This is a genomic window from Devosia sp. (assembly GCF_036563435.1).
Classification (GTDB): Bacteria; Pseudomonadota; Alphaproteobacteria; order Rhizobiales; family Devosiaceae; genus Devosia.
Genome location: NZ_DATCMJ010000018.1, coordinates 229307 through 286010, shown reverse-complemented (window position 1 = coordinate 286010; position 56704 = coordinate 229307). Strand labels below are relative to the sequence as shown.

Genomic DNA, 56704 nt, shown 5'->3' with positions numbered 1-56704 from the left:
GTCGCCAACCAACCGGCTGCCCGACCCCACAGCTTCGCGGAACGGCCCATAGTAGAAAGAGGCGTACTTGGCGGCATAGGCCATGATCTGCGTCTGCTCGAAGCCCTCGCCGTCTAAGGCCTCGCGGATCGCCGCAACGCGACCGTCCATCATGTCTGACGGAGCAATGATGTCAGCGCCGGCCTTGCTCTGCACCAGCGCCGACTTGATCATCACGGCGACAGTCTCGTCGTTGAGGATCTCCCCGTCGCGAACCAGCCCGTCCTGTCCGTCGCTGGAATATTCGTCCAGCGCCACGTCGGCGATCAGCCCAATCTCAGGCACTGCATTCTTGATCGCACTCAGCGCCCGGCACATCAGGTTGTCCGGATTATACGCTTCCGCCCCCGTCTCGCTGCGCAGGTGGTCGGGCGTGTTGGGAAAGAGCGCCAGGGCCGGGATGCCTGCATCGCGTGCCGCCATGGCTGCCTTGACGCAAAGATCGACGCTGAGCCGCTCAACTCCAGGCATCGTGCGGATGGCAGTCCGCTCGTTATGACCCTCAATCACGAACATGGGCCAGATCAGGTCAGCTGGCGTCAGCAGGCTCTCTCGCACCATCGCCCGGCTCCATGCCGTGCGACGGCTGCGACGAAGACGCCGCCCGCCCAGAAAGTCCATGTCATGCTTGTGCCAGGTGTCAGCCATGGGATGCTCCTTGTTGGCTTCCTCTAGCAGCCGCGCCTGCCTCATCCAAGCTCGCGCTTGTCGCACGTCTCACGCCCGGCTAGAAACCGCAAATGGTTATCCCCGCCCAGTCTATCGCCATCTATATTCGGATCGTCGCCATCATCAGCCTCCTTCTGGGCCTGAACGATGCGGCACGACTGCTGGGTGTAGGGCTGGGACCTGTCAGCCCGTTAGCGACTATGGGGATGACCGGCTTTGTCTATCTGTCAATCTTTGCTCTGGCGCGCCTGTTTGCCGCGGTGGGTCTTTGGATCAAGGCAAGTTGGGGGGCGGTTCTACTGGTGGGCGCCACCGGCGTGGAGCTTGCGCTTTACCTGCTTGGCAACGGTGGCGTGCAGATGTCGGCCTTCGGCTTTGCTGTCCGCCTTGTGCTTCTGGCATCTGTCTTGATCATCTTCATCCTTACCTACCGCAATGAACGGGCAAAGGCCGCGGACTAACCAGCAAGCGGTTCGTCACACCCAGGTAAGGTTACAGATTTATGCATCTGTGTAACGAAGAATAAAGCCAAATTCTCATTGCTTTCCAGTAAGATGCTCTTAATCACGCCGCTTAGGGCGATCTTAGTCCGCACGCCGTAGTTTGGCCTCATGAGATGCGAAAAATCGCACAAACTGCAAAACAGTGAGGCACAAATGGCAATCAAATCCAACGCAGCCGAGGCCGTCGTCCCGGAACGTCCCAAGAGCCTGAAGCCGCTTTACCTGGAAGCTGTGTCGCGGGTCGAGCGCCTGCACCGGCGGCTGCTGGACCTGATTAAGGATGAGTTCGATCGCATGGGTTGGGACGACATCAACCCTGTACAGGCACTGTTGATGTTCAACATCGGCGACGCCGAACTCACTGCCGGCGAACTGCGCTCGCGGGGCTACTATCTCGGTTCCAATGTCTCCTACAATCTCAAGAAGCTGGTTGAAACCGGTTACATTTTCCAGGAGCGCTCCCGCTCCGACCGTCGCTCGGTTCGCATCAAGCTGACACCAAAGGGCGAAGAAGTCGCCGAAGTGATCGACGAACTCTATGATCGTCACCTGAAGTCGATCGACAAGGTCGGTGGCCTCGGCGACGACGAGTTCGATGGTCTCAATAAGGCGCTGGCCCGCCTTGAGCGCTTCTGGGTCGATCAGATCCTTTACAAGCTCTAAATCAGCGACACTGCTGTTGCAGTGCAGCCACATTGGTCAATCAACGCCGGTCCTTGAGGCCGGCGTTCACATTTGTGCCGCAAAGCAACGTGATCTGCACGTTACGTGGTTTGAAACCATTTCCCGCTTATTCGTGGTTCATCAAATCTGAAGAGGTCACTTGCGGTTGACCGCGTTGTGACCAGCAATCTGCGATGGTAAAAAATCGCCTGCTTCGGCAGCCAGTAAATTCGGGTGAATTAATGCGGCTAAATAGACGTTCTCTGCTCCGGTACACCGCCATGGCCGGCGCATCTCTCGCCATGCCGGCAGTGGGCCGTGCACAGGAATCTATTTTCGACATCATGAACCGTGGCAACGTGCTGCGGAATGTCGACAAGGACGGCAACACGGCCGCCGCCCAGGCGCTGATTGCCACCAATGAGCCCATTCTGTCCTACGACACGGTCCACAACCTGCAGTTGGCCATCTCGCAGTACGAGCCCTTTGTTGCCAACGGCGGTTGGGAAGAGGTGCCTCAGGAGGCGTTCCGGCTGTCGCTCGGCAAGTCCGGCGCGGCGGTCATCCAGCTCAAGCGCCGCCTGATCTCCTCGGGCGACATGGCGCTTGTCCCCAACGTTAATGACCTGTTCGACGAAGCCACCGACCGCGGCGTCCGCACCTTCCAGGCCCGTCATGGCTTGATCGTGAATGGTCAGGTCGACGAACCCACCTGGTATGCCCTGAACGTGCCGGCCGCCACGCGCCTGCAGCAGCTCTACCTGAACTTCACGCGCGTCCAGAACATGGCGCCGAACCTCAACCCGCGCTACATCGTGGTGAACATTCCGGCGGCAACGATTGAGGCCGTGAATGACGGCATGGTCGAGCAGCGGCACACGGCTGTTGTTGGTCGCGTGGATCGCGCCACCCCGATCATGGCCAGCAATATCAGCCAGATCAACTTCAACCCCTACTGGCATGTGCCCAAGTCGCTGGTTCGCAAGGACCTCACGAAGTACATGCTCGAGAATCCGAACTACCTAACCGAGCAGAACATTTTCATCTACGACGGCTCTGGGAACAAGGTCGATCCGGCGACCATCGACTGGGCGAACATCACCGATCAGCAGGTGAACTACATGTATCGCCAGGAACCTGGTGCGGCCAATTCCATGGGTCACTGCAAGATCAACTTCTACAATCCCTATGATTGCTACCTGCACGACACGCCATCCAAGGCGCTGTTCGGCGAGAATGCGCGCTTCCACTCCTCCGGCTGCGTGCGCGTCGAGGGCGTCAACCAGCTGGTGAACTGGCTGTTGCGCGACAACGGTGACTGGGATCAGCAGAAGGTCGACACGACTTTCGAGTCACTGCAGCGGCTGGACGTCGAGTGCAAGGCACGGGTGCCGATTCACACCACCTACATCACTGCTTGGGCAAACCGGCAGGGTACCGTCAGCTTCCGTGACGACGTTTACCAGTTCGATGCCCAGGGCAAGGTCAGCTTCGACGCCTGATCGCTAAGCATCGCGAACAAACAGTTGACGCCCTCCAGCAAGAGGGCGTTTGCTTTTGTGCGGGTGCGTGTTGGGGCAGGGCGGCGATGGGTGACGGCGAAATCTACTTCGAGTTCGTTCAGGTGGGGCAACAGATGCGCGTTGCGGCGATCGATGCGTTCACCGGTGTTGAGGTGATTGTCGTCACGCCGTTGTCGGCAAGCCGTCAGCACATGCAGCAACTAGCTTTAGCGAAGCTGCGCCGGCGGCTTGGGGAGGGGACCGATGGCGCCGAACCGACACCATCGGCCACTCGCGGCAAGTTCGCCTAGAGATTGCAGCGATGACGCACGCCGTCATAGCCCAGGAAGGTGTCGGTGCGTTCGTCGTAGGAGCGGTAACGGGCATAGCAGGCCTCGACGTGAGCGTCGTAGCTGCGGCCGACAACCCGGTCACGATTGTTGTTGTTGCTATTCGCAATAGCGCCGCCAACGATCGCGCCTAAGGCAAGACCGAAGATGCCGGAGGCGATCGGATCGAGGTCGCTGCGGCGATTGTTGTAGAAGCGGTCGTAGTCGCGCTGGCGCCAGTTTCCACCATAGTAGCCACGGCAGTCGTAGTCGCGGGGATGCCGATCGCAATAAGTCTGGATCACCTGCTGACGCTGGCCGAAGCTAAGAGTGACGTTTTGCGCCTGTGCAGGGACAATGGAGGACACGGCGAGAGTGGCAGTCATCACGGCGCCAAGAACGCCGTTGCGGAGGATGGTCATCTGCAGAACTCCTGATCATTCCGGCTTTCTGCCGGGTAGAAAAGCGTAATGCGGCCCATACCGACGGAGTTGCCGCCTAGCGGGTTTTTTGATGACACTTGCTAATGAGCAGTTCGCTGGACATAATGAATGCGTTCGCGCGACTGGCGAGAGAGATGGTGTACCATCGGGGAACGCGAACCGCATTTGCCGCTCGCCTGGGCACCCTATCGAAACCACGGGAGCCCTCATGTATCTAGAACAACCCTCAGAGCCTTGGAATCGCACAGCGCCACGTGATATGGCCTGCGCCGTGTCCTGCAACATCGATGCCCGCGAGGTAAGCACGCCATGACTACCGCCACATCTTCCTCGCTGTTCCCGACGTTTTTCTCCAACACGCTGGCTGAAACGGATCCCGATATCGCAGCAGCTATCGGCGACGAACTCGGCCGCCAGCAGCACGAAATCGAGCTGATCGCCTCCGAGAATATTGTGTCTCGCGCCGTTCTCGAGGCGCAGGGCTCGATCATGACCAACAAGTATGCCGAAGGGTATCCGGGCAAGCGCTACTATGGCGGCTGCCAGTATGTTGACGTCGCCGAAAACCTCGCCATTGAGCGAGCCAAGCAGCTCTTCGGCGCGAACTTCGTCAATGTGCAGCCCAATTCCGGCTCGCAGATGAACCAGGCCGTATTCCTCGCGCTGCTGCAGCCCGGCGACACGTTCATGGGTCTCGACCTCAACTCGGGCGGTCACCTGACCCACGGGTCGCCGGTCAACATGAGCGGCAAGTGGTTCAACGTCGTTTCCTATGGCGTTCGTCGTGACGATCATCTGCTCGACATGGATGAGGTGGAGCGCCTCGCACACGAGCACAAGCCAAAGCTGATCCTGGCCGGCGGCACCGCCTATTCGCGCATCTGGGACTGGAAGCGCTTCCGCGAGATTGCCGACGCCGTGGGGGCTTACCTCATGGTCGACATGGCCCACATCGCCGGCCTGGTCGCCGGCGGCGTCCATCCGTCGCCTGTGCCGCACGCCCATGTCTGCACCACGACCACCCACAAGTCCTTGCGTGGGCCGCGTGGCGGCATGATCCTCAGCAATGACGAAGAGATTGCCAAGAAGATCAATTCGGCCGTGTTTCCGGGTCTTCAGGGTGGTCCCTTGATGCACGTCATCGCCGCCAAGGCCGTGGCCTTCAAGGAAGCGCTGCAGCCTGAGTTCAAGGCCTATGCTCGCCAAGTCGTCGACAATGCGCGTGCCTTGGCCGAGACCTTGAAGTCGCAGGGGCTGGACGTGGTTTCGGGTGGAACAGACAACCATCTGATGCTGGTTGATCTTCGGCCCAAGAACGCCACGGGCAAGCGGGCGGAGCAGGGGCTCGGCCGGGCCTACATCACCTGCAACAAGAACGGCATTCCGTTCGACCCCGAAAAGCCCTTCGTTACCTCCGGTATCCGTCTCGGCACGCCGGCGGGCACGACGCGTGGCTTCGGCATTGCGGAGTTCCAGGAAATCGGTTCGCTGATCGTTGAGGTTCTTGATGGTCTGCGGGAAGCCAATTCCGATGAGGGGAATGCGATTGTGGAGGCAGCTGTTCGCGACAAGGTGAAGGCGCTCACCGCGCGCTTCCCGATCTACGCGAACTAAGGTCACCAGATGCGCTGTCCCTATTGCGGCAACGACGATACGCAGGTCAAGGACAGTCGCCCGACCGAAGATTCCGGCGCCATCCGCCGCCGCCGCGTCTGCAATGGATGCGGCGGCCGCTTTACCACCTTCGAGCGCGTTCAACTGCGTGAACTCACTGTGGTCAAAAAGAGCGGTCGCAAAGTTCCCTTTGATCGGGAAAAGTTGGCGCGTTCTGTGTACACTGCCTTACGCAAGCGCTCCGTTGAGACTGACCGCATCGAGCGGATGATTTCGGGCATTGTACGTCAGCTCGAGAGCCTCGGGGATATCGAAGTCACATCCGACCAGATCGGGGAGTACGTGATGGACGGTCTCAAGGGGCTGGACGATGTGGCGTTTGTCCGCTTTGCATCCGTCTACAAGAACTTCTCGGCAGCTGACGACTTTCGGAATTTCCTGGCGGAGCTGGCGGAAGGCCAGCGCACCTTGCGGGAAGACGATTGAGCGATCTGCCTTTGCAGGATCGGCACTGGCTCGACGCAGCGGTTCGACTGGCCACGCCGTTTGTCGGCACAACGGCGGAAAATCCCACCAGCGCCGCGTTGGTTGTTGAGCTCAGTAGCAACACGCTGATTTCGCGTGCGTTCACCGGCCGGGGTGGGCGACCACATGCCGAGGCTCTTGCCTTGGCAGCGGCTGGCTTCAACGCAGCGGGCGCCACGCTCTACACCACCATCGAACCCTGCCAGCACTGGGGTCGGATGCCGCCCTGTACCGACGCGATTATCCGGGCAGGCATCATGCGCGTGGTGATCGGTGTCAGCGACCCGCGCACGGGCGGATCGGCAATAGAACACCTGGAGTCTGCAGGTATCGAAGTAGTCCTGGCGGAGCATGAGGGTTCTGCTGCGCTTCACGCCGGTCACACGCTGCGCCACATCAAGCAGCGGCCGCACACCGTGGTGCTGGTGGCATCGGAGGGCGGCTCTACCCTTGAATCGGTTGATGCGTATACGGGCAAGATAGGCGGAGCTGTCCGTGTCTGGCACGAAGCCTTGCGAAGTCGCTACGACGCTCTGCTCGTCGGTGGTGCCACGGCCCGCACCAATCCTGATCTTACGGTTGCGCTACCAGGGCTCTCCGCAAGAACCCCATTACGCGTTGTGCTGGCAGGAGCGGCGGGGCTCGACCGGACGGTGAATCTGGTTGGCAGCTTTTCCGGCTATCGCACTGCGATCATTGCAGAAACGGAAGCTGTGATAGACGCACCGGTGTCTGTTCAGGTGATGCGTGTCCCTGGCGAGGAGCGGCAACCCAACCTAGCAGCAGCAATGGCTGCGTTGGCGGGCAGAGGGGTGCAGAACCTCCTCGTCGAGCCTGGGCGTCGCCTGCACGAGGGACTGATGACATTGCACCTTGCGGACGAAATCTTCCTGCTCGTCGGTTCTCCATCGGAGGACGGCATCAAGCTGACGCAACAATTTGCCAGCTGTGGCTTCGCCGAGATCGGGCGGGAACGCATCGGCGCCAATACGCTTGTGCGATACGGCAGATCAAGCGCGCCAGTTTGAGTTGCAGTTCCAGGTCGGGGATACTATGGGGGTGCACCGCCGACTGGCACGCTCCCCCTGTGCCGGCGAACAGTGATGAAAGCAGACATGGCCGAAGCTCCCAAACGTGACCTCATGCCAGACCGTCCGGCCAACCAGCGCGGTGCAGCGCGCTTTGCTGCGGTGCAGGCGCTCTACCAAATGGATGTGGGCCGGGCGACGCTCGAGGACACCCTAGCGCAGTTCGGCGCTTTCCACCTGGGCCGCGAGATCGAGGGCGAACAGTATCTTCCCGCGGACGCCGACTTCTTCCGTCAGATCGTGGCGGGCGTGACCAAGCACCAGCTCACCATCGACCCGGCAGTGGATCGGGCGCTGGCAGACGGCTGGCCGGTGGAACGGGTGGACGCGACGCTGCGTGCCATCTTGCGCGCCGCCACCTTTGAGCTGCTGCGCCGGCAGGATATTCCGCCGCGCGTCGTCATCACTGAATATGTGGACGTCGCCAAGGCGTTTTACGAGGACGATGCGCCGGGCCTGGTGAACGCGACACTGGACGCCATCGCGCGTGAAGCCGGCAAGGACCTGGCCAGCTCCAGCTGAGATCCGGCTATTGCCGGATCCCCTTGGCGTTTCTTGACTAGAAGCTGCTGAGGATCGAATCGATGAACGAGCGGTCTTCGCCGAAGGACGGCGTGCGGCGCGTTTCGATGGTGACGGTCTTGCCGTCCTTGAGGCCATAGACGGCCTTGTCGATCACCTTCTTGTTCTTGTCGAAGTAGACGACCAGCACGGTGCGGGAGTCGACCATGGTCATGCCGAACGAGGTCTGACGAACCTTGGTCTCGACATAATAGTAGGCCGATTCATCGCCGAAGGTATTGGTGGACTGCGGCGAACCCAGCACCAGCGTCACCAGTTCCTGGCTCTGGCCGGGCCGAATCTGCGCCATGGCGCTGTCGGAAATCTCGTAGCCCTGGGTGCGCGACGTGACCAGCGCGGTGCTGCTGGTGCAGGCTGCCAAGGCCGTTGCCAGGAGGGCAGCAGCGGCAATCGGTGCGAGTGAACCGGAGGCAATACGCAGGGGCATGAATTTGACTTTCACGATGGCTCTCGACTATAGGCACGGCAACAAGGCGGGTGTCCCGTAGCCGCCGGATTGTTTAGCTGCCAACCCGTCCATCTGGCAAGCTGACATTGGTTTGGCAGGCCCGTTTGCCACCTCAAAGGCTGATCGAGACCCTGAGCGCAACACCATGATCCTGTCCCTGTTTCGCAAGAACACTGCCACCGAGCCGGTTTACGCCGTCTATAGCGCCATTGTGGCGCAATCCCGGCAACCCCGCTTCTACGCCGAGTGGGGCGTCCCGGATACGGTGACCGGCCGCTTTGACATGATCAGCCTGCATATTGCGCTGCTGTTTCGCAGGCTGCGCGCAGCATCGGGCGAGCAGAAGGACTTCAGCCAGGCTGTGTTCGACCTGTTCTTTGGTGACATGGACCGGTCGCTGCGTGAGATGGGCGTGGGTGACCTCGGCGTGCCCAAGCGCATCCAGAAGATGGGCAATATCTTCTTTGGCCTGCTGGCCGCGATCAACGAGGCCATGGACCGTAACGATGAGGCGGCGCTCGAGGCGGTGCTTGCCCGCAACATTTACGGCGAGGTTTCTCCCGCCCATGTCGGCGCTTTGGCTCAATATCTGATCGACCATGACCGCGCGCTGGCAAGCCAGCCGGCCGCCAAGATCGTCGGCGGCAGCCTTGATTTTGGAGCTGCGCCATGAGTCACGATGCCCCTTTGTTCGACGCCATGGTTCGCATTGACCGCCTGCCGGCAACCGGCCGTGAGCTTCGTGTTGCGCTCGATGAAGACACCAGGCGCGACCTGGCCGAGGAACTGCGCCTGACGGCGATCGACCGCTTCGAGGCCGAACTGGTGGTTGTGCCGCTGCGTGGCGGCATTCGCGCGCAAGGGCGGCTGGTGGCGCAGATCGTCCAGCCGTCCGTTGTCAGCTTCGAGCCGGTGACGCAGCAGCTCGACGAGCCGGTGGACCGGGTGTTCCTGCCCGAGCCGCATGGGCACCAGAAGCCCACGCCAGGATCGGAAGTGTTCATCGACCTCGAGGACGATGACTTTCCCGATCATATCGACGGTCCCGAAGTGGATCTCAGTGCCCTCCTGATCGAGACGCTGGCTCTCGCTATCGACCCTTATCCACGCCTGCCCGGAGAGAGCCTCGACTCGCTTGGCGTGAACTTGGGGGAAGCGCCGTCCGGGCCGTTTGCGGCGCTGGAAAAGCTCAAGAAGCCTGGTGAAGGCGAAAGCTAGAGGCAAGCGGCAGGCTTGCACCGACTCCCCGATGGGATATGTTTGCCTGCCTCCTTGCGAGGTATAGAACGGGCCGAGATGACCGATACGATCACTATATCAGTGGATGCCATGGGCGGGGATAACGCGCCCCGTGCCGTTATCCACGGAGCCTACCTGGCCCTGCAGGAGCGCCAGAATACCCGCTTCATTTTCCATGGGCGAGAGGAGCTGATCCAGCCGCTGCTCGACGAATTTCCGGCGCTCAAGCCCGTGTCCAGCATCCGCCACACCGAAGTGGTCATCGCCATGGACGAGAAGCCCAGCCAGGCTTTGCGCAAGGGCAAGGGCACGTCCTCGATGTGGATGGCGATCCAGTCGGTCAAGGACAAGGAAGCCGATGTTGCAATCTCCGGTGGCAATACCGGTGCGCTGATGGCCATGGCGACCTTTTGCCTGCGGCCGATGGACGGGATCGCCCGCCCCGGCATCGCGGCGATCTGGCCAACGCTGCGCAGCGATATCATCGTGCTCGACATGGGGGCGACCATCGGCGCCGATGCGCAGCAGCTGGTCGATTATGCGATCCTAGGCTCCGCTCTGGCGCGCTGCCTGTTCGACAACAATTCCCCGACTGTCGGCCTGCTCAATGTGGGCACCGAGGAGGTCAAGGGGCTCGACTATATCAAGGAGGCGGGCAAGATCCTGACCGCCGCCAGCGGCTCCGGCTTCACCTATCACGGCTTTGTGGAGGGCGACGATATCGGCAAGGGCACTGTCGATGTGGTGGTCACCGAAGGGTTCGTCGGCAACATTGCGCTCAAGACCGCTGAAGGCACGGCGCGCCAGGTGGGCGCCTATCTGCGCAGCGCGCTGCAGTCCAATCTCATGAGCAAGCTGGGGGCGCTGTTTGCGAGCTCGGCACTTAATGCGCTGCGCCGCAGGATGGACCCGCGCACCGTCAATGGCGGCGTGTTCATGGGGCTCAACGGCATCGTCATCAAGAGCCATGGCGGCACCGACGAAGTGGGTTATAAGAGCGCATTGGGCCTGTCCTACGAGATGGCGCATAGCAGGCTGATGGACAAGATCGCCGAGACCATGACGCGGTTTCCGGTCAAGGCGCCAGCAGCACCAACCGAAGACCAAACCGAGGCGAGACCGGCGTGACCAGAACGCGTACCATCATCCGTGGCGTCGGCGGCTATCTGCCCGAGAAGGTGCTGACCAATGCCGAACTGGCCACCATGGTCGAAACGTCCGACGAGTGGATCCAGCAGCGCGTCGGCATCAAGAAGCGCCATATCGCGGCTGACGGGCAGTTCACCTCGGACCTCGCCGTTGAAGCGGCGCGCAAGGCCATGACGGCGGCTGGCGTTGGGCCGGACGATATCGACCTGATCGTGGTGGCGACAACCACGCCGGACTACACATTCCCAGCGGCTGCGACGCTGGTGCAAATGAAGCTCGGCATGCACCATGGCATGGCTTTCGACATCCAGGCCGTGTGCTCCGGCTTTGTCTATGCGCTGGTGACGGCCGACAGCTATATCAAGAATGGTCTCGCCAAGCGGGCGCTGGTGATCGGCGCGGAGACCTTCTCGCGCCTGCTCGACTGGACCGATCGCACCACCTGCGTGCTGTTCGGCGACGGGGCAGGGGCGATCGTCGTCGAAGGCGTTGAACTCGCTGACGGCGAGGACGAGCGCGGTGTGCTCGCTTCCGCGCTCCGCTCGGACGGCCACCACTGGGACAAGCTCTATGTGGATGGCGGGCCATCCACCACCGGCACGACCGGCCATGTGCACATGCAGGGGCCCGAAGTGTTCCGCCACGCCGTGGGCAAGATCACAGACGTTGTCTATTCGACGCTGGAGAAGTCCGGCTACACGGTCGATGACCTCGACTGGTTCGTGCCGCACCAGGCCAATCGCCGCATCATCGAGGGGGCGGGCAATAAGCTTGGCCTGCCGCCCGAGAAGGTGGTGATGACGGTTGCCGACCATGCCAATACGTCGGCGGCCTCGGTGCCGCTGGCCCTGAGCACGGCGGTCGCCGACGGACGCATCAAGCAGGGCGACCTGGTAATGCTTGAGGCCATGGGTGGCGGCTTCACCTGGGGTGCGTCTCTCATTCGCTGGTAAGGGCTGACACGTCATTGACCTTAGCGCTTTCAAGGCGTTAGTGTCCTCTGGGCGGAGGACGCAAGGGCCCAAGAACAGACCGCACGAGCAATCGTGAGGCACATGGCGCTTAGCGAGAGGAACGATTCCCGCGAGCGGGCACGGCTGAATTCAGAGTGCCGGCAGCAACTGTGACTGGGATCATCCATTATCCCGGCATTGGGACTTTGACCTTTCGGAACACGGGGGTTCGAATGACGCAAAAGACCATTACCAGGGCCGATCTTGCCGAGGCTGTCTATGGCAGCGTAGGCCTGTCGCGCACCGAGTCGGCGGAACTGGTGGAGCGAGTGCTCGAACTGATCGGCGACGCCCTGGTCGAGGGCGCCAATGTGAAGCTCTCTTCCTTTGGATCTTTCCAGGTGCGCTCCAAGAACGAACGCATCGGCCGCAACCCCAAGACCGGCGAGGAAGTGCCGATCCTGCCGCGGCAGGTTCTTGTGTTCAAACCGTCCAACGTGTTGAAGTCCAAGATCAACAAATCTATGGTTAGCGCTGGAAAATAAGCAATCCAGCGAGTCTAACCCTACGTGGACAAGTCTCCAGACGCCTTCCGGACCATATCCGAAGCTGCCGAAGAACTGGATTTGCCCCAGCATGTCCTGCGCTTCTGGGAGACGCGTTTTTCCACCATCAAGCCGCTGAAGCGCGGTGGCGGGCGCCGCTACTACCGGCCCGAGGACGTGCTGCTGCTGCGCGGCATTAGGCACCTGCTTTATGACCAGGGCTTCACCATCAAAGGCGTGCAGCGAATCCTCAAGGACCAGGGCAGCCGCTATGTGATCGCGGTGGGCGAAGGCAAGCCGCTCGAAGACATCCTGCCCATGATCGAAGAGGCAGAAGCGGCCGGCGATGAGGCCGAGATCGAAGAAGCCGTGATGCAGGCGAGCCCGACGCTGGACCGCGAGTCGCGCGACAAGCTCTCGGATGTCTTGCGCGAACTGCTGGAGTGTAAACGCATCCTGGAGCGGGCGCGGGAGAACTAGGGGCGTCTGAGGAGGGGGGTGCTGACGGATCGTACCTAGGGCGACTTGGCACATCACCGTGAAATTGAAAGTGTAGAGCCCTCGGGTCGACCCCGAGGGTGACGGGCGGTGGCTGGTTGCCGCGGTGCGGAGGGACGTTAGATGGCGGCATACTCCCTGAAACTGCACATGCGGGCGTCAGTATACGCCAGGATCGGACGGCGAGGATAAGTGGCTCCCGCCGGGGCGGGAGCCGGCGCGCTAGGCCATGCTGAGGCGGGAGGGGCGGCTGGCTTCTGCCCAGTAGATCAGCAGCGAACCGCCGAGGACCAAGAGGGTGCCTGGCCAGAACCAGGGTGAGGGGACCTGGCCAAGGGCGATCCAACCGAGCAGGCCGCCGAGCGGCACCTTGAGGTCGGCAAAGGGCTGCAGGTAGGTGGCGTCGGCTAGCTTATAGGCAATGCCGAGGAGATATTGCGCTGCCGCGGTCAAGAGCCCGAGGAGCAGCAGCAGCCAGAGACCGGCGCCGGAGGGCAGGGCGAAGGGAAAGCCTGTCGCAACCCCCGATGGAAGAACCGCTGGGGCAAGCCAGCTGATGGCATTGACTGCCAGGAGGATCAGCAGGTGATTGGGCGTGACCAGCACCAGGAGCGAAATGGTGAGGGTTTCCGGCGCTTCCTCCCGCGCCAGGTACTTGGTCAGGACATCGGTGGCAGCCCAGAGCGCTGCCGTGGCGATCGGCACAAGCGTAGTCCAGCCGAACCCTTCGCTGCCCACGCCCGAAACAATGATGGCGCCGGCAAAGCCCATGAGAGCCGCCACGATGCGCACCGCAGTTGCGCGTTCGCCCAAAAACAGCGTCGAGCCGATGATGATAAAGAGGGGGCCCGTGGCCAGAAGGGTCACCATCTGCCAGATCGGCACGCCCGAGGCGAAGCCATAGACGAAGACATGGACACCCACCGCCGAGACGAAGGCGCGCATCTGATGGGCGAAGGGGTGCCGGGTGCGCAGCTTGTCGAGGCCGATGCGCAGGATCAGCGGCAGCGCGAGGATCGAGGCGATCACATATTGCCAGAAGGCCATGCCCGTGGAGGAGAGGCCGAAGCCGCCATATCCCACAGGCGTGGGCAGCACGGACTGCAGCACATTGCTGCCTGCGAAGGCGATGGCTGCGCTGATCATGAGGAAGGCGCCAGCCGTGGCATTATGGGAAACAGAGGAAACCTGGTTCATATGAAGTCCTTTCCGTAACCAGTTTCCTCAGGGTTACGGGAAGTGTCGCCGGCGCCACGCCTGCATAATGCAGGACGCAGTTGTGCCAGCGCTGGTCCCGTTCTCTTTCATCCGGACTATACCGTCGGCTCCGGACTCACACCGGATCTGCTGACCTCTCAGTGAAACCATCCGCAAGCTCTACTCTGGCGGCCACCAATCAGCATTTCCTGCGCTTCCGGTGCTCAGGTACCCAACGTACGCTGCGCTCCGGTTCTCGGAAATCCTGCCTGCTGACTCGCCACAGCGAGCTTTCGAATAATTTCACACGCTAGAGCGCTCGCGGGCTTGGCATCGCTGCCTTACCGCCGGTGGGGAATTGCACCCCGCCCTGAGAACTATGCGAAACTATCGTCCCGCGACGATGAAGATAGAGCAGGGGCTGACGCGGAACAAGAGGACACAGGAGTGTAACCGTTCGCGCAAGATGAACAGCGAGGTGCGGACGTACGGAAGCGCCGCCTGCCCAGCGGTTATCTCGAGCAGCGATGGCGCGACCGCGGTCTCGAATAGGTATGGTGTGAAGTGAGATCGCGGTCTCGCCACCACGCCGGGATTTTCGCACACGCATCGAGCAACCTGCTTGCGCCCGCGGACGGCAAGCCATGGAGCTCAGCTCCTCCTGACCTACCGTGTCGGCCTCTCAAACAAAGAGAGAGGCGTGTTCCGCGGAGCGACTCCAAGTTGGTGGTCAGCATCCATGCGCAAGCCTGGCGACCCAGGCTCCCCGACAGTCCCTGCAGCCATCACTCGTCATGACCGTGCTCTGCTGCAGGCGATGGGGGGATTGTACGCGCGGTTGAGGGGGGCGGGGATAAGTTTGTTGATGGCGGTGTCATTCCTGCGCAGGCGGGAACCTCCGTTGGTCTGGGAGGGGGATTCCCGCTTTCGCGGGAATGACGTGGTGGGGGAATGGGGGCTGGACGCAGCTTCGGCACCCCCACCCGGCCTCCCCCCTGGTAGGGCGAGGAGTTGGGCCGGTGGGTGGGGCTAGGTCGCGTCCATTCTCGATCTGCTCCTCCCCCTTCAGGGGGAGGGTGGGTGGGGGGGAGATGCCCCCACCTCAAACCCTAGCCGTTGTCGAGCCACGCCACCTGTTCGGGCGTCAGCTTGATGTCGAATGCCCGGAGGCTGTCGTCGAGTTCGGCCAGGGTACGGGGTCCGATCAGGGGGATGGAGGGGAAGGGCTGGGCAAGGACGAAGGCGAGGGCGATGTGGATCGGGCTGTGGCCGAGCTTTTGCGCCAGTTCGATCGCGCGATCGCGGCGGGCGAAGTTCTTATCGTTGTACCAGCAGCGCACCAGTTCCTCATTGTCGGTCTTGTCGCGGCCGGCCCGGTCGGTGAAGAAGCCGCGGCCCTGGCTGGACCAGGAGAAATTGGTGACCTGCTTCTCCTTGAACCACCGCTTCCAGTCGTTGCTTGAGGCGGTGACGCAGCCGTCCCAGATCGGCACCAGCATTTCGCTGAGGGCGAAATTGTTGCTGAGCGCCATGGGCTTGGTCTTGCCGGTGCGTTCGGCATAGGCGACGGCCTCGTCGAAGCGCTCCTTGGTCCAATTGGAACCGCCAAAGGGTCCGCGTATGCGTCCGGCTTTGACTTCGGCATCCATGGCATCGACGAATTCGCCGACCGGCACGTCGAGATTGTCGCGGTGCATGAAGTAGACGTCGACATAGTCGGTCTGCAGCCGGTCGAGCGACTGGGTCAGCTGCTTGGCAATGACGTCGGGGTAGCAGAGGGGGCTATGCGCACCCTTACCGATCAGCACCGAACCCTCGCGCGTGCCGCGATTGCGGTGCCATTCGCCGAAGAGCTTTTCGGTATAGCCGGCGCCATAGACGAAGGCAGTGTCGAAGATGTTGCCGCCCTTTTCCCAGAAGGCGTCGAGGAGGATGGCGCCGGAGGCAAAGCTGCGGAAATCCTCGAAGCCCAGCGCAACGGCCGAAGCTTCCTTGCCGAGGCCCGGAATGGAACGCTTGGGAATGACACCCTGGTTGGGACCGAGCTTGCGGTTGGCTAGCGTGTTGACGCGGTTGGCGGATTTTTCGACCGAGAACTCGATGCCGGCATCCTTGCGCCAGGCGTCGAGCACGCGGGCATTGCCCACGCTGTCGGCCCAAGTCATGCCCGGAGCGGCCAGTTCCTGCCGCTTGGCGAAGATGGCTTCGGCGGCGGCGTCCGCTTCAAAGGAATAGACGTGGCGGGTTTCGTTGACGCTGACCGTCTCGGTCTTGCCGTTCTTGATGATGTCGATGCGGCCAAGGCCGGTGGTGCGGTCGCCGCCGGCGAACCAGAAATCGGGGACTTCGATACGTCCTTCCGAACCATGGATGCGCAGAACATTGTCGAGATTGGCCATCACAGCACAGGAGACCTGGGCGACGATGCCGTTCTCGAAGGTGAGGACGGCAGCAGCCCAATCGTCAGTGCCTTCAGCATTGAGCTTGGCGGTGCCGGCGACCTTGACCGGATCGGCAAACGGCTTGCCCATGGCTGCACCGGCGATGAAGCGCGACATGGACACGGGATAGCCGCCGACATCGAGGATGCCGCCGCCAGCAAGCTTGGAAGCGAACAGCCGGTGTCCGGGTTGGAAGCGGCCCATGTTGAAGCCGAAGCTCGACTGGATCATCCGCACTTCGCCAATGGCGCCGGACTGGATCAGTTCGGCGAGCTTCGCGGTCTGCGGATGGAGGCGATACATGAAGGCCTCGCCGGCAAAGGTTCCCGCCTTGCGATGCGCGTGGAACACCGCGTCCATCTCGAAGGAGGACAGGGCAAACGGCTTTTCCACCAGCACATGCTTGCCGGCTTCGGCCGCCTTGATCGCCCATTCGGCATGGCCGGTATGGGGCACGGCAATGTAGACGGCATCGATTTCCGGGTCGGCCAAGAGCGCGTCATAGCCATGGACCACGCGGGCGCCGGGGAAGTCAGTTGCGAGGCCGGGCTTGTTGGGATCGCGGGTGGCGACGGCGGCGAGCACGCCGTATCGGGAGCCCGCGACGCCGCCCTGGAAGGCCTTGGCGATGCTGCCCGGGCCGATGATGCCCCAGCGGATTTTTTGGTCGGTCATTTCTAATAGTCCTATCAGTAGACCTCATCCTGAGCTTGTCGAAGGACGAGGTCGTGGCACGATCTGGGATGACGACCTCGTGGTTCGACAGGCTCACCAGGAGGTCTAGAGGGGAATGGGCTTTTCAGCGCAGGCGCCGGCCCTGGCTGTCGAAGAGAAAGGCTTTGCTGGCATCGATGGAGACGATGATCCGATCCTGCCCGATCTCGTGGCGTGACTGCTCGCGCTCGATGACCAACGGTTCGCCTTCGGCACGGGCATAAACATAGCTGGTGGAGCCAAGATGCTCGGCGACGTCGACATCGAGGTGAAGGTCGGCGCTGCCAGTACCGGGCGTACCGAAATGCTCGGGTCGCACACCCAGGGTCACAGCTTCTCCCACTTGCGCGTCCGACACGGGTAGGGTCAGGCGCACGCCGTCGTGGTGGGTCAGGGCGATGGTCGCGCCGCCCGGGCCGCTTTCAACGACCTTGGCGGGCAGGAAGTTCATCTTGGGCGATCCGATGAACCCCGCCACGAACTGATTGGCTGGATCGTCATAGAGGTCGAGCGGCCGGCCTGTTTGTTCGACCACGCCATCGCGCAGGACCACGATGCGATCGGCCAGCGTCATGGCTTCGACCTGGTCATGGGTCACATAGATAATGGTCGTCTGCAGTTCGCGATGGAGGCGTGCGATCTCGATGCGCATATGGACGCGCAGTTCGGCATCGAGGTTGCTGAGCGGTTCGTCGAACAGGAAGACCTGCGGATTGCGCACGATAGCGCGCCCAATGGCGACGCGTTGGCGCTGGCCGCCTGAGAGCTGCTTGGGATAGCGGTCCATCAGCGGATCGAGGGCCAGGATGCGCGCCGCGGCATCGACCTGGCGGGTGATCTCTTCCTTGGGCACCTTGGCGAAACGAAGGGCAAAGCCCATGTTCTCGCGCACCGTCATATGCGGGTAAAGCGCGTAGGTCTGGAACACCATGGCGATACCGCGACGGGACGGATCGACATCGTTCATGCGCTCGCCGCCGATCTCGAGATCACCGGCCGAAATGTCCTCGAGGCCTGCAATCATGCGCAGCAGCGTGGACTTGCCGCAGCCCGACGGCCCGACGAAGACCACGAACTGCTTGGCTTCGACGTCCAGATCGACACCCTTGATGACTTCCAGGGCGCCGAAGGATTTGCGCACGCCTCTCAGCTTGACGTTGCTCATGGGACAAACACCTTATTTAACCGCGCCCAGCATGCCTTCGACGAAGCGGCGCTGGAGCAGGAAGAAAATGACGAGGGTAGGCAGGGTGGCAACAATGGCGCCGACCATGATCACCCCGAAATCGGGCGTGTAGCCGGCATTGAGTGCCGCGACCGCCAGGGTCATGGTGAACATGTCGTTGGTCTGCAGCGCGATCAGTGGCCAGAGATAGTTGTTCCAGTTCGCCATGAAGACGATGATGGTAGCCGCCGCGTACGTCGAGCGCATCACGGGCATGTAGACGAAGAGGAATATCTGCCACTCCTTGAGCCCATCGATGCGGGCCGCATCGCGGAGCTCGTGAGGGAAGGCTTTCGTGGCCTGGCGGAAGTAGAAGATGATGAAGATCGAGGCGACCGAAGGCAGGATGATCGCCCAGTAGGTGTTGATGAGCTTGAAGTTGGCCATCATAATGAACAGCGGGATCATCAGGGCGGCAAACGGGATAGATAGCATCAGCAGCAAGACGCTGAAGACCCTCTCGCGGGCACGCGAGCGAAACATCTCGAACCCGTAACCAGCCAATGACGCAACAAGAAGCGTAAGGACGGAGCCCACTCCGGCAACAAACAGCGAGTTGAACAGAACGCGCGGCAGATCGACCTGAGCGAGGAACTTGCCGATGTTGTCGAACAGGGCCGTGCCGGGTGTGGCCTTGCCGCGCAGAATGTCCGGTGCCGTATTGGTGGCGCCCAGCACCATCCAGAAGAACGGAAAGATCGAGACGAAGGCGGCGATCGATAGCAGCACATATTGAGCGGCGCGGCCGAAAAAGGCGAGGGGATTGCTCATGCCTTGCGATCCCTTGCGGCAAAGAACTGCAGGATGCTGAGCAGCGCCACCAGCACCACGATCACATAGCTGACCGTTGCCGCGTAGCCAAAGCTGGGCATGAACTTGAAGCTCAGGTTGTAGATATACATCGAGAGCGTCAGCGTTGAGTCAGACGGACCGCCCAGGGTGATGAGGTTGGGTTCGTCGAACAACTGCAGCGTGCCAATGGTTGAAATGACGCTGGTGAAGAGGATCACGGGCTTCAGCATCGGCACGGTGATATACCAGAAGCGCGCCCAGGCAGGCACGCCATCGATGCGCGCTGCCTCGTAGATCGAGCGGTCGATATTCTGCATCGCGGCCAGGTAGAAGATCATGTTGTAGCCGGTCCACCGCCAGGTGATGGCCACCACGATGACGAACTTGGCCCAGAACGGGTCGGCCAACCAAGCAATCGGATTGTCGATGATGCTGAGCGCCAGCAGGGTCTGGTTAATGATGCCATCGCCGGAAAACATCGACTTGAAGATCACCGAATAGGCGACCAGCGAAGTGACGCAGGGCAGAAAGATTGCGGTGCGGAACCAGGAGCGGCCCCAAAGCCGTGTGTCATTGAGGGCGTTAGCGAACAGGAGCGCCAGAACCAGCATCACCGGCACCTGGATGGCCAGGAAGGTAATGGTATTGGTGAGCGCCCGTAAAAAGATGGGGTCCTGGGTCAGGCGCGTGATATTGGCGAGCCCGCCAAAACTCAGCTGCATGGCCCGGCCAGTCTGGAAGCTCATCCAGAGCGACCACAGGATCGGGTAGATCATGAATATGCCGATCAGCACCAGGGCCGGCATGATGAATGCCCAGCCATTGATCTGCTCATTGCGCGCAATATGCGATTTGGCCACGCCAATCCTCCAGTTGCCGAATATGCGCCGACGGCCGCCCCACGGGAGCGCTGCGCGTCGCCAATGACCCCCGCCCGAAGGCGGAGGCCACGGGAGGCCGGGAGCCGGAGCTCCCGGTTTGCTGGATTATTGGATTTGCTGGCGGACCTGCGCGTCGATAGCGGCAATGATCTCGTCGATATTGCCGCCGCTGGTGATGGCGGGAATCTGGGCCACCACGGCCGAGTCGGCTTCTTCGGTGAAGATGCCATACTTGACCGACGGGATTTCGCTCAGCCAGGTCGACCAGTTCTGCCAGACAGGTTCGCCGCCGAAGAATTCGTCGCTGGCCTTGTAAGCCTCACCTTCACGTGCAGCGAGCAAGGAGCCGACGGCGCCCTGATTGACCAGGATGTCCTGGTAGAAGTCGACATCCTGACCCCAGATGGTGGAAAGGAAGTCGATAGCCTTTTCCTTTTCGGGTGCAGAGGAGAGGACATACCAGCTCGAGCCACCCAGGTTGGAGGCATTGATCGATTCTGGAACATCGGCGAGGCGCGGGATGGGGGCAACGGCCCACTGACCGGACTGGTCGGGATTGGCCTTGATAGTCGCGGTCATCCAGACGCCGGTCGGCGTCGCGAGAGTGTCGCCGGACGTGAAGCTGCCGGTATATTCGGTCCAACCGTTGACAGGCTTGCTGATGCCAGCGGCGAGAAGGCGCTGGTATGTTTCCAACGTGCTCTTGAACACGGGATTGTCCGCAATAGTGAGGTTGCCTTCGGCATCAAAATACCAGGAACCGGCGGACTGCATCGCCATGCGGAAGAAGTCGGAAGCGGTGGGGTCGATGGGCAGGAGGGTCTGGCCGGTCTTTTCCTTCACAGTCTGGCCGATGGTGATCAGCTCGTCCCAAGTGATGTCCTCGAGATCGGCGGCTGTGAAGCCGGCTTCTTCAAGAACGTCGGAGCGGTAGAAGAGGCCAGCCACACCGGAATCGAAGGGAACGGAATAGGTCTGGCCATCTACGGTGGCGACTTCGACCTTGTAGGGCGCGAAGGCAGAGTAATCGATCTTGTCGGTCAGCGGCTCGAATGCGCCGGGAAACGACAGGAGGTACTTCTGCGCGCGGTAGTCTTCGATCAGCACGATGTCGGGCAGGCCGGCGGTCTGGCCCGACGCGAGCTGGGCCTGAAGCTTCTGCTCCATTGCCGCCTTGTCGAAGATCTGGATGTCGATCGTGTCGTCAGGATTGTTGGCCTGGTAGCGATCGAAGGCCTGCTGCATCGTGGCGCCGTTGAAATTGGCGTCCCAGGCCCAGACGGTGATGTTTGCGGCCATTGCAGCCGTCATGCTGAGCAGGCTGGAGCCCAGCAGAACGCCGGAAAACAGGCGAGCACGCCGTGAAGCGATGAAGTTCATATAGTCCTCCCTTTTCTTTGCTCTTCCCTTGAGCACCGCCTAAGCTATGCTTCTGGTGCAAGGCGTCCATCCCAAAAGGCATAGAGAGTTGGCGGAAAGTAAGATCGCGGAAAAGTCGTATTACGAGCCCCTGGCGGACGGGGTGGAACGGCTACCCACTGCGCTTTCCATGTTCCACACCACGCCCCTGGTGATGCGGGCGCCACACTGGCACGCACAGGTCGAGGTCAACTTTATCATCCAGGGCTGGGCTCGCTACCGGATGAGCGGGCACGATGTGCAGTTCGAAGCGGGCGACATGGCCCTGTTCTGGGGCGGGCTGCCGCATTGGCTGTGTGATGCTTCCGAGGACCTGGTCTATGCCGGAGGGCACCTGCCGCTGGTGCATTTCTTCCGCCTGCGACTGCCACAGAATGTCCAGTCGCGGCTGATGCAGGGCGCGACACTCTTGACCAAGGCCACGGACGCGTCGGATCCGCTCAACTTCGCCCGCTGGAACGAGTATGCCCGTTCGGGCGACCCGATGAAGGCCAGCATGGCGGTGGAAGAATTGCTGTTGCGGATCGAGCGGGTGCGCTTCGACCCCTATGAACTGCTGCCGGGGCCTGACGCGGTGGTGAATGCGGTGGATGGGCTGGACCATCATTCTTCGCCTATTGTCGTGCGCATCTGCGACTTCATTGCCGACAACTTCCGCGAGGACATCGATTCGGCCGACATTGCCCAGGCGGCTGATATCCATCCCAAGTATGCGATGAACGTCTTCAAAAAATCGACCGGCATGACGCTCAACGACTACGTCAACCTGATGCGACTGAGCTTTGCCCAGGCGCTGCTGATGCAGGACGAGGCGAACGTGTTGCAAGTGGCGATGGACAGCGGCTTCGGATCGCTCAGCGCCTTCAACAAGAGCTTCCGTAAGATTGCCGGCATGTCGCCGACGGACTTCCGCCGCGACGTGCGCGGGCGGCCCAACCTGCCGGCAGCCCGCACCTATCCCAGGCGGGCGATGAACTGAGCGATCAGTGGAGCGGGTGCTCCAGGTCCAGGCGCCGGGCCTGGAGCAGCAGGTAACCAAGAGCGACAGCATAGATCACCGTCTGGGGCAGGATGCCGAACATAGCATTGCTGATGCCCAGGATGAGCTGCCCTGACGACAGCAGCAAGGCGCCGAGCACGATTGGGCGCTGCTGCCGCGCCGGCCGGTGCAGCAGCAAGAGCAGCGGCGCCGCGATCAGCAGCAGATAGGCAAGGAGCCCCATGCCGCCTGACATGGTGGCGAAATTGGCCCAGTCGGCATGGAGATTGTCGAGCGAGAACACTTGGCCCTGCTGCGGGAAGAGTTCCTGGGCAGGGTGCATGATCTGTCCCAGGCCGATGCCATAAAGCGGCGATTGCGCCAAGGCGTGAAGGGCCGAGTGGTAGAGCGCTGCCCGGATATCATCGGAGCCGCCGGTGAAGCGGAAGATGTTGAGCGCGCTGTCGATGATACCGGCAACGCGCGTGTTACCGGTAGCCACGAGGTAGGCGGCAGCGCCAGCACCCACCGCCGCGGCAGCAAGGAAGGCGAGGCGGAACAGCCCTTCGCGCCAGCACCAGATCAAGAGGGTCGATAGACCAACTGCGACCATGGCAGCCCCGCCAACCATGGGACCCCGGGAGTCGGCGATGATGGCGCAGGCGAGGCCAAGGATCGGTCCCAGCAGGAAGATGTAGCGCCATGGCGCGGCGGACGCTGCCACACCGACCATGGCGAGTGATCCCGCCATAACGGCGAGCGAGGCGAAATGGATGGGATTGTTGCCCATGCCGGGACGATAGATACCCAGGACGTAGCGTTCGTAGACACCGCCACTGAAGGCTACGACAGCCGCGACGAGGCAGATCACGGCAAAGAGGGTGAACCCGGGCACCCACCTGGCGGGTCGCGCGAGCAGGCCCAGGGCAGGAACGCAGAGCATTGGCAGCACGAAAACCGGCGCCAGCAGATCCTGATCGCCGCGATAGGTGAAGGGAACGGTGAGTGCCACCAGGGCAATGGCCGCGATAGTGGCCAGGGACGTCGGCTGGCGGAAGCCCTCGCGCTCCGGCACGCCGAAGACCAGCAGCGCCAGCGCGCAAAGCGCAATGGCCGCATAAGCGCCGATATATGCAGGATAGCCGGGCGGCAGAATTGCGGCGATAATGGTTGCCAAGGCGAGAGCGCCGGCAAGTTTTGACAACACGTCCATGTCCCCATCAGGCGCCGTTTCAATAAGCGGCAACTGGAACGGCACTACCGGCTCGGCGCCAAGCGGTCAAAGCTTTTGCAAGCAAGGCGGGCGAAGGCGAGGTCGCAAAGGGCATTGATGTCCCGGCGGCTCGTCGGGGTGGCCAGGTGATAGCGGGTGGCAAGGTCGCCGATGTACTGGGCTCCGTCGCTTTCGATCAGCGCCAGGATATCGCGTTGCCGCACCGAAAGCGTAGCCCCGTCGCGCCCTCAGTTCAGGAAAGCCGCAAGATTGTCGGTGATGGCGCCGCTTAGCCCCGCGGGCCAGACGACCCGCGCTTTACCACCTCAGGGGCGTTTTTTGGTGAGAGTTTTCGATGAACCCCCAGCAAATCCCCGAGCTCCTGCTTTTTCTCTCACTTGGATAAGCCGTCAGCCAGCTGTTGTTGAAGCGGAAGGGACGCTTATTCGGTGTTGCGTGACGAGTTTGCATTGTTTAGGTTGCGCTCGGCTAAAGTGAGGGCTCTGCTCTCATCACGATGCACCCGTAGCTCAGCTGGATAGAGCGCTGCCCTCCGAAGGCAGAGGTCACAGATTCGAATTCTGTCGGGTGCGCCATACTTCCAGACGAGGATCGATCCACCTAAGTGCGCGGCGCTGGCGTATGTCGGACAGTGGTGACGTTTTTGGCTTGTGAGCCCCGCCTGGTTCGCTTTTCATGGATGACAATAGGCCAGGGAATAAGCGTTATCGAGCATTTGCCCCAAACGTGCCGGTTGCCGACGCCAGTCTGGGCCGGATGGCGAGCTTATGGCTATGGGAATAACGTTATCGCGCATTTTCCCCGCCAGCCGCGGGTCTGCGGACGCCGATTCCGCTAAAGGCCAGGCAAGTTCGAAATGGGGCTCAAGGCCCACTGATGGACGGAAGAGATTAAGCTTCCGACGCCGCCATTGGAGCCAGCAACGGCTGCTAGGCCATCAAGGCGCTGACGGCAGCATCAGGCGACGCAATCCAAGGGGCGCAGGAGCGAGGACAGCCTCCAGTGTGGCCGGGTTATCGGCCGCATCCCGGAACTCCCCGCTTCCCGTCGCCAGCTGATAGCGGCCGGACGGCGTTGTCAGCACCCAAAGCTCACCGGCTCCGGCATAGGCGTTGAATGCGTTGTTGCGCTGGGCCGCTGTGCACCAGCGCGTGCCGCGCCCCCAAAACTCGGCCGCTTGCCGGGTCTTGAGCCAAATCAGGCGCCATGGTCCGTCCTTGAACAGCAGGTCGCTGCCCGCATGGGCGGTGTCGCGCTCCACCTGGCGCCCCCGCTTTTCATCCTGGGGCGGCATTGAGCATCGAGCGGTCAAGAGCGCGTCGGCCGACCGGTAGCGCAAGACATCGCCTGCTGGCGCCGGCAAGCGAGCCCGGACCAGATCGAAGTGCCGCAGCGCCGTTGTCAGAAGTTCAAGCTCCTCGATCATGGGCATGGACCGCAAGCCTGAGACGCGCCACATCTGCCGCCGCCATCGCGCCAGCCAGACGGCATAACGACCCGATCGGCTGGGGTCGCAATCAAGGATCACGTCCAGCTTGCCGCTTTCGACGCGCACGGCGCTGTGCTGGTCCAGATGCTCGGCCTGCGCCTGCCGCCAGGCTGCTTCGAGATGGGTATTGATCACGATGTCGATGCGCTTGAGCGAGGGGGCTGGCATGGCATCAACATTGGAACGCCAGCGGAATGACGCCAAGCGCGAAGGGGCATGCTCCACTGGATTTTTGTCCGTTGATTGTCATACCTGGTCCGGAATTCGATCAGTCTGCACCGTGTGCAGCGGCAGCGAAGTAGGTGGTGCATTCGGTGGCCGCGGAGGTTTCGATCCGTTTCCCTATCCTGTTCCAGAGCGCATCGATTGTTCCTTCGGCAGCCTTGCCACCGCAATATCGATCATTCCAAGCAAAACCGGCAGGAAGCTCTCGCCCGATCGACCAGCCCCTGCCTTGCCACGACGGCGCCACGCACGGACCGCGCCCGGTAGCCGACATCAGAAATTAACCTTAACCGCAACGGGTTGGGCGTTCTGCTTGTGTTCCGTGAGCCGGGCTCTTACCTTGGAGGCGTCGGTGCCCTATGGCCCGATGTCGGGAAGGCCGCCCGCTACCAACGAGCGGCCGACGGAAGCGCTACCAACACTTCCGCCAGCCTGAGCCACGCCACCCCTGCTGGACAGAGGCAACATGACCTATCGTTCTTCTAGCGGCGCCAGCGCGCCGGACAAGACCTATTCTCACCATTCCCTCATCAGCGCCATTGCCCTTGAAGCGGGGCTCGTGCGCCATCCGCTCGTTTCGGCGACCGACCAGGTGCAGATCCTGCGCGCCATCGACGAGACCGGCTCGGCCTCGGTCGGCGATGTCATGGCCGTGCTCGAGCCGCATGAGGATTCCGTCGGCGCCATCGTCACGCTGATCGAAGCGGGCCTGATCCGCGCCGAACTCACCCATGGCGTCTTCGACGAACATGCGCGCCTCATGCGCACCATTCCCCTGCCGCCCGACGAGGATCCCGATCCCACGGCGCCCGACGGTGCAATGCCGCCCAAGGGACCGGCTCCCTTGGGCGTAGTCGATTCGGAAGCCCAGGTCCGCCTGGACGCTGCCATCGGCGCGGCCCAGATTCTGCCCGAGGGTCTCTCGACCGTTCCGGTCAGCCAGTTCTTCCCGTCCATCCATGTCGGGCAGGGCGCGGCCCGCCGCGCCTTCGCCGCGTGCGAGGTGCTGCAGCGCCCGGGGGTCTATATCCTCATGTCCGATACAAGCGCCTATGTCGGCATGGGCTCGGTCGTGAGGCGGCGAGTTGCTAGCGGCGCGCAGCCCATCGAAGACGTCGATACGATCATCACGATCACCGACGCCCATAACGGGCTCGATGATGCCGACGCGGCGGTGCTCGAGCGCATCCTGCATATGCGTGTCGGGGCCGCCAAGGAAGTGCGCCTCCTCAATGGCACGCCGGGCGGCGCACCGGTCACGCCCGAGCGCTATCGCGCGCTCAATGTCATGGCCGGAATTGCCTGCGATGCCCTGGCGCGCGACGGGCACCTCTTTATCAATATGAGTCCGCGCCTCGCGCTGGCGGGCCCCCGTGCCGAACTTGGCCAGCTGATGCCGCCGCGCCCGTTCAACACGGTGCCGGAGGGCGAGGTGATGGAGCTCGCCTTCGGGCGCAACCTCATCGCCCTTGCCGCACGCCGGGCCGACGACGACTGGCTGCTGCTGGCCGGCTCCAATATTCGCCTCGATACCGTGGCCAGCGCCAATGCCTCGGCCAGCTATCTGCGCGCCGCGTGGCTCCATTCGGGCCTGCTCGAACTTTCCGAGACCGGGGAGAGCTATGTGCTCACCCGCGACCTCACCTTCCGCTCGGCGGGTGCTGCCATGCATTTCGTCATCGGCAGCAAGGGTCAGGGTCGCGGCGGCTGGCAGCCGATGGATCCAACTGACGGGTCCGATGCCGAGGCCCTGGTACTCGCCGCGGGCTAGCCGCCCGACGTTCCCGCTCACCTTTCCCTCATTCCTGCGGATCCGGTCCGAAGCCGGTCCGCCAGAGGAGCAATCTGCCATGTCCAGTTCCAGTTCCTATGACGACATCGATGACGATACCGACACTATCGGCGAAGGCGCCGACAAGAACGCCTCTGACCTTCTTGCCGGCGCGGCGCTCAGCGCAGCCCTGACCCGCAAGGCGCGGGCCCAGCTCAAGCGCCATCCGAGCGTCGTCATCCTCGCCGTGCCCAATGCCGAATGGGTGCCCTTGATGTGCCAGGCCATCCGGCTCATGGAGGATGCGCCTGTGGTGCGCGGCATCTCCGAACCGGGCAAGTCCGGAAGCAGCGTGCATCGCGTCGGTAAGGATGAGCTGCGCTGGCTGCAATCTGGCAAAAGCGTTCTCTTCGTGAGCCAGGATCCCGGTGGCCTGCTGCATGAGGCGGTTCTGGCGGGCACCGATGTCAGCGTCGCCGTTCCGGGGCTGACGCCAGCCCTGTTGCGTCAGGTCATTCGCCAGCTGACCGGCGGCATTGCCCGCGGCATCAACCAGGAAATGACCGAGCTCGACCTCACCCTGCTCGTCAGTCTCTTGCGTCCCGGCTCAACGGCCAAGGAATGCGTCGCCAAGCTGCGCCTCGCCGTCCAACGCAGGAGCGAAAGCGTCGGCATGCAGAATGGGACGTATGATGTGCCCCGGCTCGATACGTTGCCGCTGACGCGCAATGTACGCGAATGGGCCGATCAGGCGCTTGCCGACCTCAAGGATGTGTCAGTGGGACGTCTGGCGCCCGATCGCCTGCAGGCCGTGGTGCTCGAAGGCCCGCCGGGCACGGGCAAGACACTGATCGCCGAGAGTCTGGCGCGCACGAGCGGCTGGTCTTTCGTGCCCACCAGCGTGGGATCGTGGTTTGCGACCAGCGACGGAGCGCTTGGCGGCGTTTCACGCAACATCAAGCGCTTCTTCGAATCCGTAATCGTCCGCGCGCCGGCAATCGGATTTCTAGATGAGCTCGACGCGGTGCCGAACAGGTCGACCATGGACAATCGCTCGCTCGACTGGTGGGCGCCGGTCGTGACTCTGATCCTGACCGAGATCGATCATGTGCATAAATCCGGCAAGCCCGTAATGCTGGTCGGGGCCACTAATTTTTACGAGCGCCTCGATCTCGCGCTGATCAGGCCGGCGCGCCTCCATCAAAAAGTGTCGGTGCTGCCGCCCAAGAGCGAGGAGGAGGTCCTGGCGGTTGTACGTTACTGCCTGGGTCCGGATCTGGCCGACGCAGATCTTGGCCTGATCGGACAGCTGGGGCAGGGCGCCACCCCGGCCCAGATCGAAGGATGGGTGAAGGAGGCGCGGCGGGCCGCGCGCACTGAAGACCGTCCGCTGGAACTGGGCGACCTTCTCGAACAGATCGTGCCAAAGGATGTCCGCAGCGCTGAGGACGTCTGGACGGTGGCGATCCATGAGATCGGTCATGCTCTTGTTGCGCATAGGCTCGGGCTTATGGTCAACGCGGTGTCGATCGTCCCGCAGGGCATGTCTTCTGGACATATGGAGCTGCGCAAGCCCAGCCTGATGCCGACCTGGGACCAGGTGACCAAGCTCGTGACGGTAGCACTTGGCGGCAGGGCAGCCGATATCGTGGTCGGCACTGGCGCCCATGCCGGAGCCGAAAGCGACCTGGCCGAGGCCACGCGCCTTCTCCTCGCTGCGCATGAGACGCAGGGACTGCGCGATGACCTCGTGTCGCGGCACGTGCTGAGCTCTGTGGCGGGACGGAGTGAGCTCCATCGCGCTATCGGCGCTGAGCTAAAACGCTGCCTCGAGGAAGCCATGACGATCATCGCGGCGGACCGCGCCCTCGTCATCGACCTTGCGAGGCGCTTGATGAATGAGAAGGTCCTTTCCGGGGCGCAACTGGCCACGGCTCTCGGCCCCAAGGCCGCGCCCACGCTTAGCAGCTCTGTTGCCACCGGCAATGAAATCGAGCTGGAAGAGACGGATCTGGTGAGCCTTGAAGGTGGAAGCCCGCCGGCCTCGGAGCCCCCTCGTCACCAGGGTCATCTCAAACAGGAGACCTGCGATGAGATCGTGGCGTAAGCTCCTGCAGCGCCTCGATGGCGCCTATTCCGACCATACCTTGCGCTCCTATCGCAGCGATTTCGGCGCTTTCGCGCGCTGGTGCCGTACCAGGCGTCTGCGGGCCTTGCCCGCAGAGCCCTCGACGATGGTAGCTTATATCGATGCAGAAGGGCAGCGTCTCAAGCCGAGCACTATCAAGCGCCGGCTATGCGCCTTGCGGCGCATCCACGGTCTTTGCGATGCCAGAGATCCGACCGACCACGAAGACGTCAGGCTAGCGCTGCGCCGCGTGCGCCGGGCGCAGCCGTCCCGGCCGCAGCAGGCCCACGGCATCACAGCTGCCCTACGCGACAAGTTGTTGGCAGCCTGCACGGACGATCTCATCGGGTTGCGCGACAAGGTTCTAGTAAGCGTCGGCTTCGACACGCTTTGCCGCCGCGGTGAACTCGTAGCGCTGTCGGTCGACGACTTCACCCCAACCGCGGACGGTCGTTTCACGGTGCTGGTGCGCCGCGCAAAGAATGATCCCGAGGGCGCAGGCCGCACCTCGCGTCTATCCCAGGTCGCCAGCGACATTCTGCGCACGTGGCTCTCGGAAACGGGTATCAAGCAGGGCGCCTTACTGAGACCTATTTATGGCAAGCGACCTCTTGCGCTCTATCTTGAGCCACTGACCGTGGGACGCGTGTTGAAGAAGCTCTGTGATCGAGCTGGCGTCCAGATGGAAATCGTCGCGAAGGTCTCGGGCCATTCGCTTCGTGTCGGGGCCGCGCAGCAATTGACGATCAACGGATTGGGTCTGCCGCAGATAATGCGGGCAGGAGGCTGGAAATCGGTCAGCGTGGTGGCGCGTTATATTGAACACGTCGATCTCGATGTTTGGGTTTGAGCCCGGCGTGAGGACGTGGAGTTCGGCGACGCTTCAAACCAGTTTTGCCGCCAACCCCCCAAAGCTGTGTATCATCAGCCAACATGTTCCCAATGCCAGAACACGTCTCCAGATCGTAGACGCATGAGCCACAGCCGATGATGGTGACGCAATATGTGAAGCCCTCCGCCTTCGGCTCCTATTTTTCCAGACGGTGGCGGACAGGGGGTCGGCAAGGCGGTTACGAGTTGTCGACCAGCCGCCTGGGCCCGGGCCACGCCCGCTGATGGCCAACTCCGGGCAGCGCAACGCGTGGCGGAGCCAGTCCGCGTGTAAGTCGGGGCTGCCGGCATGATGGCGCGCCGTCAGCTGGTATCATCGGGTGTTACGTCATCGTCGAACTTGAAATCGGAGGATGCCTCGTCCCTGCCGACGGCGTCGTCATCCGGATCGAGCCTATCGAAGGACTGCTCAATATCATCCGGTTCGATGCCAACTTCGCTCAGCAGCCCTTCCGCAAGGGACGCGTGGCTTGGCCACGACGGGATTCGCTCGTCGTCGCGGTCATGCGAGGGTTGAGGCTCGTCCTCCAGGTCGATGTACATATGGTCCGGCATGGTTTCGGTCCTGACCATTGAAGTCGGCCGGGCGTGCTCGAGGAGCGTGGTGACTTGTCCGAGAGAGAGCCGGAGCTGCTCCAGCAACACTTGCAGGTTAGGGGCAGCACTGCGCGTCAGCAAAAAGTGGGGACGCAAGCTGGAAATGGCGGCGAGATGTTCCCCCCGCACCGGACCCGAGAGCAGCACGACCACGGGGTCGTTATGCTCTACTGGAACCACACTGCCGATGTTGATGCTTCGCTTCTGAGTTCGAGCGAGGTCGGTCACCCGCTGGGCGACTATGGGATCCGAACACAGGAAGAACGGTTTTCGCCCTCGCTGACGGGCCGATTTGTCGATGCTGAGCGTCAAGTTGGCGAGTCCGGCGAAGTCTTCGGCGAAGGCTACGGTCTGGTTCTCCCGCAGCTGAAACGGCAGGTCATGGTCCATACGGGGACCGGACCCCAGCGCAATCTTTCGTTCGCCACAGACAGCAGAAATGGTGGGGTTCGCCAGATGATCCGTTCGGTATGAGCGGCGACAGAGTAGCAGCTGTGCACCGCAAGCAATGGCCCCTTGGAGCAGCTTTTGCAGCTGAGAAAGGCTCAGACGGTCAGCTTCGTCCACCAGAACGGTGGCATTCTGAGGCACCACCAAATCGCCATTCCAGTGCAGCGCCCGCAGCGGGATGCCTTCCGGGTTTTCTCTGCGTTTGTGAAGGTGTGTGGCCATTACGACATTTGTGCCGTTTGCGCTGAGATCCCGAGCCAGACCGGCAAGAAGATCCGCCCGGTCGTGGCTCGTGACGTCAAGCAGGATTAGCCGCGGGGCCTTTCCCACCGCTTCCGCAAGTTCAGCGCCGTTGAGATCGCCGGGAAGCTCACCCCAGTGACTGTCACCCGCCAGATCACTGCCAAGTTGGGAAATGCTGCTCTCAAGGTCTCGGTAACGCGGCATGACATGAAATCCAGACGGGGCACCGTCGCTCCGGCCGCAGATCGTCAGCGAGCGCGCCACCACCGTGTCCACGATGCGTGCTGCCTGCCACGGGTCCGTGCAGAAGCGCTGTACGATCGCTTCGACATCGCCGCGGGTGAACATGCGCTCACTCAGATGACCTATCAGGGGCTCGATGGCCGTGACAGACCGGACGTTGCGCTCGTGCAGAATGGAATTGACCCGCAGCCGATCGATCTTGCGGAAGATGGCCGCCGCATCAGGCCGTCGGGCGATCGCCTCGACGTCATTGACCAGTGCGCCGACGGCAGCCACAGGGCCGACATGGTAACCGGGGTGGATGGCGGGCAGGCGAAGACGGATCGAGTGCCCACATCTTGCAAGATGCCGCTCCAACCTCACCTGCATCATGCCACGAAAGTCCGCCGCATCAACAACGTGGCAGAGACGCCCGACACTCTTCTCGCGCATGGTGCTTCCGCCGGTGTCAGCGAGCAGACCGCGGTAGCGGCAGGCGCCAAATCCCATGGAAGACAGGGTCCGGCTGCCGAGCAGGAAGTGAACATGATTGTTTTCTTTCGGCACGATTGCTTCCGGCAGAACGAGCGCTTGGTCATCTTCCTCGTGCTCCGGCTCAAGCGCATCGGAGTGGATCGCATAGGTGACGACGATGCCGTGCTCCTGGCTCAGGTCATCGGCGACGCTCCGGCAGAAGTGCTTTGCGCTGTCTGAGGGCATCGTAGCGAAAGAAGGCAGGGCCATCACCACCTCGAGGGCGATCACGCCCCCTCTGCGCTCTGCCTTTTCAGCATGGCTCCACAACGTGCGCTCATCCCGGTACTGGGGCGGCGCTTCCGCGGGGCGAATCGTTATGGGCCCCGCCACCAGGCCACCATGCTGTGCGTAGCGGCCGCGCCGGCCGATATAGTCGAGCTTGTCGTCCATGGTGCGTTCGCTGGTCTTGCGAACCGGTTCCATTCGACTGAATGCGATGGCCATGCTGCGCCCTCCCTGGGTCTCGCCATTGTGCGTCCCGGGTCAGCATTGAACCAGATCACCGTCGGAGGTTCCGCTTGAAGGAACGAGCAGGTGAGTGCTAGGACAGGCCACAGGCTCTCGGTGCTCTCGCCCCCAGCCATGCCAACGGAAGCGGCCCCGTTGAATGAATTCTGTTTCGTGTGGCAGTTTCGCAACACACGTGCGTCTCTTTGGAGACGCTATAGAGAGATGATCCCGTCACCACACTTGTTCGCCCGCAGCCCCGGCAAGGCGGGGGCTATCGGCCTCTGAAGTGCTGTGCAGGCGAGCGCGAACAAGGACCGCGACCACCAATACCAGGCGGGGTTCAGGATGAGAGTGGCTCGATTGTGGTTTACCAGGAATTCGGATTTATCCTGATGACCGGGCGCGAACCCATCGGGCTCGGTATCTCCACCACCATCCCAACGGGAGTATCGAGCCGTGCGCAAGAATGTCAACGCCTTCATCAAGAAGAACCTCAAGATCACGCCCGATGGCGGCAACGCCACGGCCGCGCCGCCGGAGTCGCGCATCATGGCCGCCGACCTCATCAAGGCGGAGGAAAAGGCCGAAAAGAAGCGGGCTGCCCACCATGCGGCCGAGGGTCAGGTCCGCAAGGTCGTGGGCGAGGTCCACTCCGCGATTGGGCAGGTGCTCGATGGCGCTGCCCAGCTCGCGAGCTTGTCGCCCATCCAGTTGCTCGGGCTCAGCGCCCATATCGCCAAGCGGGCGGAAGAGGAGGGCTTCAAAGCCGAACTGAACCGGCTCGGCTTTGACCTTTATGCGTCCAAGTACGCGCACGGCGTGGCCCTGACCATGCTGGGTGTCGAGCCGGGCGCGAAGAAACTCGCCGAGGCCCTGCGCGATGCTGGCTTCATCCGTGCCGGTCATCTCTGGGCTGGCGAAGCCCGTGTCCCCGAGGCTGTTCGCCTGGCGACGGAACATGACCTTACCCTGTTGCGATATGACAGCGACCACACCCCTACTTACTTCGTTCGCCGGGGGGAGAAACAGCCCACGCTGGTCGCCCTGGAGGCCGAGTATAACGGCAGGATTGAGGCCGCCAGACAGGCGTTACTTCCCATCACCGATCAGCAGGGCGAACCCGCGGATGGCAACAATATTGCTCCCGACGGTGCCGGTTCTGAACCTAGGTCCCAGTCCGAAACTGCCGCAAGCGAGGCCTCGGTTGGCCCGCCGGTGACGGGAAAGGCGCTGACCGCGTTCAAGCAGATGGGCACGGCCCGCCATGCCAGTGCCCGGGGCAGTGATGCGGCGGAGGCCTAGGCCGATCACCGCGGCGGCGGCATGGCCGCCGCCGCGCAGACTGCTCCGGAAAGTTCGGCAAGACGAGCACATGATCGATAAAGGCAGTTATCAGACATTCTTTCAGCGCGGTGCCGGTGTGCAATAGCACTGAACCCAGCGTCGGCCGTGGTGCCGAACTAGTCCGATCGGCCCGTGGTGCCGAACTATTCCGATCGGCGTTGATTAAACGCTATCACCGGTGCTTTCGTCCGTACTCTCAGATGTAGTTGTACTCATACGGGCGTGTCTTTGCCTCCTCAGCAATGCCGGCTGTTTGGTCAAAATGGATTGGGCCAGTAGGACGAGAAGCGGCCACTGTCCGGTAAGGTGTTCGACAGGTTCATTTTATGGATGCGGTAGTATAAACGAGCCAGATTGACATTGAACGGCACTCCGCCGAAGCCGTCGAGCCATAGTGCCGCACTGGACACGCGGTGCCATAGAGCAGGCAATTCTACCGCTGCAATACGGATTGAGATGACTTCGAACACCAGCGAACTTGCACACTTGCGAGACCATATCCTAGCGCTGTCCAAGCGTTATGCGGAATTGGCATATGGGCCCAAGGATTTCTCGCCTGGAAGCAGCGCCGTACCGCCGGCCGGCAAGGTGCTCGGCGCGCCGGAAATGCGCAATCTCATCGATGGGAGCATTGATTTCTGGCTGACGACGGGGCGCTTCAACGCCCAGTTCGAGGGACTGCTGGCCAAGGCGACCGGTACGCGGCGGACGCTCACCACGAATTCGGGCTCCTCGGCCAATCTCCTCGCCGTGACGGCCCTTACTTCGCATGTGCTGGGCGAGCGAGCTCTGAAGCCGGGGGACGAGGTCATCACCTGCGCCACCGGCTTTCCAACGACCGTCAATCCGATCATTCAGAACGGCCTTGTGCCGGTGTTTCTCGATGTCGAACTCGGCACCTACAACATCGACGTGACCAAGCTCGAAGAGGCGCTGTCGCCACGAACGCGCGCCATCGTCATCGCCCACGCGCTGGGCAATCCATTCAATCTTGGCATCATCCATGAGTTTGCCAAGAAGCATGATCTCTTCTTGATGGAAGACTGCTGCGATGCGCTGGGCGCGACCTATCGCGGACAGAAGGTGGGCACGTTCGGGGAAGTCAGCACGCTCTCCTTTTATCCGGCGCACCACATCACCATGGGCGAGGGCGGGGCGGTGCTTTGCAAATCGACCATCTTCAAGCGCATTGTCGAGTCAATCCGCGACTGGGGCCGCGACTGCTATTGCGACCCGGGCAAGGACAACACCTGCAACAAGCGCTTCGAGTGGCAGCTGGGCGAGAGTTGCCCACAGGCGCCGTGTCCAGGGGGGCCTCTGGCCTGCCCCGCTCCGTTTCCTCCACCGATGCCGTGCCGGCTCTAGTATCCGGAATCAAGGGTGCGCACTCGCAGGCCGCGTTGAAAACGACGAATTCTCACCGGTCCTGATCACCCGACCTTCTCCGCGCCGGTCGTGCCTCGATTGGCATCGGCCAGCGTTGACAGTACCTGTTCAAGCTGCGCGATGAGCGTGCTGCGATCGAACTGGTCGGCGATGCAGGCGAGTCCCCGTTCCCCCATTTTTGCCAGATCTCGGGAGTCAAGCGCGCGCATCTGGCGCACGGACTGGGCAAGACCGGCACCATCGCCAGCAGCCACGGCCAGGCCGGCGCCGGATGCGACCACAATTTCCGCTCCCTCGCCATTGAGCATGGCAAGAATAGGGATACCGGCTCCCAGATAGGACTGTACCTTTCCAGGGATGGTCAGCGCGAATATCGGCTCGTTGCGGAGGGAGACGAGCAAGGCATCGGCATGGCGGAAAAAGGACGGCATCCTCTCAAGGCCGAAGCGTCCCGGCAACAGCACCTGGGCGCCCAGGTTGCGGCGCTCGACTTCGTCGGCGAGCCATGCTGATTTACGTCCATCTCCCACGATGATCCAGCGCACCGGTTCACCGCGCAGCGCCTCGGCCGCCAGGAGGACGGCGCCAAAATCCTGCGCCTCACCGACATTGCCGGTGAAAACGATGTTGAAGAGATCCGGACGCTCAGGGACTTCAGGGGCAGGAGATACCGTATCGAGCGCAGGCGCGGGCTCTGCCCAGCTGGGAAAGTATATAATGCGTCTGGGGTCGTCGATCTGCCGGGCAATCGCGGCCATGAAGCTTTTCGACTGCGCAAGAACGGCATCGCACTGCCAGTAGATGAAGCGCACCAGACGGTCCACGAGACCAAGAACCGCCTTGGAGCGGACAGCGCCCACGGCTTCGAGAGATTGTGGCCAGAGATCGAGCACCCAGAAGGCAATGGGCGCGCGCTTGATCCATTTCAGCACGATGGCCGGTATGCCAATAGTGATTGGCGAAGGCTCGAACACGAAGATGACGTCGACCTTGCGGCCGCGCAGTTTCCACGGTCCAAGGATGCTGGCCGACATCATGAACGACAGATAGTTCAGCATAAGGCGTAACCCGCCTCGACTGCGTGGTAGGAGCCCGACGCGCACCACCTCCGCACCCTCGAAGCTGTCATAGGCCCGGGGGGTTGCCTGAAACTCGGAAAAGATCTCCCCGCCGGGATAGTTCGGCTTGCCGGTCAGCACCGTCACCTCGTGGCCGCGCCGGACCAGTTCGGCCACAAGGTCGTTGATCCGGAAGTTTTCCGGCCAGAAGTATTGGCTGACGACAAGAATCCGCATGCTAGATGGTCTGTTTCCAGACCGTGCGCATGACGTAGTCGCGATAGGAGTGGATGATCCTGACGACTTTGTCCGAGACATTTGGCATGGAATAGTCGCTGACCTGTCGAAGCGAACGCTCGGCCCCGCGACCCTGGCCTTGCAGAATGGCCATCGCCTGCAGCACGCGCTCGAGATCGAGCCCGGTCATCATGACGGATGCCTCTTCCATGCCCTCGGGCCGCTCGTGCGCCTCGCGCAGGTTGAGCGCCGGAAAGTTGAGGATCGAGGATTCTTCCGTGATGGTGCCGCTATCCGACATCACCACGCGCGCCCCCATCTGGAGCTGGACATAATCATGGAAGCCGAGTGGCTTCAGCAACTGCACGTTGCGGTGGAACGTCGCCCCGGCAGCATCGATGCGCTTCTTGGTGCGCGGATGGGTGGAAACGATAACCGGCTCGTCGAACTGCTCCGCCACGCCGTTGAGCAAGGCAACGAGCTTGTTAAAGTTCACCTCCGAATCCACGTTCTCTTCCCGGTGTGCACTGACGACGGTGTATCTGCCTTCGTTCAGCCCGAGGCGCTGGCGCGCGTCCGAAGCGTCGATCTGGCTGCGATAGTGGGTCAGGACCTCGAACATGGGAGAGCCGGTCTTGATCGTCCGGTCGGGAGGCAGCCCCTCGCGCAGCAGGTATTCACGGGCGATATCGGAATAGGTCAGATTGACATCGGCGGTATGGTCGACGATGCGACGATTGATTTCCTCTGGGACCCGCATATCAAAGCAGCGATTGCCGGCTTCCATGTGGAAGATCGGCACCTTGCGGCGCTTGGCGGGAAGAACGGCGAGGCAGGAATTGGTATCGCCCAGCACAAGCAGCGCCTCGGGCTGGTGCTCGGCCAGAACGGCATCGACCTTGCCGATGATATTGCCGATGGTCTGAGCCGCCGTTTCTCCTGCCGCATCGAGGAAAATGTCGGGACGCCGAACGCCGAGATCGCTGAAGAAAATCTCGTTTAGTTCGTAGTCGTAGTTCTGGCCCGTATGGATCAGCAGATGCTCGCAATTTTCGTCGAGCTTGGCGAGGACCCGTGACAGCCGGATGATTTCGGGCCGCGTACCGACGACCGTGGCAACTTTCAGGCGCTTCATTGCGGCAGGACCCTGGCGGCTATGGTATCGGGCTTGTTGCGATCGAACACTTCATTGGCCCAGAGCATGACGACCATGGTGTCGTCCCCGATATTGGTTATGTCGTGGGACCAGCCGGGGACCGTCTCCACCACCTGGGGCAGGCTGGCGTCGGTGTCGAGGGTAAAGGTTTCATCGGTGAGGACATGGCGGAAGCCGAAGCGCGCCTTGCCCTGGACGACCAGGAACTTCTCGGTCTTGCTGTGGTGATAATGCCCGCCGCGGGTGATGCCGGGATGGGCGGTAAAGAAGGAGAACTGTCCAGCATCGGGGGTGCGCAGCATTTCGGCGAAGGTGCCGCGCGGATCGGTGTGCGCCACCAGCGAATAGGCAAAATTCTCGGGTTCGATATAGCTGAGATAGGTGGCGTGGAGGGCTCGCCTGAAGCCGGTGCCCACGGCGCCGGTCACGAGCGTCTCCCGACTGTCGCGAAGCGCCTCGATTTCGGTGACAAGCTCGCCCAGCGTCGTCTGATAAACCGGCTCGACCGAAACCGGTTGAGCGCCGCCATTGGCGATGAGGGCGAGAAGCGCGTCGACCACGTCGTCGATATAGACGAGACGGAGAGCAGCGCCCGGGTCGTTGACCTTGATCGGCAGGCCCTTGGCGATGTTGTTGCAGAAGGTCGCCACGACCGAATTGTAGTTCGGCCGACACCATTTGCCGAAGACATTGGGAAGCCGCCAGATATGAACAGGCGCGCCCGCGACCTTGCCGTATTCGACCAACACGGCCTCTGCGTCGCGCTTCGACCGACCGTAGGGATTGTCGAGGTTGGCGTGGATGGACGACGAGAAGACCAGCGGCAGCGGCTTTTCGAGTTGATGCAGGGCCTGGGCGAGTTTCTCGCTCATCCCGACATTGCCGGTTTCGAACTCGGCCTCGGTCTCGGGCCGGTTGACACCGGCAAGATGCACGACGAATTCCGCGCCACTGAGCTTTTCCACCATCGCCGCGATGTCTAGATCACGCCCGATCTCGATGATCTGGTGGTTGGCCTCGCCCAGGCGCACGACGAGATTCCTGCCGATGAAGCCATTGGCTCCGGTAACAGCGATGGTGGGCATCAGTCCTCCAGAGTCGGCGTGCGTCCGGCCAGGAGATCGCGGAAGAAGTCCAGCTTCATCAGCAATTCTCCCATCCCGTCGACGTCAAGACGCGTGGTATTGTGCGAATTATAGTCCTCGGCACGGGTGATCGTCGTTTCGCCCTGTTCGACATATTTGGCATAGTTGAGGTCGCGCAGATCGGGCGGAATGCGGTAATAGTCGCCCATGTCGACCGCATTGGCCATTTCTTCCCGGCTGAGCAGCGTTTCATAGAGCTTTTCGCCGTGGCGCGTACCGATGACGTCGATCGGGTGCTGGGCAACGCCGAGACGCTTGCGCATCGCCTCCGCAAGAACGCCGATCGTGGCGGCAGGCGCCTTCTGCACGAAAATGTCGCCATTGTTGCCGTGGGTGAAGGCATAGAGCACGAGGTCAACGGCATCGGACAGCGTCATCATGAAGCGCGTCATGTCCGGGTCGGTGATGGTGATCGGCTTGCCGGCAGCGATCTGCTGGGCAAAAAGCGGAATGACTGAGCCGCGGGAAGCCATGACGTTGCCATAGCGGGTGCCGCAGATGACGGTCCGGGATTTGCCCAGTTCGCGGGACTTGGCGACCATGACCTTTTCCATCAGGGCCTTCGAAATCCCCATGGCGTTGATCGGATAGACCGCCTTGTCGGTCGAAAGGCAGACGACACGGCTCACGCCATTGTGGATGGCTGCCTCAAGCACGTTCTCGGTGCCCAGCACATTGGTCTTGACCGCTTCCATGGGGTGGAATTCGCAGGAGGGAACCTGTTTCAGCGCCGCCGCATGAAAAATGAAGTCCACGCCACGGGTGGCCGAGAGGACGCCGCCCGGATCACGGACGTCGCCGATATAGAACTTGAGCTTGTCGCTCTGGAACTTCTTGCGCTGGTCGTCCTGCTTTTTTTCGTCGCGGCTGAACACGCGGATCTCGCTAATGCCGGTGTCCAGAAACCGCTTGAGGACCGTATTCCCGAAGGAGCCGGTGCCTCCGGTGATCAAGAGGGTCTTGCCGTCGAACATGCCTGTCTGTTCCATTTCTCGTTGAGCCGTGGCAGGCCACGCTCGAAGCTGATGCATTTCTCGGCAGCGCGCGTCAGCGCGCCAGATTATTGAGGACGATCTCGTCCTTTTGCGCCGGGTTCGGATAATTGATCAAGACCGCCCGATAGTTGCCCTTGAACACGAAGAGGCTTCCGGCAGAGGCGCCGATGATGCCACAACGGCCTATGAGCGCGCCGATATCGTCGAGCGAGCCGGCTCCGCCGAGGATCGTTACCGGCAGTCTGGTGGTGGAGCGGATGCGTTCGGCCAGATCGAGATCATAGCCCTTCATCATGCCGTCGCGGTCGATGGAATTGATGACAAGTTCGCCTGCCCCGCGGCTTTCGAACTCGGCGACGAGTGAGGCCAGCCCGCCGCGCGCCTTCCTGCTGCCATTGTGGGTATAGACGTCGAAGTCCTTGCCGAACATGGGCTTTCTGACGTCGAGCACCACGACCACGCTCTGGCTGCCCACTTCGTCGGCAATCTGGGAGACGAGGCCGGGGTCGTCTATGGCCGCGGCGCTGATGGCGACCTTTTCGACACCCAGGCCGATAATGCGCTTGGCCTGTTCGCGTGTCGTGATCCCGCCGCCATAGCAGAGCGGCATGCGGCATTCGACGGCCAGATGGCCGATCATGGTGAAGTCGGGCTCGCGGCGCTGGGCGCTGGCGTCGATATCGAGGACGACGAGCTCGTCGGCCTCCTTCTCGTTGAAGATCTTCACCGCATTGATCGGATCGCCAACATATTTGGGTTCCTTGAAGCGCTGGGTTTTCACCAGGCCGCCGTCGCTGACCAGCAGGCAGGGAATTATTCTCGGTCGCAGCACGGTTCAGAGCTCGGCGAAGTTCTTGAGGAGCCGTGCGCCCCAGTGATGGCTCTTCTCGGGGTGGAACTGCACGCCGCTGACATTGCCCGAGTGCACGATGCACGGGAAGTCCTGGCCATAATGGGCCGTTGCGGCGACGTCGTTCTGGTTGGCGGCGGCAAAATAAAACGAGTGAAGGAAGTAAAAGCGCGCGTCGGTCTCCAACCCCGCGAAAAGGTCGAAGGAGTGGGTGGCGGAGACGTCGTTCCAGCCCATATGGGGCAGGGGCATGTCATTACCGATCGGCAGCTTGCGCAGCGACTGCACATGGCCCGGAATCCAGCCCAGGCCCCGGCGCGTGCCTTCGTCGCTGCCATTAGCAAGGATCTGCATGCCGACGCAGATACCGACCACGGGGACGCGCTTGTTCAGGACGAGGTCATCGAGCGTGCTGCGCATGCCCGAAGCATCGAGCAGGTCCATGGCATGGTCGAAGTGACCCACGCCGGGCAGGATCAGCTTCGTGGCGCCGAGCAATTCGTCGGAAGAACGGGCCAGGCGGGTCTCGATGTTGAGCCGCTTGTACATGTTAGAGAACGCCTTGATGTTCCCCAGCCCGTAGTCGACGATCGTGATCATCGCATCACAGCCTTCTGAATGCCCAGCGCCCGCAGCACTCTGGTGCCGAGGTCGATAAAGGTCATGGCGTTCTGGTAGTCCTTGTAGGTCTTGTTCGGACCATCGTGGAGCGCGCGCAGTTCCTCGACGCTGAGACCAAGCTTGGTGGCGATGTATTCGAAATCCTGGTCCACGTCTTCAGGATTATAGGCCGGCACGCCGATTTTTTCGAGAGCCTCTTGCCGGGTCATCTGGCCGGTGAGAATGAGGCTTGAGAAATGGGCGCGGCGCTTGTCATAGCCGAATTTGGTCGGCAGCCAGTAGCCTTCGTAGAAGCGGGTGAAGCGCGACTCGTAATGCTTGTGCGCGTAGCGCTGCCATCCGAATTTGTCGGACAGTTCCTGCATCGCGGCTTCCTTGAAGAAGGGGATGTGGTTGAGCGGCTTGACCACGCGCACGTTCTTCACGAAGCGATAGTAGAGCTTGAAGGTGAAGATGTCCGCCAGCGGGAAGGTCTTGAGCGGACGCGTACCGAAACGCCTGTGAATGTCCTTGAGCTGGCGCAGGTCCGAAGCATGATAGTGCCATTCGAGCGGCTCGCGCACGCATTCGGTGGAATAGTTGGCGCCGGTGAGGATATATTTCACCCCGTTCTTGGCCGCGTAGTTGTAAAGGCCGGCAAAGAAGGCGTGATCTTGCGGCGTATCGAGATGCGGTACCTGCGCCTTAAAGAAGGCGAGTTGCAGATCCTTCATCTCCTGCCAGTTGATGACCTCGGTATGGAGATCCAGCCCCAGCCCGTCGACCAGCTTTTCGATATTGTTGACCGCCTGCTGCGAGTTCCAGCCCGCATCGACGTGGAAGAGAAGCGGGCGCAGGCCGAACTTTACCTTGGCGAGGTAGACGACATAGGACGAATCCACCCCGCCGCTGATGCCGATGATGCAGTCGTGGTCCTTGCCCTTGCCGTCGCGCCGGATCTGCTCGAGCATCGGCTCGAGTTCACGCATGCCCTCTTCGTTGGGATGCCAGTGCGGCACGATGTTCTGGTGATAGTTATTGCAATATTCGCACCAGCCGCGATCGTCGAAGACGATCTTGGAATCGGACGTGTCCATGATGCAGTTCGAGCAGATCTGATATGGGCGCTGATTCAGCAAGGCATTCATTGTGGCATCCAGGTCTTGAGATCTAGCTTGTGGGTGGAATCAGTGCCCCACATTCCTAGCCAGCCTCCGCGCTTTTCGCACTAATTTCGTCGAGTTTCGCAAGATATTGATCCGCTTGGCTCGCTCGAGACAACGTCCGGACAAATGACACATCTTTCGTTTCCACCGGTGTCCAGAAACGATCAGATGAAAGAAATTCTTCGAATGCCAGGGTGGTGTTGGCGACGAAGTGGTGGTCGCCTGCTCGGACGATCATATCGCCAGCCAATGTGCTTGGGCTGATGTCGGCGACAACCGGACGACCAGACGCCAGGTACTCGAAAAGCTTGGTGGTGAGGATACCACTGGCGCTAGACTGCTGCCCGGGTTTGGGAGGAATGGCATTCTCGCAGAACAGGAGATGGTCCGCCGTTGCGGACAGTTCCAGCGATCTATCGTATGGCACCTTTGGCAGGAAGTGAAACATCCCTGCGATGCCGGGATGCTGGTCAGCGATTGTTTGCTCAAGCAATTGGCAATCGCCGTAGAATTCAAATCGCATCAGTTGCGACCGCAGTTTTCCCGTCTGGTTCAGCCTGTCCAGCGCTTCCAGTAGATGGCGAGGGATGCGACCCGGCGTGATGATACCAAGATAGCGTATGACAAGTGGCCCGCCTGGTGGACGGGGCTGCCATTGAACGATCCGTCGTGCCGCATCGACGCGCTCTGGGTCGTAGCCATTCAGAATGACGGTTACATCCTCATAGAAGGAGCGATAGTAGTCGGCCATGGGCTCGGAGATCGTAACTACGCCAGCAGCACGGCGCGTAAGAGCCTTATCCACCACTGCCTCAACCCATTTTGCCGCTCGGCTCCCGGGCATCTCGTGACAATAGCTGAATTGATCCCGGTAATCGAGGACGACGGGCACATTGAAGCGCATGCGAGCGAAAATGCCAGCGAGCAGGATTGCCCACGGTGGGCATGTTGCCACGACAACGTCGGCATCGCGCAGAACCTTCTGCGCCCGGGCGTCGAGAGCGGGACTCAACATGCCGAATGCAAATGGCAGGCGAGGGTCTGGCAATTGCCCAAACCACCGCATCACGAAGTCCTTGATGCGGCGCATGGTGGTTGCCCCGCTGCTATTTGAGGGCGGCGCACGTGTCACTTCTGCGGCCGCGGAGGCGCGCGCGCGACCCACCCAGTCGAGTTCGATCAGCTCGACCCCTTCTGGAGGCTGTTCCGTGAACTCACCGTCGGCCGCTGTTTTGGTGGGGGCAAGAACGGCGACATTACGTCCGGACCGCGCAAAGAACTTCGCCATGGCCTCCATGCGTTTGGCGCCGGAGCTGTTTATCGGTGGAAAGTAATGAACGATGAGAACGATGTTTCGTGCGACATCTTTGCTCATGCTATGTTCGGCTCCTGGCTGAAGAATGCCGCAATAGCCCTTGCCGATTGTCCTTCACCATATATCGTGCGGTCGATATTTGAGAACAATACGCTGGACAAGGCGGCAGCGATGCGATCCGTGTCAGCACCGACAAGGGTATTCGCGCCCGACGTTACCAACTCTGTCCATTCGGTCTCGTCACGCAGGGTGATACATGGCACCCCATGCAGATACGCCTCTTTTTGCACGCCGCCGCTGTCGGTGGCGATGGCGCGAGCATTTGCCTCCAGCATCATCATATCCAGATAGCCTACCGGATCGGTAATTCTTACACTGTCCGGCAGAGCCCAGCCCAGTTGTTCAATCCGCTTGCGTGTTCGCGGGTGCAAGGGCAAGACAATGGGCAGATCGGATCGAGCCAGACCGGCGAGGATGCTACCGAGCCGCCGGGAGTCATCGGTATTTTCCTGTCGATGAAGGGTCGCCAATACATAGCCATTTCGCCCAAGCCCGAGTCGGTCAAGCACGTTGCTTCGGGTCTTTGCGACGGCTGTGAATGTATGAACGGCGTCTACCATGACATCACCGATCATCCTAACTTTGTCACCGGCAATTCCTTCGCGCTGAAGATTCCGAACGGCAGTATCGGAGGGCGCAAAGAGTACCGTGGACAGATGATCCGTCATCACCCGATTGATTTCTTCGGGCATCCGGCGATTGAACGAACGAAGTCCGGCTTCCACATGCGCGACCTTGATGTGACACTTCGCGGCTGCCAAAGCGCCCGCCAGCGTAGAATCCGTGTCGCCATAGACGAGAACCCAATCTGGCTTCTCGGACATAAGGACGGCTTCGATACTTTCCATCGCCCGACCGGTATTCTGAGCATGGCTGCCCCCTCCAATTCCCAGGTTGTGAGCGGGAGGTGCGAGAGACAGCTCATCAAAAAAAATATCCGACATGTTCGCGTCGAAATGTTGGCCCGTATGGACCAGGATCTCTTCGAGGTCCGAGGTGTTGGCAATAGCGCGGCTGACGACGGCAGCCTTGACAAATTGCGGTCTCGCGCCAACGACGGTGACAATTTTCATGAGTGTATTGAGCCTTATGCGACAGACGCTTGGACGGGCTGATCATTCAGCCCCTTTTGGGGCTGCGCGCGGGGAGCGCGATATATGCCCGAACAACCCAACCAAGAACAGAAAAATGAAGCCGTTGCTGAACAAAATCCCGATAACGCCGGCAGAGAAAAGCGCAATTACGTAGATCGTAATAAGCGACTTAAAAGCGAAGTCGGATGAGATCGAGAACCAGCGGAAGGTGAGGCCAATGAAGATTGAGCCAAGGATCACGCCGACCCAGCCAAAATTGACGAAGAGTTCCGTAAAGAACACAGAGTTGGCGCGTCCGATTTCGCTCGAACCCCATTGATGCGCAAAGACCGTGGCGTCGTAGTTGATGCGATTTCTACCTGTCAGGGCAGCGATAGGCGTGCTCGTTGCGCCCCATAACAATTGTCCGTCAAAATTGTCGTCGAAGACAACCATCGCATCCGCAGCGGTGAAAATCGGAACCGCGAAGGTGCGCCAAACTATCTGGTCGACAACGCCTGACGGGATGTAAAGCGGGTCGAAGTAACCGTTGATGAGGATTCCCAGGGAAGCTGCGTCAGGCTGTTCTGTTCCTTGCTGAGCTGCGGATGAAGTGGGCGCGACGGGGACCTCTTGCGTGGGCGCTGCTGGAGGTGGCTCAGAATTCAGGCCACGTTCCAGTGCCACGTTAAGAACCAGGATCAGCGCTGCTCCTATCGCGATGAGTGAGACAAACTGCAGTGGCCTTTTGACTTTCTGTTGTCCTGCAAGAAATCCAAGCGGCGCCAGGACTCGGATAAATAACGCCTTCTGAAGAGAGCTCACGCTGTAGAGAAGGAACAATACAAAGGCTAGAGGCCAACCTTTCCGTCGCTCAAGAACCATAAGAGCAAGGCTGTAGGGGAGAAGGAACCCAATGTATATTGTGTCGATATACTGAAAAGATGCCTGAAATCCCTGCCTCAGTTTCAGGAAATTACCTCGTTGCACGCTCAGCTGCTCAGTGTTGGCGCCAAGCAGTGCCGATATGAAGGGGATACTGGAGGCCGTGGCGAATACAACCACCGCGTAGAGGACGAAGGAAATCCAGACCGCCCAATGGAAAACGGTCGAGTTTACGTAGACCTTCCTTCCACCTGTTATCTGACCGTCGAGTAACGAGATCTGATAGCCGATAAACAATCCAGCAACCGCGATGGGCGCCAAAAGTGCGACCTTGGCGTAGTAGCCGCCACCGGTCATGTAGAAAGACAATGCAGCAGGCGCAATGCCATAAAACAACAGTATGAAAGCTGCAAACGTTAGGAATATGACGTCCGGTCGCGTAATCGTAAAAATTACTCGCTCAGCAAATCGTGGTCGCCGCATAACGTCGGTCGTCATTACTAAAGCTCCCCCACTATGTCGGCGTACATCTGCCTATCACGATTAGTCATAAAGTGCGAATTGTGCCAGAGCAGCACAAATTCTCCGCCAAACTGCATGGTGGCAGACTTGATATTTCGCATAAGCTCGATGGATGATCCTCCGTATCCCAGCCCGAGATAGATGTCGGATATTACGGAGGATTCCATTACAATAAGAGGTCGCTCTCTGATGGTTAGTGCTTCTGATTTTTCCAGACAATACAATCTGAAACTATAGCATGTACCGCAGCGAAATCCGGGAGCGTCGGCATAGCCCAAGGTCGTGTCATAAGTTAGCCCGATACTGTCGAGAGCCCGCGCCGTTTCAGGTGTTCTCCAGCGCAGAAAATGCTGACGCGCGCCGATATCTGACTGTTGAACGCCAGCCCGATCCATGGCCTGCCTCAACAGGACTAATTCGCGGCGCAGCTGATCGGCGTTGCGGTAGGTGGCATAACTGCCGTGTAATCCGATTTCATGTCCGCGTGCATGGATCCTGGACATGAGGTCGATGACGAAGGGATCCTCGATCTCGGCTGAACCGTCGATGCCCGGGACCGTCTTGTCGGCGATCAAGTAGAAGGCCATGGTGTTGCCGGCCCTTTCGTTGACGTCCATCATCCAGTCAAAGCTGTTTGCCGGGTCCCAGCGATCGTGGCCCATTCGTGCGCCCAGATATCCGTAGAGGCGCCGGCCTGCCGCTTCGAAATTACGTCGCTTCAGGATGTCGCCACCGGCCTGACGGGCCAGCATGGAGAACGACCGGCTGGAACCCAGAAAGGGTTCGTCGACATCGCAGGTGACGAAGCTTGTGCCGTGCCAAACCTTGCGCTTGAGTTGGGGCCAGAGCCGCTGCATCGCGGCCCAGAGCAGTTCCACATATTCATTGACGATCGGGCGGCGCAGAAACCCTTCCGCATGCGCAAGGCTGGCCGTGGCCGGAAACCTGTCATGCTTGTCGGGCGCGGGTCTTGCCACCTCCTCGTACCGGCTGAGCATGAAGAAGCTGCTGCCGAAGATGTCGATCGGCAGGGCGATGCAATCGGCACCGGAGGTGGTGATTTCGCGCCCGAAGATGACCGGTAGGCTCGCTTGCACTAGACGCGCCTCGGGGTAGTGGCGACCGGCCTCCCACTTCGAGAGCGGCGTGGTCGGCATCGAAGCAGCCGATAGCCAGCTTCCGTCCGGCATGTTCAGAAAGCAGTCGGGCATGAGCAGAGTGCCGGAAGCGCCCTCGAGCCCGATCGCCACATCGGACCGTTGCTCCGTCTCGCTTCGCCATGGCAGACCGAGAAAGTCGCCGAGCAGAGTATCCAATATGTAGGCGCGTTCGCTCGGACGGCCCGCGGGGATTTTCACGGTCAACATTGTATTGTCTCTGCTGCTTCCTGCGACCGCTCCGTTCCTGACGGAGCGATGTCGCTCGGGGCGAACTGGTCTTGCCCACCCCGGACCACTGACGATGCGTTCTGCCATCTTCTCAAGGGGAGCGGCAGCATTCGATACATCGCCAGCATCCTGCAGGCGATTTGCAAACCTGATTACCGGGGGCGCCAGCCCGGCACAAGGTCTCGCAAGTCCCCTTGTGGGGAGGCGCTCACGCGCGGAGCATCTGCAAGGCGCTCCGCAAGCGCAGGAGGCGCGATGGCGTATGGGTGAGATACGAATAGGGCACCTGCTCCGCGCCGAAGCCGCGGAAGAAGCGCTCGACCGGCTCCATCATGGAGCCTTCGAAATCGAAAACCCGGGAGACCGTGCCGGCAAAACGGATAGCCTGCCAGATACAGAAGCTGGTGGCGCCGCTGTTCCTCAGTTCCGGATCGCCGCCGCCGGCGATGTAATAGGCCCGATGGGCATCCCAGACGATATAGGCGCCGGCATGCACCCGTCCCTCGGCATCCTCGGCCAGGAAGATCCGCCGTTGTTCGCGCGCTGCGCAGGCCGCGTCGATACGGGCAAAATAGTCTGACGAGTAGGGCGCAGTCTTCCCCTGTCGCTCGAAGGTCTTGCTGTTGACCGCGAGGAATGCTTCGAGTGTCGGAGCAGCGCGCAGCCTTATCCCGAAGCGGCCTTCGGCCTTGCGGATATCGCCGCGTATCTTGCTTTGCAGCCCGGCCCAGACGGCGCCCTCGTCCTCTAGGCCGGCGATGACATAGGTATATCGGGTCGTCTGCTGGAAGCCACGCCAGTAAAAAGGCAGCCAGTTGGTTCTTTCTGGCTGCCAGGCCTGGGAGAAATAATGATACTTGGGCAGTTGGGCGATCAGCTCGCCCATGATGTCCTTCTCGCGGCTGAGCCGCTCGGCGGTCTTGGCGCCGATGGCCGCAAGCCATGGGCCGATCGATTGGGTCAAGGCAGGTTGTGTCAGCACGCGAAATCCATGCCGCCTGGTATCGGCATAGGGCAGGGCGCCAACGATCCTGTCGTCGCTAAGGCTGAGGGCGACGTCCCAGCCTTGAGGGCCGCAGGTCGCATCTAGCCACCAGGCCTGCTGAAACAGGCCGATATCGGTACGCGTTTCGCAAAGTGTTCGGTAGCGGTCGCGGTTCGTCATGATCGAAGTGTCCAAGCTGTTGCGCGGGTGCCGCCCATGGTTCGACGCCAGCTATTGTGCCCCGTGCCATCAACGGCGCCACAGGAAATGACGCAAGGCCGCCACGGGGGAGAAGCGCAGGGAAAGGCGGATCCTGCCGTCCCTGCAGGCGACATAGTGCCCGCGATCATCTTTCCCGACAGTAGCGGGCAGGTCCGATCCCGCCCCTCGTTCCACCTCGCCAATCGTCCAGCGCTGCCCGGTATAAAGGCCCGAGGGCCGGGGCAAGGCATTGAGCCATCCCTCCGTTCCGCGCAGGACGTGCCATATGTGGTCGATCGGCCAGTTTGCCCAATCGATCATATCGCCATGTTCTGCCGCCTTGACCTGGCGGGCCCTAATCGTCGGCGAAAGGCCTGGCTGCGCCAAGCGCGGCGCGGCGCGACTTTCGATGTCGTCCAGTGCCTTGACGAGAAGCTGCGATCCTGTTCTCCCGACGACTAGATCCAGCCATTCCGGGGAGCGAGTGCCAAAGGCGACGGGCACCCTTTCCTGGTAGATTATGTCGCCCGTGTCTTCCCCTGCATCGATGTAGTGCACGGTCACCCCGGCATGGGGAACGAAGGCCCTGTATTGCCAGAAGTCGGGCAAGGGGCCCCGATATTCTGGCAGGTAGGACGGATGGAGGTTGATCGTCCCTTTCGGGGGCAGATTGAATATTTCGGGCGGCAACAGCTGGGACATCGAAAACACGACCAGCACATCGGGTCGCAATTGCCGCAGCCATTGGGAAAACGCCGCCATGCTGTCGCGGGTCAGCCAGAAGTATGGGAGGCGGTGGTCAGCGGCATATTGTTCCAGCGTGCGCAGGCGACGTACTGCACGGCCCACAAGCCGCCGGGCAACAGCCCGCAGCCCCTGGCGCGCAGTCGAGGCGCCTCTTGGTGCTGATTCGGCAATGCCGATGACTTCGTGGCCGGAGCTCATCAGCGGCGCAACGACCCGCGAAACGCCTTGGGTTATGACGACGACGCGCATTAGGTTTGACTTCTAGTGCCGAGGGCGAAGCGGTAGGTCATCGCCAGGTTTATCAGATACATGATGCTATAGGACGCACTGAACAGCATCGTGCAGACCTCGATGGAGCCGTACAACCAGCCGAGCGCTAGTGCCCCCCCGGTCAAGACGACGAGCGCGGACTGCCAGAATAGGTCTTCACGCTGCTTTTCAGCAATCAGGAACATCGAACTGAGCGGGCTGGACACAAACTGGATATAGAACATCGGCGCGAGGATCTGCGCCATAAGCCCGGCCCTTTCCCAGTCTTCCCCGAAAACAAATGCGAACAGCGCCGGCGACAGCGTCAACAGCACGATAAACGGCATGGCATAGAGAAGCACAAGGGTTCGCAGGGTTCGCAGATAGATGGCCCGGCAGGAGCCCTTGTCTCGCAATTCGGTGCTGGCCTGCTGACGAAATACGTCGCCAATTGCGCCGCCCACCAGTTGCATGGGGAGGCCGATCACCTGTTGGGTCAACGAATAGAAGCCGGCTGCAGCAGCGCCGAAAGACGCTGGCATTACCAGAATGGGCAGCCGTGAAGATATCATGTTGAGGCTATGGGCGACGATCAAGACCCGCGGAAAATCGCGGTAACGCAATGCAGTCCGGCCCAACATGCCGCGGCGGAGCTTCGAGGCATGCCTCGACAACTCGGAGAGGCTGCTCACCGACAGGACAGCAAGGCTGGCCAGTTGCCCTGCCATGAAGGCCAGTATAAGCCCTTCGGGAAGGGATATGGCGCCAAAGCCCAGACCCACGAGTGCAAATGCAGCCCCCTGCAGCGCCCTGCTGAGGGCGATACTGCGGAAGCGTTTCTGGCGGTTGAGCCAATAATTGAGGACCTGAACAGCGCCCGCGAGCAGTATGGACACGGGCAGCAGGGCATAGATCCAGCCCAGGTTCGTCCAGGGGAGAGCGGACCAGGTCACCACAGCGGCAAACAGAGCAGCGCACGCTATCCAGAGCGACGCCAGCACTACCAGATGCACCGCGACCAAGTCGCTGCGCGGCAGATTGAGGGCCAGCTCATAACGCCCAGTACTCGCAACGGCCAGGACTGCCACAATGGCAGAATAAACAGCGAATATACCGAATTCGTCGGGTGAGTAGAGGCGCGTCAGCAAAGGGCTCACCGCTACCGGAATGGCCTGGGCCACCAGCGTTCCGGTCATCAGAGTGATAGCATGGCGAGCGAAGTCGCCCAGCGGCCTTGCCCGCAATCTAGCAAGATGCCGCATGCGCCCGTATCATCCTTACCTCATCCAAGCCTTCGGCCGCTATCGCAGGGCGTTGCCCAAGGTCTCGACGACGCGTTCCTGCGAGGACGCATCAAGATAAGGATGCATCGGCAAGCTCAAAACCCGCTCGGACAGGGCTTCGGAGTTGGGAAGTGTTCCAACCACACGGCACAGGTCGCTATAGGCGGGTTGCCGATGCAGCGGAATGGGATAGTGGATTGCCGTCGGGACGCCCTTCTGCTTCAGCGCTGCGGCAATCCGGTCCCGGTCTTCAACCTGAATAGTGAACTGGGCCCAGACGCTGGTGCGATCCGGCCGCACCACAGGCATTCCTATCGAGTTGAGGCCGGCAAGCAGGCTTAGATATCTGTCGCCGATCGATATGCGCTGATCGATTTCCCACTCAAAACGGTCCAGCTTGGCGAGAACCACAGCGCACTGGATGGTGTCCATCCGGCCGCCGAGACCGACACGCGTGTGATAGTAGCGCCGCTCCTGCCCGTGCACGCGAATCTCGCGCATGACCTTGGCCAAATCCGGATTGGTGCAGAAAATTGCTCCGCCATCGCCATAGCAACCGAGGGGCTTGCTTGGAAAGAAGCTTGTGCAGCCAATGGAAGACAGGGCCCCACTCCGCCTCCCCTGGTATGTAGCGCCGAAGCTCTGGGCGGCATCCTCGATCACCGTCAGGCCATGGGCATCGGCGATGGCATTGATCTCCGAAATGTCGGCGGGTTGGCCATATAGCGACACGGGCATGATGACCCGGGTCCTGTCGGTAATGGCGCCTTCCAGCAGGCGCGCATCCATGTTGGCGGTGTCCGGCTCAACATCGATGAAAACCGGCGTGGCACCCACGAGCGCGATGACTTCGGCGGTCGCGGCGAACGTAAAAGGCGATGTGATGACCTCGTCGCCCGGGCCGACACCTAGTGCCATCAGCGCTATCAGGAGCGCTTCGGTGCCGGAAGAAACGGTAATGCAGTCAGCGCCGCAAAAGCTGGTCAGGCGGTCCTCGAGTTCTCGAACCTCGGGACCCATTATGAACTGTCCGTGCGTCAGCACTGCCTTGATGCGATCGTCGACAGCGCTTCCGAGTGCATTATATTGAGCCTTCAGATCGATGAATTCCATGGCCTTGCTCATGCCCGTCGACACTCAGTTTCCGTAACGTTGTAGGCGACGCCGCCGGCACTGGTTACAAGCCCAGTGCCCTCGAGGCGCTCTCCGGTTTCGTCCATCCAGCCTATGCGCCGGGCAGGAACCCCCACCATAAGGGCATGTGGCGGCACGTCCGTGGTGATCACCGCACCAGCCCCGACAAAGGCATATTCGCCGATGGTGACGCCACAGACGATGGTACAGTTTGCGCCCAAGGTGGCGCCCCGTTTCACCAAAGTCGGGCGGTATTCCGATTTGCGGTTGATGCTCGAACGCGGATTGTAGACGTTGGTGAAAACCATGCTCGGCCCGCAAAAGACGTCGTCCTCGATGCGGACAGCGTCATACACCGACACGTTGTTCTGGATTTTTACGTTGTTGCCGATCACCACGTCGTTGCCCACGAAGCAGTTCTGGCCGAGGGAGCAGCCCTCTCCGATCTGGGCCCCACCGCAGATATGGACCCAATGCCAGACACGCGTGCCTTCGCCTAGGTGGGCGCCCTCATCGACAATAGCCGTGGGATGAATGTTCATGTCAGCGGATCCAGCGGCAGATGCACCCGCTTGCCGTCACGGGCCGCACGGTAGATGGCGGTAAGAACCTCGAGCGACTTCAGGCCTTCCCGGCCGTCGGTCTCCGGCTGGGCTTCTCCCCGCAAAACGTTGATGACGTTGTCGTAGTAGAGCGGATGGCCAAAGCCGTAGACGGAGCTGGTTTCGTAGCTCGCGCTTTCCAGTTCGGCATCGTCCGGGTGAGGATCGGCAAATTCCCAGTGCTGGATCTGGTTGACCGCGAGGCCGCCGATTCGGACGGTGCCCTTTTCGCCCAGAATGGTGATGCTGCCCTCAAGGTTCTTGGGGTAGGTGAGCATGGTGACGTTCATCGAGCCCATGGCGCCAGAGCGCCAGCGTACATTCACCACACCGCTATCCTCGGCCTCGATGTTGCGCGCGAGCGTCGCCGTATAGGCCTGCAGGCTTTCGATCGGGCCGATGAGCCAGTCGAGCAGGTCCACGTAGTGGCTGGCCTGGTTCATGAATGCGCCGCCATCGAACTCCCACGTGCCGCGCCAGTCGGCGGCGTCGTAATATTCCTGCGGCCGGGTCCAGAACACGTTGATATTGACCATGTAGATGCGGCCAAAGCGCCCCTGCGTGATGGCACGCTTGAGCAACTGCAATGTGGCATTGCGCCGGTTCTGCTTGACGACGAAAAGACGCACCCCTGCCGCATCGCACGCCTTGACCATGCGCTGCGCATCGGCCCAGCGCGTTGCCATCGGCTTTTCAGTCATGACATGGCGGCCTGAGCGGGCGATCTCGATCGCCTGTTCGGGATGCAGCCCGCTCGGCGTCGTCAAGACCACGATGTCGGCATCGGTCTTTTCGAGCATGGCGGTGAGGCTCGCATGGGGCGTCGCTCGGGCCTGTTCGGCAGCCGCCTCGACCGCGCTCGGAACGATGTCGCAGACATCGACAAGCTGCGCCCGGTTATGGTGCTTGGCGATCGCGGCAATGTGGTTCTGGGCGATGCGGCCGCAACCGGCAAGGGCAAAGCGGATGGGGCGATCGGTCACCGGAGGGGCAAAGGTGTGCATGGACCGTCAGGACCTCACGATGTGATCGGCGGGTTCGAGGTAGCGGCCGCGGCTGTCGACGATGAGCTGGGCGTGCTGCTTGACGACATCGTAGTCAAAGCGATCATGGTCGGTCGCAATAAGCACGCAGTCGAAACCGGCGACATTTTCCGGCGTCAGCTCGACGCTTTCCAGGTCGAAATGACGGTGGTCGCGCAGCTTCGGGAATACCGGAATATGAGGATCGCTGTAGGCGATCGTCGCACCGAGATTTTCCATGCGCTCCATCAGCACGACCGACGGGGATTCCCGCATATCGTCGACGTTCTTCTTGTAGGCGAGGCCCAGTACCAGGATCTTGCTGCCGTTGAGCGACTTGCGTCGGTCATTGAGCGCGCCTACCACCTTGCCGATGACGAAATCCGGCATGGCGGAATTGACCTCGCCGGCCAATTCGATGAAGCGCGTGTTGACGCCATATTCGCGCGCCTTCCACGTCAGGTAGAACGGGTCGATGGGAATGCAGTGACCCCCGAGGCCCGGACCGGGATAATAGGGAACGAAGCCGAAGGGCTTGGTCGCCGCCGCCCGAATGACCTCGTAGATGTCGATGTTCATCTTGTCGGCGACGATCTTCATCTCGTTCACGAGACCGATATTGACCGCGCGATGGATGTTTTCGAGGAGCTTGGTCAATTCCGCCGCGCGGGTGGAACTGACCGGCACGACGCGATCTATGACGGTGGAATAAAGCGCGATGCCGGCCTTGAGGCAATTGGGAGTCACGCCGCCACAAACCTTGGGAATGGTCTGGGTATTAAACTTGATGTTGCCCGGGTCTTCCCGTTCCGGGGAGTAGACGAGGAAGAAGTCCTCGCCAACCTTGAAGCCACGCGTCTGGATGCGCGGCATCAGGGCTTCATCGGTCGTACCGGGATAGGTGGTGCTTTCCAGTGACAGGATTTGCCCCTTACGCAGGTGCGGCACGAGGGCATCGGCGGTGTCGAGCACGAAGCTGAGATCGGGTTCTCGGTGCTTGTCCAATGGCGTCGGCACGCAGAGGATCAGGGCGTCGGCCTCGGTGGCACGCGAGTAATCGGTGGTCGCCTCGAAGCCGCTCTTGAGCAGCCCGTCGATACGCTCGCCGGAGATGTGCTCGATGTAACTGCGGCCGGCCATGAGTTGCTCGACCTTGCCGGGGTCGATGTCGAGGCCGATGATCTTGTATCCGACCTCTGCAAATCGCAGAGCCAGCGGCAGACCAACGTAGCCGAGCCCTACAATGCCGATTACGGCATCTCGGTTTTCAATCTTCTGGAGCAGATCGCTTAGCATCTTTGCCACTTCGTCGTCGGTGAAACGTGATTTGGTCCGGCGCCCGATCGGCTAGCCGGCCGTTTGGCGGATTTTGTCGCTCCGCCCCTTGCCCAGCCCGGTCTGGATGATGAGCTTGAGATCGAGCAGGAGGGACCGGAGTTTCAGATAGCGTTGATCCCAGCGCGCGAGGCGGACGGGATCGCTCATGTCGATGTCGTTTACCTGCGCCATCCCGGTGATCCCCGGTTTGATCGTCAGCACACCGCGGTCTTGCCGTTCGGCGATCAGCGCCGTCTGCGATGGCAGGCAGGGTCGCGGGCCAACGAGGCTCATTTGATTGGCGAATATATTGAACACCTGCGGAAGCTCATCGAGCTTGGTGCGGCGCAAAAAAGTACCCAGCGGGGTCACGGAGGCGGCCGGCGCCTCGTGGGTCGCCACGTTGGGTGCGGAGACATACATCGTGCGGAACTTGTAGCACGTGAACTCGCGACCCTCGCGGCCCACCCTTGTCTGCGCGAATATGCCCGGACCCGGCGACTGCAGCTGGACCGCGATCCAGACGATGACCATGGCCCATCCGAGAAGGACCACGATCGCGACCGCACATGCGAGATCCAGGCTGCGTTTCACGAAAGCGAAGACCGCGTTGTTTCGCTGGCCGTTGGAAACGATCAAGGGATCTTCCGCCTTGAGCTCGCCGGATGGCAGGCTGAGCAGGGCGTCGACGATGAGGGAGATGTGCACCGTAGGTTTGAGTGATTGCAGTGCAGAGAGCGCCAGGGATGCTAACGGCCGGGGCAGGACATTAAGCGCTCCGAGCCGACCCGAGGTCATCTCGCCCACCACGGCAGGCAGGTAAATGACCTGCGTGTTCATGCCGGCGTCCTGACGCAATGCGGTGGCCGCCGCGCGTTTGCTTCGCGCATAGGCCGAGGCATTGGCATCGTCGAGAGCGTGCGTCGACGAGAAGTAGATGAACTTTCGAATGCCGGCCAGCTGAGCCTGCTTCCGCGTCGCAAGCGCGAGGTCGACGTTCACCGAGTGAAACAGTTCCTCGCTCGCAACCTGGTCGTTGTTGATGGTCGCTAGAAAGACCAGCGTGTCAAAGCCCCGGGAAGCCTCGGCGAGACCTGCATAGTCGGTGCAGTCGCACTGGGGGAACAATTCCCGAAGGCGTTGGCGGTCGCGGCCGACCAGCATCAGACGCGCGCCTGCAGCCAGCAGGGCCGGGACAATTTGACGACCAACCGTTCCGCTTGCACCGGCGATGACAAAGCTGGCAGCAGTCACGTTTGTGTTCTTCCTTTCCGCCGTGCGGGGCAGCAATCGCTGTTTCTGCCCGAGGA

General features: G+C 61.3%; 52 protein-coding genes, 1 tRNA gene, 1 pseudogene and 1 riboswitch (2 of these 55 cut by a window edge). Of the genes and pseudogenes, 21 read left to right on the top strand and 33 right to left on the bottom strand.

The window, feature by feature from the left end; all coding sequences use genetic code 11:
• Positions 1 to 687: the 5' portion of a porphobilinogen synthase gene (gene hemB / locus VIL88_RS13875; protein WP_331989826.1), read on the bottom strand. It extends 324 nt beyond the left edge of the window; only the first 687 of its 1011 coding nucleotides appear in the window; the start codon lies at positions 685 to 687; its stop codon lies beyond the left edge, outside the window.
• A 92-nt stretch (positions 688 to 779) separates the two neighbouring features.
• Between hemB and VIL88_RS13870 the strand changes: the two genes are divergently transcribed.
• The 4 genes from VIL88_RS13870 (at position 780) to VIL88_RS13855 (ending at position 3687) form a co-directional block, all read left to right on the top strand.
• Positions 780 to 1169, top strand: a complete 390-nt coding sequence (locus VIL88_RS13870) for a hypothetical protein (protein ID WP_331989824.1) — start codon at positions 780 to 782, stop codon at positions 1167 to 1169.
• A gap of 195 nt (positions 1170 to 1364) precedes the next feature.
• Positions 1365 to 1874 carry a transcriptional regulator LdtR gene (gene ldtR, locus VIL88_RS13865; protein WP_331989822.1) on the top strand — a complete coding sequence of 170 codons (510 nt, stop codon included), beginning with the start codon at positions 1365 to 1367 and terminating at the stop codon, positions 1872 to 1874.
• A 281-nt stretch (positions 1875 to 2155) separates the two neighbouring features.
• The gene (locus VIL88_RS13860; protein ID WP_331989820.1) at positions 2156 to 3376 is read left to right on the top strand and encodes a L,D-transpeptidase family protein; all 1221 of its coding nucleotides are present in this window, start codon (positions 2156 to 2158) and stop codon (positions 3374 to 3376) included.
• A gap of 86 nt (positions 3377 to 3462) precedes the next feature.
• Positions 3463 to 3687 carry a DUF6898 family protein gene (locus tag VIL88_RS13855; protein WP_331989818.1) on the top strand — a complete coding sequence of 75 codons (225 nt, stop codon included), beginning with the start codon at positions 3463 to 3465 and terminating at the stop codon, positions 3685 to 3687.
• On the opposite strand, the gene VIL88_RS13850 is transcribed toward VIL88_RS13855, so the two are convergent.
• The gene (locus tag VIL88_RS13850; protein ID WP_331989816.1) at positions 3684 to 4127 is read right to left on the bottom strand and encodes a BA14K family protein; all 444 of its coding nucleotides are present in this window, start codon (positions 4125 to 4127) and stop codon (positions 3684 to 3686) included. The two genes, VIL88_RS13855 and VIL88_RS13850, sit on opposite strands and share 4 nt — an antisense overlap.
• Positions 4128 to 4256: 129 nt before the next feature.
• Positions 4257 to 4337, top strand: a riboswitch (ZMP/ZTP riboswitch).
• 120 nt (positions 4338 to 4457) lie between these two features.
• Between VIL88_RS13850 and glyA the strand changes: the two genes are divergently transcribed.
• The 4 genes from glyA (at position 4458) to nusB (ending at position 7897) form a co-directional block, all read left to right on the top strand.
• A complete protein-coding gene (gene glyA / locus VIL88_RS13845) occupies positions 4458 to 5762 on the top strand; it encodes a serine hydroxymethyltransferase (protein ID WP_331989814.1) in 1305 nt (434 codons plus the stop codon).
• Between the two features lie 9 nt (positions 5763 to 5771).
• Positions 5772 to 6248 carry a transcriptional regulator NrdR gene (nrdR, locus tag VIL88_RS13840; RefSeq protein WP_331989812.1) on the top strand — a complete coding sequence of 159 codons (477 nt, stop codon included), beginning with the start codon at positions 5772 to 5774 and terminating at the stop codon, positions 6246 to 6248.
• Entirely contained in the window at positions 6245 to 7315 is a 1071-nt protein-coding gene (gene ribD, locus VIL88_RS13835; protein ID WP_331989810.1) for a bifunctional diaminohydroxyphosphoribosylaminopyrimidine deaminase/5-amino-6-(5-phosphoribosylamino)uracil reductase RibD, read from the top strand. Before nrdR ends, ribD begins: the two co-directional genes overlap by 4 nt.
• Before the next feature lie 87 nt (positions 7316 to 7402).
• Positions 7403 to 7897, top strand: coding sequence for a transcription antitermination factor NusB (gene nusB, locus VIL88_RS13830; RefSeq protein ID WP_331989808.1), 495 nt, complete (start codon positions 7403 to 7405; stop codon positions 7895 to 7897).
• 37 nt (positions 7898 to 7934) lie between these two features.
• Here the strand turns inward: nusB and VIL88_RS13825 are convergent, their stop codons facing one another.
• Complete coding sequence (locus VIL88_RS13825) at positions 7935 to 8399, bottom strand: outer membrane protein assembly factor BamE (protein WP_331989806.1); 465 nt, start codon at positions 8397 to 8399, stop codon at positions 7935 to 7937.
• A 151-nt stretch (positions 8400 to 8550) separates the two neighbouring features.
• Here VIL88_RS13825 and VIL88_RS13820 point away from each other — a divergent pair, with 151 nt between their 5' ends.
• The 6 genes from VIL88_RS13820 (at position 8551) to VIL88_RS13795 (ending at position 12771) form a co-directional block, all read left to right on the top strand.
• Positions 8551 to 9078: a ubiquinol-cytochrome C chaperone family protein gene (locus tag VIL88_RS13820; protein WP_331989804.1), complete on the top strand. Its 528-nt coding sequence runs from the start codon at positions 8551 to 8553 to the stop codon at positions 9076 to 9078.
• Positions 9075 to 9623 (top strand): DUF177 domain-containing protein, encoded by a 549-nt coding sequence (locus tag VIL88_RS13815; protein ID WP_331989802.1) that lies wholly within the window; start codon positions 9075 to 9077, stop codon positions 9621 to 9623. The genes VIL88_RS13820 and VIL88_RS13815 overlap by 4 nt, the downstream gene beginning before the upstream one ends.
• A 78-nt stretch (positions 9624 to 9701) precedes the next feature.
• Positions 9702 to 10772 (top strand): phosphate acyltransferase PlsX, encoded by a 1071-nt coding sequence (gene plsX / locus VIL88_RS13810; RefSeq protein ID WP_331989800.1) that lies wholly within the window; start codon positions 9702 to 9704, stop codon positions 10770 to 10772.
• The gene (locus VIL88_RS13805; protein ID WP_331989798.1) at positions 10769 to 11746 is read left to right on the top strand and encodes a beta-ketoacyl-ACP synthase III; all 978 of its coding nucleotides are present in this window, start codon (positions 10769 to 10771) and stop codon (positions 11744 to 11746) included. Before plsX ends, VIL88_RS13805 begins: the two co-directional genes overlap by 4 nt.
• A 233-nt stretch (positions 11747 to 11979) precedes the next feature.
• On the top strand, positions 11980 to 12291 hold the full coding sequence (locus VIL88_RS13800) for an integration host factor subunit alpha (RefSeq protein WP_331989796.1): 312 nt from the start codon (positions 11980 to 11982) through the stop codon (positions 12289 to 12291).
• Positions 12292 to 12315: 24 nt separating this feature from the next.
• Positions 12316 to 12771 carry a MerR family transcriptional regulator gene (locus VIL88_RS13795; protein ID WP_331989794.1) on the top strand — a complete coding sequence of 152 codons (456 nt, stop codon included), beginning with the start codon at positions 12316 to 12318 and terminating at the stop codon, positions 12769 to 12771.
• Between the two features lie 240 nt (positions 12772 to 13011).
• On the opposite strand, the gene VIL88_RS13790 is transcribed toward VIL88_RS13795, so the two are convergent.
• The 6 genes from VIL88_RS13790 to VIL88_RS13765 form a co-directional block, all read right to left on the bottom strand.
• Positions 13012 to 13986 (bottom strand): DMT family transporter, encoded by a 975-nt coding sequence (locus tag VIL88_RS13790; protein WP_331989792.1) that lies wholly within the window; start codon positions 13984 to 13986, stop codon positions 13012 to 13014.
• A 1109-nt stretch (positions 13987 to 15095) separates the two neighbouring features.
• Positions 15096 to 17102: an aldo/keto reductase gene (locus tag VIL88_RS13785; protein ID WP_331989790.1), complete on the bottom strand. Its 2007-nt coding sequence runs from the start codon at positions 17100 to 17102 to the stop codon at positions 15096 to 15098.
• A gap of 124 nt (positions 17103 to 17226) precedes the next feature.
• Positions 17227 to 18306, bottom strand: a complete 1080-nt coding sequence (locus VIL88_RS13780; RefSeq protein ID WP_331989788.1) for a sn-glycerol-3-phosphate ABC transporter ATP-binding protein UgpC — start codon at positions 18304 to 18306, stop codon at positions 17227 to 17229.
• Positions 18307 to 18318: 12 nt separating this feature from the next.
• Entirely contained in the window at positions 18319 to 19137 is an 819-nt protein-coding gene (locus VIL88_RS13775) for a carbohydrate ABC transporter permease (RefSeq protein WP_331989786.1), read from the bottom strand.
• Entirely contained in the window at positions 19134 to 19964 is an 831-nt protein-coding gene (locus VIL88_RS13770; protein WP_331990702.1) for a sugar ABC transporter permease, read from the bottom strand. Before VIL88_RS13770 ends, VIL88_RS13775 begins: the two co-directional genes overlap by 4 nt.
• A gap of 180 nt (positions 19965 to 20144) precedes the next feature.
• On the bottom strand, positions 20145 to 21419 hold the full coding sequence (locus VIL88_RS13765; protein WP_331989784.1) for an ABC transporter substrate-binding protein: 1275 nt from the start codon (positions 21417 to 21419) through the stop codon (positions 20145 to 20147).
• 46 nt (positions 21420 to 21465) lie between these two features.
• Between VIL88_RS13765 and VIL88_RS13760 the strand changes: the two genes are divergently transcribed.
• Complete coding sequence (locus VIL88_RS13760; RefSeq protein ID WP_414650140.1) at positions 21466 to 22437, top strand: helix-turn-helix domain-containing protein; 972 nt, start codon at positions 21466 to 21468, stop codon at positions 22435 to 22437.
• Between the two features lie 4 nt (positions 22438 to 22441).
• On the opposite strand, the gene VIL88_RS13755 is transcribed toward VIL88_RS13760, so the two are convergent.
• A complete protein-coding gene (locus VIL88_RS13755) occupies positions 22442 to 23644 on the bottom strand; it encodes an O-antigen ligase family protein (RefSeq protein WP_331989782.1) in 1203 nt (400 codons plus the stop codon).
• 92 nt (positions 23645 to 23736) lie between these two features.
• Positions 23737 to 23859 (bottom strand): annotated as a pseudogene (locus VIL88_RS13750) (DeoR/GlpR transcriptional regulator); the annotation flags it as partial.
• 310 nt (positions 23860 to 24169) lie between these two features.
• On the opposite strand from VIL88_RS13750, the gene VIL88_RS13745 reads away from it, so the two are divergent.
• Positions 24170 to 24246 (top strand) — tRNA-Arg (locus tag VIL88_RS13745).
• 362 nt (positions 24247 to 24608) lie between these two features.
• On the opposite strand, the gene VIL88_RS13740 is transcribed toward VIL88_RS13745, so the two are convergent.
• Positions 24609 to 25328: a hypothetical protein gene (locus VIL88_RS13740; protein ID WP_331989778.1), complete on the bottom strand. Its 720-nt coding sequence runs from the start codon at positions 25326 to 25328 to the stop codon at positions 24609 to 24611.
• Positions 25329 to 25851: 523 nt separating this feature from the next.
• Between VIL88_RS13740 and VIL88_RS13735 the strand changes: the two genes are divergently transcribed.
• The 3 genes from VIL88_RS13735 (at position 25852) to VIL88_RS13725 (ending at position 30134) form a co-directional block, all read left to right on the top strand.
• Complete coding sequence (locus tag VIL88_RS13735; RefSeq protein WP_331989776.1) at positions 25852 to 27156, top strand: hypothetical protein; 1305 nt, start codon at positions 25852 to 25854, stop codon at positions 27154 to 27156.
• Between the two features lie 79 nt (positions 27157 to 27235).
• Positions 27236 to 29263 carry an AAA family ATPase gene (locus VIL88_RS13730; protein ID WP_331989774.1) on the top strand — a complete coding sequence of 676 codons (2028 nt, stop codon included), beginning with the start codon at positions 27236 to 27238 and terminating at the stop codon, positions 29261 to 29263.
• Entirely contained in the window at positions 29247 to 30134 is an 888-nt protein-coding gene (locus VIL88_RS13725) for a tyrosine-type recombinase/integrase (protein ID WP_331989772.1), read from the top strand. Before VIL88_RS13730 ends, VIL88_RS13725 begins: the two co-directional genes overlap by 17 nt.
• A 344-nt stretch (positions 30135 to 30478) precedes the next feature.
• On the opposite strand, the gene VIL88_RS13720 is transcribed toward VIL88_RS13725, so the two are convergent.
• Positions 30479 to 32668, bottom strand: a complete 2190-nt coding sequence (locus VIL88_RS13720; protein WP_331989770.1) for a MobA/MobL family protein — start codon at positions 32666 to 32668, stop codon at positions 30479 to 30481.
• A 462-nt stretch (positions 32669 to 33130) separates the two neighbouring features.
• Here VIL88_RS13720 and VIL88_RS13715 point away from each other — a divergent pair, with 462 nt between their 5' ends.
• A complete protein-coding gene (locus VIL88_RS13715) occupies positions 33131 to 33976 on the top strand; it encodes a hypothetical protein (RefSeq protein WP_331989768.1) in 846 nt (281 codons plus the stop codon).
• A 299-nt stretch (positions 33977 to 34275) separates the two neighbouring features.
• On the opposite strand, the gene VIL88_RS13710 is transcribed toward VIL88_RS13715, so the two are convergent.
• Positions 34276 to 34488: a hypothetical protein gene (locus VIL88_RS13710; protein ID WP_331989766.1), complete on the bottom strand. Its 213-nt coding sequence runs from the start codon at positions 34486 to 34488 to the stop codon at positions 34276 to 34278.
• Between VIL88_RS13710 and rfbH the strand changes: the two genes are divergently transcribed.
• Positions 34475 to 35383, top strand: coding sequence for a lipopolysaccharide biosynthesis protein RfbH (gene rfbH / locus VIL88_RS13705; protein WP_331989761.1), 909 nt, complete (start codon positions 34475 to 34477; stop codon positions 35381 to 35383). The genes VIL88_RS13710 and rfbH overlap by 14 nt on opposite strands.
• Positions 35384 to 35448: 65 nt before the next feature.
• Here rfbH and VIL88_RS13700 read toward each other — a convergent pair whose 3' ends face one another.
• The 19 genes from VIL88_RS13700 to VIL88_RS13610 all read right to left on the bottom strand — a co-directional run.
• A complete protein-coding gene (locus VIL88_RS13700) occupies positions 35449 to 36699 on the bottom strand; it encodes a glycosyltransferase family 4 protein (protein ID WP_331989759.1) in 1251 nt (416 codons plus the stop codon).
• Between the two features lies 1 nt (position 36700).
• A complete protein-coding gene (wecB, locus tag VIL88_RS13695; protein ID WP_331989757.1) occupies positions 36701 to 37834 on the bottom strand; it encodes a non-hydrolyzing UDP-N-acetylglucosamine 2-epimerase in 1134 nt (377 codons plus the stop codon).
• Positions 37831 to 38940, bottom strand: a complete 1110-nt coding sequence (gene wbjC / locus VIL88_RS13690; RefSeq protein WP_331989755.1) for a UDP-2-acetamido-2,6-beta-L-arabino-hexul-4-ose reductase — start codon at positions 38938 to 38940, stop codon at positions 37831 to 37833. The genes wecB (VIL88_RS13695) and wbjC overlap by 4 nt, the downstream gene beginning before the upstream one ends.
• Positions 38940 to 39974 carry a polysaccharide biosynthesis protein gene (locus VIL88_RS13685; protein WP_331990700.1) on the bottom strand — a complete coding sequence of 345 codons (1035 nt, stop codon included), beginning with the start codon at positions 39972 to 39974 and terminating at the stop codon, positions 38940 to 38942. The genes wbjC and VIL88_RS13685 overlap by 1 nt, the downstream gene beginning before the upstream one ends.
• Positions 39975 to 40047: 73 nt before the next feature.
• A complete protein-coding gene (locus VIL88_RS13680) occupies positions 40048 to 40827 on the bottom strand; it encodes an AglZ/HisF2 family acetamidino modification protein (protein WP_331989753.1) in 780 nt (259 codons plus the stop codon).
• A gap of 3 nt (positions 40828 to 40830) precedes the next feature.
• A complete protein-coding gene (hisH, locus tag VIL88_RS13675; protein ID WP_331989751.1) occupies positions 40831 to 41445 on the bottom strand; it encodes an imidazole glycerol phosphate synthase subunit HisH in 615 nt (204 codons plus the stop codon).
• Positions 41442 to 42593, bottom strand: coding sequence for an N-acetyl sugar amidotransferase (locus VIL88_RS13670; RefSeq protein ID WP_331989749.1), 1152 nt, complete (start codon positions 42591 to 42593; stop codon positions 41442 to 41444). Before VIL88_RS13670 ends, hisH begins: the two co-directional genes overlap by 4 nt.
• A 55-nt stretch (positions 42594 to 42648) precedes the next feature.
• Complete coding sequence (locus tag VIL88_RS13665; RefSeq protein ID WP_331989747.1) at positions 42649 to 43986, bottom strand: glycosyltransferase; 1338 nt, start codon at positions 43984 to 43986, stop codon at positions 42649 to 42651.
• Positions 43983 to 45059: a non-hydrolyzing UDP-N-acetylglucosamine 2-epimerase gene (gene wecB / locus VIL88_RS13660; RefSeq protein WP_331989745.1), complete on the bottom strand. Its 1077-nt coding sequence runs from the start codon at positions 45057 to 45059 to the stop codon at positions 43983 to 43985. The genes VIL88_RS13665 and wecB (VIL88_RS13660) overlap by 4 nt, the downstream gene beginning before the upstream one ends.
• Positions 45060 to 45101: 42 nt before the next feature.
• Positions 45102 to 46442: a hypothetical protein gene (locus VIL88_RS13655; RefSeq protein ID WP_331989743.1), complete on the bottom strand. Its 1341-nt coding sequence runs from the start codon at positions 46440 to 46442 to the stop codon at positions 45102 to 45104.
• A gap of 2 nt (positions 46443 to 46444) precedes the next feature.
• Entirely contained in the window at positions 46445 to 47833 is a 1389-nt protein-coding gene (locus VIL88_RS13650) for a polysaccharide deacetylase family protein (RefSeq protein ID WP_331989741.1), read from the bottom strand.
• A 229-nt stretch (positions 47834 to 48062) separates the two neighbouring features.
• Positions 48063 to 49019 carry a GNAT family N-acetyltransferase gene (locus VIL88_RS13645; protein ID WP_331989739.1) on the bottom strand — a complete coding sequence of 319 codons (957 nt, stop codon included), beginning with the start codon at positions 49017 to 49019 and terminating at the stop codon, positions 48063 to 48065.
• Positions 49020 to 49088: 69 nt separating this feature from the next.
• On the bottom strand, positions 49089 to 50036 hold the full coding sequence (locus VIL88_RS13640) for a methionyl-tRNA formyltransferase (RefSeq protein ID WP_331989737.1): 948 nt from the start codon (positions 50034 to 50036) through the stop codon (positions 49089 to 49091).
• On the bottom strand, positions 50036 to 51232 hold the full coding sequence (locus tag VIL88_RS13635) for an oligosaccharide flippase family protein (protein WP_331989735.1): 1197 nt from the start codon (positions 51230 to 51232) through the stop codon (positions 50036 to 50038). The genes VIL88_RS13640 and VIL88_RS13635 overlap by 1 nt, the downstream gene beginning before the upstream one ends.
• Before the next feature lie 105 nt (positions 51233 to 51337).
• Positions 51338 to 52432, bottom strand: a complete 1095-nt coding sequence (locus VIL88_RS13630; RefSeq protein ID WP_331989733.1) for a DegT/DnrJ/EryC1/StrS family aminotransferase — start codon at positions 52430 to 52432, stop codon at positions 51338 to 51340.
• An 8-nt stretch (positions 52433 to 52440) separates the two neighbouring features.
• A complete protein-coding gene (locus VIL88_RS13625; protein ID WP_331989731.1) occupies positions 52441 to 52995 on the bottom strand; it encodes an acyltransferase in 555 nt (184 codons plus the stop codon).
• Complete coding sequence (locus VIL88_RS13620) at positions 52992 to 54059, bottom strand: Gfo/Idh/MocA family oxidoreductase (RefSeq protein WP_331989729.1); 1068 nt, start codon at positions 54057 to 54059, stop codon at positions 52992 to 52994. The genes VIL88_RS13625 and VIL88_RS13620 overlap by 4 nt, the downstream gene beginning before the upstream one ends.
• A 6-nt stretch (positions 54060 to 54065) precedes the next feature.
• The gene (locus tag VIL88_RS13615) at positions 54066 to 55373 is read right to left on the bottom strand and encodes a nucleotide sugar dehydrogenase (protein ID WP_331989727.1); all 1308 of its coding nucleotides are present in this window, start codon (positions 55371 to 55373) and stop codon (positions 54066 to 54068) included.
• 51 nt (positions 55374 to 55424) lie between these two features.
• A protein-coding gene (locus tag VIL88_RS13610; RefSeq protein WP_331989725.1) for a hybrid nucleoside-diphosphate sugar epimerase/sugar transferase crosses the window boundary here: on the bottom strand, positions 55425 to 56704 show its 3' portion. The gene runs 7 nt beyond the window's last position; only the last 1280 of its 1287 coding nucleotides appear in the window; the start codon falls outside the window, past its right edge; it ends in the stop codon at positions 55425 to 55427.

What these genes read in the sequence shown, in the direction of transcription:
- VIL88_RS13870 (WP_331989824.1), top strand. Translation starts at nt 780, where the DNA reads ATGGTTATCCCCGCCCAGTCTATCGCCATCTATATTCGGATCGTCGCC.
- ldtR (WP_331989822.1), top strand. Translation starts at nt 1,365, where the DNA reads ATGGCAATCAAATCCAACGCAGCCGAGGCCGTCGTCCCGGAACGTCCC.
- VIL88_RS13860 (WP_331989820.1), top strand. Translation starts at nt 2,156, where the DNA reads ATGGCCGGCGCATCTCTCGCCATGCCGGCAGTGGGCCGTGCACAGGAA.
- VIL88_RS13855 (WP_331989818.1), top strand. Translation starts at nt 3,463, where the DNA reads ATGGGTGACGGCGAAATCTACTTCGAGTTCGTTCAGGTGGGGCAACAG.
- VIL88_RS13850 (WP_331989816.1), bottom strand. Translation starts at nt 4,127, where the DNA reads ATGACCATCCTCCGCAACGGCGTTCTTGGCGCCGTGATGACTGCCACT.
- glyA (WP_331989814.1), top strand. Translation starts at nt 4,458, where the DNA reads ATGACTACCGCCACATCTTCCTCGCTGTTCCCGACGTTTTTCTCCAAC.
- nrdR (WP_331989812.1), top strand. Translation starts at nt 5,772, where the DNA reads ATGCGCTGTCCCTATTGCGGCAACGACGATACGCAGGTCAAGGACAGT.
- nusB (WP_331989808.1), top strand. Translation starts at nt 7,403, where the DNA reads ATGGCCGAAGCTCCCAAACGTGACCTCATGCCAGACCGTCCGGCCAAC.
- VIL88_RS13820 (WP_331989804.1), top strand. Translation starts at nt 8,551, where the DNA reads ATGATCCTGTCCCTGTTTCGCAAGAACACTGCCACCGAGCCGGTTTAC.
- VIL88_RS13815 (WP_331989802.1), top strand. Translation starts at nt 9,075, where the DNA reads ATGAGTCACGATGCCCCTTTGTTCGACGCCATGGTTCGCATTGACCGC.
- plsX (WP_331989800.1), top strand. Translation starts at nt 9,702, where the DNA reads ATGACCGATACGATCACTATATCAGTGGATGCCATGGGCGGGGATAAC.
- VIL88_RS13800 (WP_331989796.1), top strand. Translation starts at nt 11,980, where the DNA reads ATGACGCAAAAGACCATTACCAGGGCCGATCTTGCCGAGGCTGTCTAT.
- VIL88_RS13790 (WP_331989792.1), bottom strand. Translation starts at nt 13,986, where the DNA reads ATGAACCAGGTTTCCTCTGTTTCCCATAATGCCACGGCTGGCGCCTTC.
- VIL88_RS13785 (WP_331989790.1), bottom strand. Translation starts at nt 17,102, where the DNA reads ATGACCGACCAAAAAATCCGCTGGGGCATCATCGGCCCGGGCAGCATC.
- VIL88_RS13780 (WP_331989788.1), bottom strand. Translation starts at nt 18,306, where the DNA reads ATGAGCAACGTCAAGCTGAGAGGCGTGCGCAAATCCTTCGGCGCCCTG.
- VIL88_RS13775 (WP_331989786.1), bottom strand. Translation starts at nt 19,137, where the DNA reads ATGAGCAATCCCCTCGCCTTTTTCGGCCGCGCCGCTCAATATGTGCTG.
- VIL88_RS13770 (WP_331990702.1), bottom strand. Translation starts at nt 19,964, where the DNA reads ATGCCGGCCCTGGTGCTGATCGGCATATTCATGATCTACCCGATCCTG.
- VIL88_RS13765 (WP_331989784.1), bottom strand. Translation starts at nt 21,419, where the DNA reads ATGAACTTCATCGCTTCACGGCGTGCTCGCCTGTTTTCCGGCGTTCTG.
- VIL88_RS13760 (WP_414650140.1), top strand. Translation starts at nt 21,466, where the DNA reads ATGCTTCTGGTGCAAGGCGTCCATCCCAAAAGGCATAGAGAGTTGGCG.
- VIL88_RS13740 (WP_331989778.1), bottom strand. Translation starts at nt 25,328, where the DNA reads ATGCCAGCCCCCTCGCTCAAGCGCATCGACATCGTGATCAATACCCAT.
- VIL88_RS13735 (WP_331989776.1), top strand. Translation starts at nt 25,852, where the DNA reads ATGACCTATCGTTCTTCTAGCGGCGCCAGCGCGCCGGACAAGACCTAT.
- VIL88_RS13730 (WP_331989774.1), top strand. Translation starts at nt 27,236, where the DNA reads ATGTCCAGTTCCAGTTCCTATGACGACATCGATGACGATACCGACACT.
- VIL88_RS13725 (WP_331989772.1), top strand. Translation starts at nt 29,247, where the DNA reads ATGAGATCGTGGCGTAAGCTCCTGCAGCGCCTCGATGGCGCCTATTCC.
- VIL88_RS13720 (WP_331989770.1), bottom strand. Translation starts at nt 32,668, where the DNA reads ATGGCCATCGCATTCAGTCGAATGGAACCGGTTCGCAAGACCAGCGAA.
- rfbH (WP_331989761.1), top strand. Translation starts at nt 34,475, where the DNA reads ATGACTTCGAACACCAGCGAACTTGCACACTTGCGAGACCATATCCTA.
- VIL88_RS13700 (WP_331989759.1), bottom strand. Translation starts at nt 36,699, where the DNA reads ATGCGGATTCTTGTCGTCAGCCAATACTTCTGGCCGGAAAACTTCCGG.
- wecB (WP_331989757.1), bottom strand. Translation starts at nt 37,834, where the DNA reads ATGAAGCGCCTGAAAGTTGCCACGGTCGTCGGTACGCGGCCCGAAATC.
- wbjC (WP_331989755.1), bottom strand. Translation starts at nt 38,940, where the DNA reads ATGCCCACCATCGCTGTTACCGGAGCCAATGGCTTCATCGGCAGGAAT.
- VIL88_RS13685 (WP_331990700.1), bottom strand. Translation starts at nt 39,974, where the DNA reads ATGTTCGACGGCAAGACCCTCTTGATCACCGGAGGCACCGGCTCCTTC.
- hisH (WP_331989751.1), bottom strand. Translation starts at nt 41,445, where the DNA reads ATGATCACGATCGTCGACTACGGGCTGGGGAACATCAAGGCGTTCTCT.
- VIL88_RS13670 (WP_331989749.1), bottom strand. Translation starts at nt 42,593, where the DNA reads ATGAATGCCTTGCTGAATCAGCGCCCATATCAGATCTGCTCGAACTGC.
- VIL88_RS13665 (WP_331989747.1), bottom strand. Translation starts at nt 43,986, where the DNA reads ATGAGCAAAGATGTCGCACGAAACATCGTTCTCATCGTTCATTACTTT.
- wecB (WP_331989745.1), bottom strand. Translation starts at nt 45,059, where the DNA reads ATGAAAATTGTCACCGTCGTTGGCGCGAGACCGCAATTTGTCAAGGCT.
- VIL88_RS13655 (WP_331989743.1), bottom strand. Translation starts at nt 46,442, where the DNA reads ATGACGACCGACGTTATGCGGCGACCACGATTTGCTGAGCGAGTAATT.
- VIL88_RS13650 (WP_331989741.1), bottom strand. Translation starts at nt 47,833, where the DNA reads ATGTTGACCGTGAAAATCCCCGCGGGCCGTCCGAGCGAACGCGCCTAC.
- VIL88_RS13645 (WP_331989739.1), bottom strand. Translation starts at nt 49,019, where the DNA reads ATGACGAACCGCGACCGCTACCGAACACTTTGCGAAACGCGTACCGAT.
- VIL88_RS13640 (WP_331989737.1), bottom strand. Translation starts at nt 50,036, where the DNA reads ATGCGCGTCGTCGTCATAACCCAAGGCGTTTCGCGGGTCGTTGCGCCG.
- VIL88_RS13635 (WP_331989735.1), bottom strand. Translation starts at nt 51,232, where the DNA reads ATGACCGGAACGCTGGTGGCCCAGGCCATTCCGGTAGCGGTGAGCCCT.
- VIL88_RS13630 (WP_331989733.1), bottom strand. Translation starts at nt 52,432, where the DNA reads ATGGAATTCATCGATCTGAAGGCTCAATATAATGCACTCGGAAGCGCT.
- VIL88_RS13625 (WP_331989731.1), bottom strand. Translation starts at nt 52,995, where the DNA reads ATGAACATTCATCCCACGGCTATTGTCGATGAGGGCGCCCACCTAGGC.
- VIL88_RS13620 (WP_331989729.1), bottom strand. Translation starts at nt 54,059, where the DNA reads ATGCACACCTTTGCCCCTCCGGTGACCGATCGCCCCATCCGCTTTGCC.
- VIL88_RS13615 (WP_331989727.1), bottom strand. Translation starts at nt 55,373, where the DNA reads ATGCTAAGCGATCTGCTCCAGAAGATTGAAAACCGAGATGCCGTAATC.